We start from the raw sequence: 57,016 nt of genomic DNA, 5'->3' as shown, positions 1-57,016 counted from the left end.
CTTGCTGCTGCTCGATGAGCCCACCACCGGGCTGGACCCGCAAGCCCGCCACCTGATGTGGGAGCGCCTGCAACTGCTGCTGGCCGAGGGCAAATCGATCTTGCTCACCACCCACTTCATGGACGAGGCCGAGCGCCTGTGCCACCGCCTGCTGGTGGTTGACCATGGCCGAAAAATTGCCGAAGGCACGCCGCGCGACCTGATTGCCCAGCACCTGGAGCCCGATGTGGTGGAGGTGTTTGGCAGCGGCGCCCTGGCGCTGGCAGATTCGCCCCTGAAGGCGCTGGCCGCGCGCGTGGAGGTGAGTGGCGAGACCGTGTTTTTTTACACCCAAGAGGCCAAGCCGCTGATGCAAGCCCTCACCGCGCACCCCCACCTGCGCACTTTGCACCGCCCCGCCAACCTAGAGGATTTATTCCTCAAACTCACCGGTCGGCAGATTCGGGAAGAGGCTTGATACTATGAATAAAGAAGCTGCTAAAGCAATATCCATAAGCGCTAGAGGCCAAAAAGATACATCAGTTTGGAGCTATCCCAAACTCTCCATGCGCTGGTGGCCGGTGTTTTTGCGCAACTGGCTGGTGTGGAAAAAGCTCGCCATTCCCAGCCTGGTGGGCAACATTGCCGAGCCACTGATGTGGCTGGTGGCGTTTGGCTACGGCATGGGTGCGCTGGTGGGGCAAATCAGCGTGGACGGCGTGCCAGTGCCTTACATCTTGTTTTTGGCCAGTGGCAGCATTTGCATGAGCGCCATGAATGCCGCCAGTTTTGAGGCTTTGTACTCGGCCTTTAGCCGCATGCATGTGCAGAAAACCTGGGACGGCATCATGAACGCACCGGTCACGCTCGACGACATTGTGCTGGCTGAAATGCTGTGGGCGGCGTTCAAGTCGCTGTTTACCGTGACCGCCATTTTGGGGGTGATGCTGGGCTTGGGCATCAGCCACAGCCCCAAACTGCTGGTGGCCTGGCCGGTGCTGCTGGGGGTGGGCATCACCTTCAGCTGTGTCGCGCTGATCTTTAACGCGCTGGCCAAGGGCTACGACTTTTTCACCTATTACTTCACGCTGTTTTTAACTCCCATGATGTTTCTGAGCGGCATTTTTTTCCCGCTGGAACAGCTGCCCAGCGTGGTGCGCATGGTGTCTGACTGGCTGCCACTGACCAACGCCGTGGCGCTGGTGCGCCCGCTATTCATGGACCAATGGCCAGCGCAATGGCTGCGCCCGCTGGCGGTGTTGGCGACCTACGCCGTGGTGGGTTTTTGGGTGGCGCTGGCGCTCACGCGCAAACGCTTTCGGGGCTGACACGCAAGGCCACAGCGCAAATTAACCAGTAAACTGTCAATAAAGCTACTTAATAACCAGTTTAATGATGCATCCCATGTCAATCACCGCCCTGCCCGCCCCAGCACAACTGGCACTGGTTCGCCTGGGTCAGCGCCTGCGTGCGCACCGGGTGCAGCGTGCCTGGACGTTGGCTGAAATGGCGCAGCGGCTGATGTGCTCCCCCACCACGGTGCGCGCGCTGGAGGCCGGCAAACCGGGCACCAGCTTGGGACTCATGCTGCATGCGTTGTGGCTGTTCGGCGAAACCGATTCGCTCGACACCGTGGCCCCTGCCCCCGCCGCCTTGGCCGCCAACAGACGCGTGCGCCGCCCGGCCGGACGCGCTGCACCCGGTGTGATCACTGAGAGCGAACGTGACTTCTGACGCTGCGCCACCAGAACGTCTGATTTACGTTGGCTTGGCCTGGCACGCCAATCATGAGGTGCAGCCAGTCGGCCTACTGAAGCTGGCACGCCACGGCGTGATGGAGTCAGGTGAATTTGCCTATGGCCGCCGCTATCTGCACACGCCGCACGCTCAATCGTTAAATCCTGAACACTTACCCTTGAGAGAAGCAGGTTTTGTGCTGCCAGAGCGCCGTTTGCGTGATGGCGGTGCCATGCCGCTGACCTTGCGTGATGCCTTGCCCGACACGTGGGGTCGCAAGGTGCTGGAGGTGCAACAGGGTCAGTCCATCTGTGACATCGATGCCCTGCTGCTCACCAATGACGACCGAATTGGCGCCATGGTTTTTTCCGAGTCACTGCCCATTCAGACCCGTGAGCCGCCCGCTGAGCTGCTGCAACTGCCCGACCTGGCCGAAGCGGCGCGCCGGATTGAAACCGGTTTGGATGTGACTCCACGCATGCAGCAACTGCTGCGCGGCGGGGCAAGTCTGGGCGGCGCACGCCCCAAAGCCACCTTTGTGCATGAAGGTCGCCGTTACATTGCCAAATTTGCCTCACGCGGCGACGAATTCGACATGGAGGTGGTGGAGGCCGCCACGCTGGGCATGGCACTGGCTTGTGGCATCACCGTGCCAGCGTTTCACCTGCGCGATCTGGCGGGTGGGCATGCGCTGTTGCTGGAGCGCTTTGACCGTACCGGCCCAATCAGCCACGAACGCCGGTTTCACTACCTCTCAGCGTCAGCTTTGCTCAACGTGCCTTACGAATCCAGTGGCGGGAGCTATGTGGAACTGGCGCAAACGCTGCGCCGCATCTCTGCCAAGCCTGAACAAGATGTCACCGAGCTGTTTCGACGGATGGTGTTCAACCTGGTGGTGGGCAACAGCGACGACCACGTCAAAAACCATGGCGCACTCCACCAAGGCCAGGGGTCTTGGCGACTGGCCCCGGCCTTTGACCTGGTGGCGCAATTGAGCAGCCACACGGGTTATCAGGAACTGGCCATTTTGCCGGGCCGGCACGCCTCCAGCCTGGCGCTGGTGCGTGAAGCAGCACCACATTTCGGGCAATCGGACGCAAGTGCAGCGCACATCATTCAAAACATTGGGCAAACGGTGGCCGCTCAGGCGCACTTGGCCATCAAAAATGCAGGCGGCAGCCTAGCACTGTCCAAACGCGTCACAGCTTTTCTGGCACAGCAGGCCGAGCGCATTGCAGCTTGATGGGGTCTGCCAGTCTGGGTGACATACTTGGTTGAACGATCAAAGCGGCTGTTGCGCCGCCTTGATCATGTCGGCGGCTTTTTCGGCAATCATGATGACCGGCGCGTTGGTGTTGCCACCCACCAGGTGGGGCATGATCGACGCGTCCACCACGCGCAGCCCCTGCAAGCCGTGCACGCGCAACTGGGCATCTACCACCGCCATCTCGTCTTGCCCCATGCGGCAACTGCCCGCCGGGTGGTAAATGGTGTCAGCCAGGTTGCGAATGGCTTGCTCAATGTCTTCATCAGTCTGGGCAGCGGCAGTGGCGGTGAGTTCACGCCCGCCGAATTGCGCCAGCGCTGGCTGCGCCAAAATGCCACGCATCAGCTTGAAGCCTTTGACCAAGCGATCCACGTCGTCGCGGCTGGCCAAAAAATCGGGGTCTACCAACGGCAGGTCTTGCGGGTTGGCGCTGGCCAGGCGCACGCTGCCATAGCTTTTGGGGCGCAGCAGGCACACGTGGCACGAGTAGCCGTGCCCCAGCGTGGTGGTGCGGCCGTGGTTGATGAGCTTGCCAATGACAAAGTGCAGCTGCAAATCAGGCACCCGCTCGGCCGGGCTGCTTTTGATAAAGCCACCAGCTTCGGCAAAATTGGTGGTCAGCATACCGGTGCGCTTCTCACGCCAATCCCACACCCCCTTGAGCAGCTTGGCCGCGCCCGGCACCGAGAGGCCAAACGTGTCAAGGGCGGCGGGGGCGTCCACCACCTGCACCACATCAATGTGGTCATGCAGATGCTGCCCCACGCCAGGCAAGGGGTGCAGTGGCACGATGTGATGGTCGAGCAAATGCGCTTTGGGGCCAATGCCCGAAAGCATCAGAATTTGCGGCGACTGAATGGCGCCAGCGCACAGCAGCACCTCGCGCTGGCAATGCAGCTGCTTGGTTTGCCCCTGGTGCTCAAACTCCACACCCACTGCGCGATTTTTTTTGAGCAAGATGCGGGTGGTCAGCGCGCCGGTAAACACCTGCAAGTTGGGACGCTGCAGGTGGGGGGTGACGTAAGCCTTGGCAGCGCTGTAACGCTCGCCGTTTTTGTGCGTCACCTGGTAGTGCCCCACACCTTCTTGGCAGGCACCATTGAAGTCTGGGTTGCGCGGGTAGCCCGCTTGCACACCAGCTTGCACAAACAGCTCAGAGAGTGGGTTGGGTTGCGCTAGATCCATCACATTGAGTGGCCCCTGGCTGCCATGAAAGTCATCCGCGCCGCGTTCGTTGTGCTCGGCTTTTTTGAAGTAAGGCAGCACATCGGCATAAGACCAGCCAGGGTTGCCCTCCGCCGCCCAGCGGTCGTAGTCAACGGGGTGACCGCGGGTGTAGATCATGGCGTTGAGCGAGCTTGACCCACCCATGACCTTGCCACGCGGCTGGTAGCCACTGCGCCCATTCAGGCCGGGCTGCGCCACGGTGTTCAACCCCCAGCCATGCAGGCTGAACTTGGCCATCACCGCCAGACCCGCCGGGCAATGGATCAGCACACTGCGGTCGGCGGGGCCCGCTTCCAGCAACGCCACATGGATGTGGGGGTCTTCAGTGAGGCGCGCCGCCAATACGCAGCCGGCCGAGCCGCCGCCGATGATGAGGTAGTCAAACATGGTGTTCTCCGAGGGGCTTGCAGGTTAACGGAAAACCAAGCCGTGTTTTAGAGCCATGTCTCAAGGGTGACGAAGCCAGCGCTGCGGGCAGACCACGCATTCAGGCATGATAGAGGCTTGAACCATTTACAGGACTCACGCAAAACCGCTTCAGCGGCCTGAGTCCTCCATGAAGGAGTGCAGGTGTTTTCATCTATTTCCTTGCCCGCCGCAGCGCAAGAGACCGTTAGCATGAGTTTGACGCCCAAAGACGCCAAGGCGCCAGCCCGCAAAAGCTTCAGCTGGCCAGCGCCGCCTTATGCCATTTACAGCGCCGCCCAACCCTGGAGCGCGCCGCAAGCGTGTGAGCTTGAAGGCTTGAACGGTGCCATTCGCACCTGCACCCTGGTCTCGGTCGACCCGGATGAGCAAACGATTCTGATCCAACTGGAACACAGCAAAACACCCGTGCCCATGACCTTTGCGCAGTTTCGCCGGGTCACGCTCAAAAGCCGCATCCACCCACAAGAAATCATCAGCAGCGAAGACTTTGCCGACATTTTGAGCTACCGCTGCACCGTCGACTACAAGCTGCAACTCGACAACGGCAGCACCCTGACCGGCAAAACTGTGGGCTATGTGGAAACCCATTACGGTCTGTTTTTGTTCACTCCGCTCGATGAGCAGGGCACGCTGGAGCGGGTGTTTGTGCCGCGCGACGCGTTCACCTCGGTCATTCTGGGCGACCACATTGGCCAAATGCTGGTCGATCAAAAAGTGGTCACCAGCCAGCAGGTTGAAGATGCGGCCACCGAGCAGCACAGCCGCCGCATCAAAAAACTGGGTGACTACTTGGTGGACAACGCCGTGGTGTCGCCCGACCAACTGATGTTGGCGCTGGATCAGCAGTCCAAAATGCCAATGATTCGCGTGGGCGAAGCCCTGACCCGGCTGGGCTACATTGACGATGACCAGCTCAAGCAGGCGCTGGAGCGGCAAAAGACCGAGCGCTCGGTGCCCTTGGGGCAACTGCTGGTGAACATGGGCTACCTCACCCGCGCAGACCTCAACACCGCTCTGGCACGCAAAATGGGCTACCCCGTGGTGGACGTGACCCAGTTTCCAATCGACCCCGAAGCCCTGAAAAAAGTGCCTGCCAGCACCGCCCAGCGCCTGCACATCATGCCGCTGCTGTGGCGCGACAAGCTGCTGGTGATTGCCGCGGTGGACCCGACCCAGCGCAAACTGCTCGAAGAGCTTGAATTTATGGTGCAGGGTCGGGTGATTGCCACCCTGGGTGACGAGATGCAAATCGCCCAGACCCAGAAAAGTGCCTACGAAAAACTGGGCATTAACGCCTGGCCTGCCGACGATGACCTGTTGCCCCCCTCCAACGACGGCCAGGCCAGCGGCACCCAGTTGCTTGAGTCAATGCAAATGCAAGACATGGGGCTGGAAGATGAGTCTGAAGACGGCCAGCAAATTGCCCAGTCTGACAACACCCTGGTGCGCCTGATCAACACCATGATCATTGAAGCGCACGCCCGCGGCGTGTCAGACATTCACGTGGAGTCGCAACCCAAGCGCGCCAAAGTGCGCATCCGGTTTCGCAAAGATGGCATCTTGTCGCCCTACCTGGAGCTGCCCCACACCTACCGCGCAGCGCTGGTGGCGCGCTTGAAAATCATGGCCGACCTCGACATCTCCGAGCGGCGCAAACCGCAAGACGGCAAGATTGACTTCAGTAAATTCTCACCACGCCACAAGCTGGAGCTGCGCATTGCCACCATCCCCACCGCCAACAACCTGGAAGACGTGGTGATGCGGCTGCTGGCGTCGCGCAAACCCATTGCCATTGAAAAGCTCGGCCTCTCGCCTGACAACCTGGCGCAGCTGACCGAGGCGGTGAGCCGCCCCTACGGCATGGTGCTGTGCGTGGGGCCCACTGGCTCGGGTAAAACCACCACCCTGCACTCGGTGCTGGGCTTTTTGAACACGCCCGAGCGCAAAATTTGGACCGCCGAAGACCCGATCGAGATCACCCAACCCGATTTGCGCCAGGTGCAGGTCAACCCCAAAATTGACTGGACATTTGCCAAAGCGCTGCGCTCGTTTTTGCGCGCCGACCCCGACATCATCATGGTGGGCGAAATACGTGATGCGGAAACAGCGCAAATTGCCATTGAAGCCTCACTCACCGGGCACTTGGTGCTCTCGACCTTGCACACCAACAGCGCGGCTGAAACCGTGACCCGGCTGATTGACATGGGCATGGACCCGTTCAACTTTGCCGACTCGCTCTTGGCCGTGCTGGCGCAGCGCTTGGCACGGCGTTTTTGCACCGAATGCCGCACCGTGCAACCAGCCTCAGACGACACCATTGAGGAGTGGCTGGCCGACTATCTGCACGCCTTTCCTGAAGACATGCGCCCGACCAAAGACGAGGTGCTGGCACAGTGGATGGCGCAATATGGTCAAAAAGGCTGGCTCAGCCACCACCAAGCCACCGGCTGCAGCAAGTGCCTGGGCACCGGCATGTCGGGGCGGGTGGGGTTGCACGAGTTGTTGCGCGTCACGCCCGAGGTGCGGCGCTTGATTCAAAGCGGCGCACGCTCTGAAGAAGTGCAGCACGCGGCGTTCAGAAGCGGGGTGTTTCGCACCTTGCGCCAAGACGGCATCAGCAAAATGCTGGCCGGCCTGACCAGCATGGAAGAAGTGCGAGCCAGCAGCAATGCCTAGCACCTCGCCCACCGCAAGCCACCCGTTTCAGGCACTCACGCCCGATGTGGTGCAAGACGCGCTGGCCAGCGTGGGGCTGCTGGGCGACGGCCGGCAAATGGCCTTGAGCTCTTACGAAAACCGGGTTTACCAAGCCCACTTGGACGATGGCCGCAAGGTGGTGGCCAAGTTTTACCGCCCGCAGCGCTGGACCCGGGCGCAAATTGAAGAAGAGCATGCATTTTCAGCCGAGCTGGCTGCGGCAGAAATTCCGGTGGTGGCACCGCTGATGCTGAACGGCCAGACGCTGCACCACCATGGTGGCTTTGACTTCAGCGTGAGCCCATGGCGCGGTGGCCGCCAGCCCGAACTGGAAGACGGTGAGGTGTTGGAGTGGATTGGCCGTTTTTTGGCACGCATCCACAGCGTGGGCACGGCACACCCCTTTGTCCACCGCCCGGCGCTGGATGTGGCCAGCTTTGGCGTGGCCGCGCGCGACTGGCTGCTGGGTCATGACAAAGTGCCGCTGGATGTGCAAAGCGCCTGGGCCAAGGCTGCCCAAGACGCCATTGATTTGATAGCTACTCATGCCCTATTGACGGGCGCTAGAGGCCAAAAAGACTTAAATAATTTAACGAACGAGGCCAACCCAGGTGCCAGCGCCATGCAGACGCTGCGCCTGCACGGCGACTGCCACCCCGGCAACATTTTGTGGACACCGCTGGAGGTGCCTGCCAGCCAGCTGCCCGGCCCGCATTTTGTCGACCTGGACGACTGCCGCAGTGGCCCGGCGGTGCAAGATCTGTGGATGCTGCTGAGCGGCGACCGGGCGCAACAAACCCGGCAACTGGCCGCGCTGGTGGACGGCTACGAGCAGTTTCGCCCCTTTGATGCACGCGAACTGGCGTTGCTGGAGCCGCTGCGCACACTGCGCTTGCTGCACTACAGCGCGTGGCTGGCGCGGCGCTGGGAAGACCCCATTTTTGCCATCAACTTTCCCTGGTTCGGCAGCAGCGACTATTGGCAAGGCCAGGTGGTCATGCTGCAAGACCAGTTGGAAGCCATGCAACAGCCGCCGCTGGCGGTGTAAGCGCCAGCGGCGGCTGTGGGGTGGCGCTGCAACGGCCGGCCGGCCGCACGGTTACTCGATGGTCAGGCGTTGGGCGCCACTCATGGCTTGTTTTTTGGGCAAGGTCAGGGTCAGCACACCGTTGTCGTACTTGGCTTTGGCCTGCGCTTGGTCGATGTCTCCCGCGAGCTGAAAACTGCGGGAGACGGCACCGTAAAAGCGCTCACTGCGCAACACCTTTTCATCTTGCGAGGTGCTGTCTTGCTGCTTGACCTCGGCACGCAAGGTCACCACATTGCCGTCCACGGCCACCTGGATGTCTTCTTTGGGCACCCCTGGAATTTCGGCGTGGATGGTGTAGGCTTCGCCACTTTCTTTGACATCCACCTTGATCTGCGCCGGGTTGGGCAAGCCGTCGCCATGCAGGGGCTTGATGTAAAAACCAGGCGCAACATCGCGGAAAAATTCGTCAAACAATCCGCCACGTGTCATCAGTGCATTCATGAGATTCTCCTTTTTCAACAAGTCAGGGGTGTCGGCTCAGTGCCCCCATGGCGTTGAGCCTACAAGTTGAAAAATGAGGGTTATGGCAAGGTTTTCAAGATTTTGGCGGCTGAAAAAATGCGGAAATCTTGTGCCGACGGCGTGGGTTATTTGCCGTTGATGCCCAGCAGTTCCACCTCAAACAGCAAGGTGGCGTTGGCGGGAATCAGGCCACCACCGGCACCACGCTCGCCATAGGCGATGCTCGACGGGCAAGTCAACTTGGCTTTGCCGCCCACTTTCATGCGCTGCACGCCTTCCGTCCAGCACTTGATGACGCCGTTGAGCGGGAACTCTATGGCTTGGTTGCGCTTGTAAGAGCTGTCAAATTCTTTGCCGTCCGGGAACGTGCCGCGGTAGTTGACCTTGACTGTGTCGCTGGCTTTGGGGCTGGCCCCGGTGCCGTCTTTGAGCGACTTGTACACCAAGCCGCTGGCAGTGACCACGGCACCAGCTTCTTTGGCGGCGGCCGCCAACGCCGCATCGGCGGCGAATGAAGTCAGGGGTAGGCACAAGGCGCTGGCGAGCAGGGTGACGTTGAAGAGGTTTTTCATGGGGTTGGAAAAGTTGAAGGAAAAAGCAAAAAGAAAAGCGTGGAAAGCTATATTTTAAATAGCTGTCCACGCTTTATACATGGGCTCTAGAGGCCTATTTCTTATATAAAAATCAAACCAGCAAGGCGTTCACGCGGCGCACGTAGGCGGCGGGGTCATCGGGCAGGCCACCTTCGGCCAGCAGGGCTTGGTCAAACAAGATGTGCGCCAGGTCGTTGAAGCTAGGGGAGCTTTCAAGCTTCTTCACCAAGGCATGCTCAGCGTTGACTTCCAGGACGGGTTTCACGTCTGGCGCGGCTTGGCCGGCTTGCTTGAGCATGCGCGCCAGTTGCGTGCTCATGCCGTTGTCTTGCACCACCAGGCAGGCTGGGCTGTCGACCAAGCGGGTGGTCACACGCACGTCTTCGGCCTTGTCTTTGAGGGCTTCTTTGAGCTTGGCCAGCAGCGGCTTGAAGGACTCAGCGGCTTCTTCAGCAGCCTTTTTCTCAGACTCGTCTTGCAGTTTGCCCAGATCCACCGCACCTTTGGCCACGCTTTGCAGCGGTGTGCCGTCGAACTCGTGCACGTAGTTCAGCGCCCATTCGTCCACGCGGTCGGTCATCAAGAGCACTTCAATGCCTTTTTTCTTGAACACTTCAAGTTGCGGGCTGTTTTTGGCTGCTGCCAAGGTGTCGGCGGTGATGTAGTAAATGGCTTCCTGGCCGTCTTTCATGCGGGCTTTGTAGTCGGCAAAGCTGACCATCACGCCATCGGTGGTGCTGCTGGCAAAGCGCAGCAGCTTGGCAATGCGGTCTTTGTTGGCATAGTCTTCGCCCAGGCCTTCTTTGAGCACAGCACCAAATTCTTTGTAGAACTTGGTGAACTTGCCCACATTTTTTTCCGCCTCGGCTTTTTCTTCGGCAGTTTGCACGTCGGTCACGCCGTCGGCAGACACTTCTGGCAGCTTGTCGTTTTTGGCCAGGTCTTCGAGCATGCCCAGCACGCGCTTGGTACAGCCTTCACGGATGGCTTTCACGTCGCGGCTTTCTTGCAGCAGTTCGCGGCTCACGTTCAAAGGCAAGTCAGCCGAGTCGACCACGCCTTTGACAAAGCGCAGGTAGGTGGGCAACAGCGCTTCGGCATCGTCCATGATGAAAACGCGCTTGACGTAGAGCTTGACCCCAGCTGATTTTTCGCGGTTGTACAAATCCATCGGCGCTTTGCCAGGGATGTACAGCAGCTGGGTGTATTCGGTACTGCCTTCCACCCGGTTGTGGGTGTGCGCCAGCGGGGCTTCAAAGTCGTGGCTGATTTGCTTGTAAAACTCGTCGTATTGCTCTTGCGTGACGTCTTTTTTAGCGCGCGCCCAAATGGCGTTGGCTTTGTTGATGGTTTCCCATTCGCCGGTTTTCACCATGGCACCAGGTTGGCGGCCGCCGGCCTCATCTGATGGATTGATGAGTTCGCCGTCTTTCCACTCTTCTTTTTCCATCAAGATGGGCAAGCTGATGTGGTCGGAGTATTTGTTGATGATGCTCTTGAGCTTCCAGGCACTGGCATAGTCGAGCGCGTCGTCGTTGAGGTGCAAGATGATGCTGGTGCCGCGCTCTGGCCGTGTGATAGCTTCGACCTCAAAGTTGCCCGCGCCACCGCTGATCCAGCGCACGCCCTCTTCGGCCTTCATACCGGCGCGACGCGACTCAACGGTGATCTTGTCGGCCACGATGAAGCCTGAGTAAAAGCCCACGCCGAACTGGCCAATGAGTTGCGAGTCAGCCTTTTGGTCGCCGCTCAACTTACTCACAAAGTCTTTGGTGCCGCTTTTGGCGATGGTGCCCAGGTGGTCAATGGCCTCTTGCGTGCTCATGCCAATGCCGTTGTCGGTGATGGTGAGCGTTTTGGCGTCTTTGTCAAACATGACTTTGACCTTGAGCTCGGGGTCGTTCTCGTACAGACCGCCGTCGTTGATGGCTTCAAAACGCAGTTTGTCGCAGGCGTCAGACGCGTTTGAAATGAGTTCACGCAGGAAAATTTCTTTGTTGGAGTAGAGCGAGTGCGTGACAAGGTGCAGCAGTTGCGCCACTTCAGCTTGGAAGGAAAGGGTTTGTTTGGTCATGGTGTTACAGAGGTGTCAAAAAAATAGAGGCCAGCAACGAGCGCGCTGGTGCCAGAGCAATCCCATAAATAAGGACAACCCAGGCGAATTCAAGGGTTCAAGTGCGGCAAAACTGCAGGGACGCTCAAATCTGCCAGCGCTCACGCATCAGCGCCACCATGGCGGCCACGGCGCGGCCGCGGTGGCTGTGGGCATTTTTAACTTCGGTGGGCAACTGGGCAAAGGTTTGGCCGAATTCGGGCAACCACATCACCGGGTCAAAGCCAAAGCCGTTGCTACCCATCGGCGCCTGGGTGATGTCGCCCACCACCCGCCCCACCGCCACCAGTGGCTCGGGGTCGTCGGCTGAGCGCAGCGCCACCAGTGTGCTGACCATGGCGGCGCGCCGGTTGTCAATGCCTTGCATTTGCTCCAACAGGGCACGCACGTTGTTGGCGTCGCTTTTGGCGTAGCCAAACTGGGTGGCGTAATAAGCGGTGTCCACCCCCGGCAAGCCGCCAAAGGCATCCACGCACAAACCGGCGTCATCGGCCATGGCCGGCAGGCCGCTCAAATGCGCCGCGTGACGCGCTTTGGCCAAAGCGTTTTCAATGAAGGTGTGAAACGGCTCGGCCGCTTCAGGAATGCCCAGGCTGCCTTGGGTCACCAGCTCCAGCTGCAGCGGCGCCAACATGGCTTGCAACTCAACCAATTTCCCGGGGTTGTTGGATGCCAATACAATTTTCATAACAAATAGACCTCTAGCGCTTATGGTTAGTGCGTGAGTAGCTCTTATTTAGAGAGCGATTCTTGCTGCAACAGAATCAGCTCACGAATGCCTTGGTCGGCCAAGTTCAAGAGTTGATCCATTTCGGTGCGGCTAAAGGGCGCACCTTCGGCTGTGCCTTGCAGCTCGACAAAATGCCCGCTGGCGGTCATGACCACGTTCATGTCGGTGTCGCAAGCGGCATCTTCAACATATTCCAGGTCGAGCAACGGCGTGCCTTGCACCATGCCAACCGAGATGGCCGCCACCGCTTCACGAATCGGCGACTGCGTCAATTTACCCGCCGCCAGCAAGCCATTGACAGCATCTTGCGCAGCGACAAAGGCGCCGGTGATGGCCGCCGTGCGGGTGCCGCCATCGGCTTGCAGCACGTCGCAATCAAGGTGCAAGGTGCGCTCGCCGAGCAGGCTGAGGTCAAACACCGAGCGCAGGGCACGGCCGATCAAACGCTGAATTTCTTGTGTGCGTCCGGTTTGCTTGCCGCGCGCGGCTTCGCGGTCGCTGCGGCTGTGGGTGGCGCGTGGCAGCATGCCGTATTCGGCGGTGACCCAGCCAAGGCCGCGGCCTTTTTGGTGCGGCGGCACTTTGTCGAGCACCGAGGCATTGCACAGCACTTTGGTGTGGCCAAACTCGATCAACACCGAGCCTTCGGCGTGCAGGGTGTAAGCGCGGGTCAGGCGCACTGGGCGCAGCGCATTGGCCAAGCGGCCTTGGGTTCTAGAAAATTCAGTCATGGCAGGTCTTTCAATCAAGGAAATGGGGGCGCGGTGCGAAGGCACGACAAGCGAGATGCCTCACACCGCAGGACTGGCCTGAAACCCGTTCAACCCGCAAAGCGGGTTATGGTTTTTTGAGGGCTGAGCGGCGAATGGCTTCGTTGATTTCAGCAATCGAGCGCTCAATGGCGGCCTCGTCCAGGTCTTCCAGGGTGTCGTTCCACAAGCCCGCCTGCACGGTTGAGGCAAACACGCCATCGCTGATGGAGTCGGTGCTGACACTGCCGCGGGTAGAGTCAAAGTCGTCTGGGGTTTCCCACTCCAGCGCCAAACAGGTCACGTTGTCAGAGCCTTCACCGCCGGCCCGCAAGGCCTTTTCCACCAGGTCTGGCACAGCATCTTCAACCGACTTTTGTGACAAGTGAAACACAATGTCGTCATCAGACATGACCGACCACAAGCCGTCAGAGCACAGCATCAGGCGGTCGCCCTGCTGCAAAGAGACCGGTCCGGCCACATTGAACACGGGTTTGATGGGTGAGCCCAGGCAGGTGAAGAGCACATTGCGGTTGGAGGTACGCGCGGTGTTTGCGGGCGCCGGGCGCGTGAGGTTTTGCTCCATGAGGGAATGGTCTTTGGTGCGCACCAGCAATTTGGATTGGCGCACCAGGTAAAACCGCGAGTCACCACAATGTGTCCAGGTGACTGCGCCCGCTTGCAGCACCGCCACCACCACCGTGGTGCGAGGCGAGTCCAGCATGGCACGGTCATTGGCATAGCGCAAGATGTGCTGTTGTGCAGTGAGCAACGCCTCGGACAAAAAGGCTTTGACATCAGGTAACTCGGGGCGGGCTTGTTTTTGAAACAACGCTGCCACCGCCTGCAAGGCCATTTGCGCAGCCACCTCGCCTTCAGGGTGCCCACCCATGCCGTCAGCCAGCAAAAAAACCGCCGACGCGCGGGTGTAGCAGTAGCCCATGCGATCTTCGTTTTTGTCGCGACCGCCCTTGCGACTGACCTGAAAGACAGAAAATTTCATGTTGCTCTATGGCCAATATTGGTGGCTTTGAGAACCGTTTTTTTGGTTCCTGCCACCATGGTTTCAAACTGCAAACGCACTTTTTCACCCACACTGAGCCGGGTATAGCGCAATTCACCCACGGTGTTGAGTTCTTTTTGAAGCGCAAAAACGGATTGCGGTCTAGCCAAGGGGTCAAGCGCCATGCACCACTGCACCACTTCAATCAAATTGTCTGAATACACGCCTTGCAATTTTTTCAAGGCCAACGTCATGCGGTCGTTGCTCATGCGTTGCGGCGCTTCGACTGGCGGGTAACCCTGCATGCAGGCGTACATGCATGCACCAATGGCGTAAATGTCGGTCCACGGGCCCATGGCGCTGTCGCGCCGGTACATCTCTGGGGCTGCAAAACCGGGGGTGTACATGGGGCGAATGAAGTTGCCTTCTTTGCTGAGCACTTCACGCGCGGCACCAAAGTCAATCAACACCGACTTGTTGTCGTCAGTGATGAAGATGTTGGCGGGTTTGATGTCAAGGTGCAGCATTTTGTGCTGGTGAACGATGCGCAAGCCGCGCAAAATTTCATCAAACAAAGACCGGATGGTGGACTCACGAAAGACTTTTTCTTGCTTGAGGTCTCGCGCAATCAAGATGTACTCCTGCAAGCTGGCGCCTTCGAGGTAGTTCATCACCATGTAAACGGTTTCGTTTTCCCGGAAAAAATTCATCACGCTGACTACCGAGGCGTGAGAAATTTGAGCCAACGAGCGGCCTTCTTCAAAAAAACTTTTCAAGCCCAAACGGTAGAGCGAGAGTTTTTCAGGCGCCACTTGGGGCAACAAATCTCCTGGCGCACGGCTGACCAGCGACGCAGGCAAATACTCTTTGATCGCCACCTGCTGGCCATCAGGGTCGATGGCCTGGTAAACCACGCCAAACCCGCCAGCGGCCACCCGACGAATCACCCGGTACCCACCAATCAGGGTATCTGGCGGGAGCGGTGAAGGCTTGACCTTGGACATGTATTTTTAAGTTGGGCGGACGTGCACGGAGTCAGAACCGGGTTATTCTTGAACGAGTTTCATCAAAATCACATTCAAATGTCAGTTTACAGCATGACCGGTTATGCCAGTGCCCAGCACGGCAGCGCGCCCATTGGGCACGACGAAGAGCCAAAATCTGCAGCATCGACACGGCTGGGTATTGAGATTCGGTCTGTCAACAGCCGCTTTCTTGACCTGACGTTTCGGCTGCCTGACGAGCTTCGAGCCGCAGAGCCAGCGTTACGCGAGCGCCTCACGGCCAAGCTCAAGCGCGGCAAGGTGGAGTTTCGCGCAGCACTGGAGAGCAACGCCAGCCACGTGCTGCCAGACCCCTCGGTGCGGCTACTGCAGCGCTTGAATGCGATTCAAGACAATGTGAAAGCCTGGCTGCCCAATGCACCGGTGCTGAGTGTGGCGGATGTGATTCGGATGTCGGGCAACGAAACAAGCTCCACTCAAGACTGGACGGCTGAGCTGTTGACGCTGGCTGACTCGGCCTTGCAGTCGTTGCTGGCCGCACGCGAGCGCGAAGGTGCACGCCTGGCCTTGATGCTGCAAGATCGGATCGAACAGTTGCGCGGCTTGACGGCCAAAGCCGTGCCGTTGATTCCACAGTTGGTGGCGCAACAGCGTCAGCGGTTTATGGATCGCTGGCAAGAAGCCATGGGGTTGACCGACAGCGTGCAGTTGCCCGAAGCGGCGCAAGACCGGGCGCTGACAGAGGCCACGGCATTTGCCATTCGCATTGATGTGGCAGAAGAGTTGACCCGGCTCACTTCGCACTTGGATGAGTTGGCACGGTTGATCACACGCGGCGGTGAAATCGGCAAGCGTTTGGACTTTTTGATCCAAGAACTGCACCGCGAAGCCAACACACTGGGGTCTAAATCAGCTGCGCTGGAGCTGACCCACATTTCTGTTGACATGAAAGTGCTGATTGAACAAATGCGGGAACAGGTGCAAAACATAGAATGACGCGCTACTTTATCATGTTGAAAGCCTACGTCTATGCAGACTATGGAATACCCAGGTAATCTTTTTGTGGTGGCTGCACCCAGCGGGGCAGGCAAATCCAGCTTGGTCAAAGCGCTCATGGAGCTTGACTCTCATGTACAGCCCTCGGTCTCGCACACCACCCGCGCCCCGCGTGGCCAAGAGAAGCATGGGCGTGAATACTTTTTTGTCTCAAATGCTGAATTTGATGCCATGGTGCAGGCGCAGGCCTTTGTGGAATGGGCGCATGTGCACAACCACCGCTACGGCACCTCTAAAAAAGCGATTGAAGAGCGCATGGCGCAGGGCGCAGATGTGATTCTTGAAATTGATTACCAAGGGGCGCTGCAAATCAAGGGAATTTTCGCCAACGCCGTCACCATCTTTATCTTGCCGCCAAGTTGGGAAGAGTTGCGCGCACGGCTAGAACGGCGCGGTGAAGATGCGGCTGATGTGATAGAGGTGCGTTTGCACAATGCGGCTTTAGAGATGGCGCAAGCCCATCAATTTGACTTCGTTATAATCAATGAATCTTTTGACCGCGCGGTTTTTGATTTGAAATCAATCGTGCATGCACAAAGGCTCAAGTATTTGGCGCAGCGCCGCGCCAGAGCTGAAACATTTAATGCACTGCACCTCTGACAGTGCGCCCCTCACGGTTTTGGAGAATTCATGGCTCGTATCACTGTTGAAGACTGCTTGCAGCAGATTCCAAATCGCTTTCAACTGGTGTTGGCAGCGTCTTACCGCGCGCGCATGCTCAGTCATGGTCACACCGCCAAAGTGGAAAGCAAAAACAAGCCTGGTGTGACAGCCTTGCGCGAAATTGCCGCTGGTAAGGTCGGACTGGAGATGCTGAAAAAAGTCCCACTTTAATTTGTTTTTTGAAGCTGATCAAAAGCACCGCTCGCGGTGCTTTTTTGTTTTTGACGCCAAATCAAGCTGAGTGCGCGCTATATTCAACGCATGAACCAATCCGCCGTCAACAAGCAGCCTTCGCCATCAAGCAGCGCCGCAGTGAATGCTGCCGCTGCCAGTTTTGCCATCTTGATGGGCAAGTTGGACTACTTGACTTCAGAAGATTTGGCCAAAGTGCGCTTGGCCTACCGGTTTGCCGATGAGGCCCATCTGGGGCAGCTGCGCAACAGTGGTGAACCTTACATCACCCATCCCATTGCCGTAGCCTCGCAGTGTGCTGAATGGAAACTGGATGCCCAGGCGCTGATGGCCGCCTTGCTGCACGACGCGCTGGAAGACTGTGACATCAGTAAAACTGATTTGATCGAACGTTTTGGCTCGCCCGTAGCGGAGTTGGTGGATGGGCTGACCAAACTTGAAAAATTGCAATTCAACACCCGCGAGGAAAATCAAGCTGAATCGTTTCGCAAGATGCTATTGGCCATGGCGCGGGATGTGCGAGTGATTTTGATCAAATTGGCAGACCGCTCGCACAACATGCGCACACTGGCTGATACACCGCGTAGCAAATGGCATCGTATTGCGTCTGAAACCCTTGATGTGTATGCACCGATTGCACATCGGCTGGGCTTGAATCAGACATACCGCGAGTTGCAAGATTTGTCTTTTCGTTACCTGCGTCCGTGGCGCTATGCCATTTTGTCGAAAGCAGTTGCCAAGGCGCGCAGCCGGCGGCGCGATTTGATTCAAAAGGTGCAAAGCGATTTACAGACAACCTTTGACCACTACGGCATGTCGGTGCAAATCAGCGGCCGTGAAAAAACCTTGTTTTCCATTTATCAAAAAATGGATGAAAAGAACCTCAGCTTTGCCCAGGTCACTGACATTTATGGCTTTCGGGTGGTTGTGCCGCACTTGATTGACTGTTACACCGCGCTAGGGCTGCTGCACCAGCTCTACAAACCAGTGCCAGGTAAATTCAAAGACCATATTGCCATCAGCAAAATCAATGGCTACCAGTCTTTGCACACCACTTTGGTGGGGCCGTCCAGCATCAATGTTGAATTTCAGTTACGCACGCAAGCCATGCATCTGGTGGCAGAGACCGGCGTTGCGGCACACTGGCTTTACAAAGACACCAGTCCGGATGATGTGTCGCACAACGACCGCATGGGATCCAAGTGGTTGCAGTCATTGCTGGACATTCAAGACGAAACCCGCGATGCGGCCGAGTTTTGGGAGCATGTCAAAGTCGACCTTTTCCCAGACGCGGTGTATGTTTTCACGCCCAAAAGCCGCATCATGTCCATGCCACGTGGCGCCACCGTAGTGGACTTTGCCTATGCCATACACAGCAATGTTGGCGATCACGCAATCTCGGCCAAAGTCAACAACGAGCAAGTACCACTGCGAACAGAAATCAAGAATGGCGATGTGATTGAAATCATCATCGATGCGCAGTCAAATCCCAACCCAAGCTGGCTGAGTTTTGTGCGTACCGCGCGGGCTCGCTCCAAAATTCGCCAACACCTGCGCACCTTGGCGCAGGCCGACTCGCAACATTTGGGTGAAAAAATGCTGGCTCAAGCCTTGCGCGCCGAAGGCATTGAAGCGTTACCCGATGCCTCTGATGCCCATCAAGCCATTTGGGACAAATTGATCCGATTCAGCGGTAACAAGTCGCGTGCGGAACTTCTCACTGACATCGGTTTGGGCAAACGCATTGCCAGCATGCTAGCCAAACGTTTGGCCAAGCTGCTAGCCGACCATGGTGAAAAACCTGATGTGTTGCTGCTGACACGTGAGCGATTTTCTGGCACGGGTAGCGTGGCTGAGGCCGCCGTGCAAATTGATGGCAGTGAAAACACATCGGTGCGTTTTGCGACCTGCTGTCGCCCCATTCCTGGCGATGCAATCGTAGGCTATTTAGGGCGGGGCGAAGGATTGACGTTGCATACACAAACCTGCCAAGTCGCCCAAAAATTAAAGTACAAAGACAGTGAACGCTTCATCAGCGTGGAATGGGCGGACGAGCCGGTGCGAACTTTCGAAACAGGCTTGATCGTGACCGTCAACAACGGCAAGGGTGTGTTAGCCAAAGTAGCTGGCGCGCTATCGTCTGCTGAGGCTGATATCACGCACATTGACATGGCAGACGAATCCGACCACGGTGCCATGGACTTGACTTTTGTGATTGCGGTGCGTGACATTCATCAGCTTGAGCTTGTGTTGCGCAATCTGCGGCGAACGCCTGCTGTTTTAAAGGCAACACGCATCACAAACGCCAATCCAGTCACACGGTAGATGGAGCGGGGTAAGTCACTTCAAGCACCTCGATTTCAACGACACCATTGGGCGTGATCAGCTTGAGCACATCACCTTGACGTGCTTTTAACAAGGTTCGTGCAATGGGAGAAACCCAGCTGACTTGTCCACGCGAACTCTCTGCCTCATCAATACCAAGAATGGTGACACTGCGTTCAACACCTGTTTCTTCGACATAAGACACAGTGGCACCGAAAAAAATCTGGTCACAGCCGTGGTGAACAGAAGGGTCAATCGCTTCAGCGATTTCAAGGCGTTTGGTTAAAAATCGAATGCGTCGATCAATTTCGCGAAGCCTTTTCTTTCCATACAAATAGTCACCGTTTTCAGAACGATCGCCATTGCTTGCCGCCCAATGCACCACATCAACAATTTTGGGGCGCTCAACGTCAATCAAAGCCATCAACTCTTGGTGCATCACGGCATAACCAGCAGGTGTGATGTAGTTTTTACCCGTTGACGGCAAAGCTGGAAGTTGTAACTCTTCTTCATCCTCATCAGCCTCACGCGTAAATGCTTTGCTCATGAATGTCTCCAAGATGACTACATGCTTGAATCCCACAAAGAAAAAGCCTGCAACTCTTTTGAAGTTGCAGGCTTTATTTTTGGTGCGGCTGGCAGGAATTGAACCCACGACCCCTTGGTTCGTAGCCAAGTGCTCTATCCAACTGAGCTACAGCCGCTAAGCATTAAATTATACAAGATTTTAAGTGGTAGGCCGTCACAGACTTGAACTGTGGACCAAAGGATTATGAGTCCTCTGCTCTAACCAACTGAGCTAACGGCCCGACCGAACCTGTGATTGTAAATGCCTACTTATGGTGACTGAGCGCATTGCTGACTAATTTGGAAGTGATGTCCACAATCTGGATCATGCGGTCGTAAGCCATGCGCGTAGGCCCCACCACACCCAATTTCCCAACCACTTGTCCATCTACCTCATAAGGTGCCGTCACAATGGACAAATCTTCAAATGGGACCACTTGACTTTCGCCACCAATAAAAATGCGCACACCCTCTGCCTGCCCAGTCACGTCAAGCAAACGCATCAACTGAGCCTTTTGCTCAAAAAGATCAAACGCCCGCCGCAAGTGCGTCATGTCATGAGAAAAATCACTGACAGACAAGAGATTTTTCTCACCCGAGATCACCACCTCATCTTGGGCTTCAGACAAAACCTCTGAATTGGCAGTAACCGCCGCATTCATCAAACTTGCGATCTCAACACGCAATGAGTTCACCTCATTTTTGAGTCGCTCGTGCACCTGTTCAAGCGTCAGGCCGACGTAATTGGCATTGAGGTAATTGGCAGCTTCTGTGAGGTGTGCAGACGAAAAATCTTGCTCGGTAAAAATCACCCGGTTTTGCACATCACCCTCTGGCGACACAATGATGACCAGCAAGCGGCGCTCAGACAAGCGCAAAAATTCGATGTGACGAAATACCGATGAGCGCTTGGGTGCAATCACCACCCCGACAAATTGAGAGAGATTTGACAGTAGGTTTGCGGCGTTAGAAATGACCCTTTGCGGCTGATCAGAGGCCAAGCTGTGCGTTCCCAAGGGGCCGCGTTGCACGGTCAACATGGTGTCAACAAACAATCGGTAACCTCTTGCGGTCGGAATGCGCCCGGCCGAGGTGTGCGGGCTGGCAATCAAACCCAACTCTTCCAAGTCTGACATCACATTTCGAATGGTCGCGGGCGACAACTCCAAGCCTGATGCCCGTGATAACGTGCGTGAACCGACGGGTTGTCCATCGGCAATGTAGCGCTCTACCAGCGCTTTCAACAATAACTTGGCACGTTCATCAAGCATTGATTCATTTTAGTGATGTAATTTAAAAATGAAGTCAACCTTTCATCATGTGGCATTGATCGGCAAGTACCAAACCCTGGCGTCTGGTGCATCTGGCACCAGCTCACGCAGCGCGTTAGAAGCCATCTTGCAGTTTCTTGAAACTCAGGGCTGTGAAGTGGTGATTGAATATGACACTGCGAGAAACATGGGGCTGACCGATTACCCCATTTTGAATGTGTCTCAAATTGGCACGCAGTGCGATTTAGGTTTGGTGGTGGGGGGTGATGGCACCATGCTGGGCATTGGCCGCCGGTTGGCCGCCTATGGTGTGCCATTGATTGGCATCAACCAAGGTCGCCTAGGATTCATCACCGACATTCCCTATGACAACTTTGCGACCAGTTTGACGCACATGCTCCAAGGTGAGTTTGAGGAAGATCACCGCAGCCTGATCAACGCCAAAGTCATGCGCGATGGTCATTGTGTTTTTAAAGCCGTCGCCATGAACGACGTAGTGGTCAACCGCGGAGCCACATCGGGCATGGTGGAACTTCGCGTAGAGGTGGATGGCCATTTTGTTGCCAACCAGCGCGCTGATGGCTTGATCATTGCCACGCCAACAGGCTCAACGGCCTACGCACTGTCTTCAGGCGGGCCGCTGTTGCACCCCACCATCCCCGGCTGGGTGATGGTACCCATTGCGCCACATACCTTGTCTAATCGGCCTATAGTGCTGTCTAACTCTTCACACATAGCTATTGAAATAGTATCAGGCAGAGACGCCAGTGCCAGCTTTGACATGCAGTCGTTGGCATCTTTGATGCACGGCGACCGCATTGAAGTCACCCGATCTGACCACCATGTGCGTTTTCTGCACCCCAAAGGCTGGTCTTACTTTGACACCCTACGTGAAAAATTGCACTGGAACGAAGGAGTACCCACCACGTGAGTCTGAAACGCATTGTGTTGCGCGACTTTGTCATCGTGCACGCGCTTGACCTTGAGTTTGACAATGGCTTTACCGTTTTGACAGGTGAAACCGGCGCTGGCAAATCGATCTTGATTGATGCCTTACAACTGGTCACCGGTGGCCGTGCCGATGTGAATTTGGTGCGTGAAGGCTGCACCAAGACTGAAGTTTGTGCTGAATTTGATGCCTCTCCCAAACAGCAGGCGTGGCTTGAAGAGGCAGGTTTTGATGCAAATGACATGCTGCTGTTGCGTCGCACGGTAGACAACCAAGGCAAAAGCCGCGCCTGGATCAACACCAGCCCAGCCACAGCCACACAACTGCGCGCGTTGGGTGAACAACTGCTTGACATTCATGGGCAGCACGCCTGGCAAAGTTTGACACGCCCAGAGACTGTGCGTGCCCTGCTCGATGCCTATGCAAAATGTTCAACAGCAGCCACCGCACAGGCTTGGCACAACTGGCGCACCGCTCAAGAGCAACTCACAGCAGCCAACGCGGCGCAAACCAGTCTGGCCAGTGAGCGTGAACGGCTGATGTGGCAAATCAGCGAGCTTGAAAAACTCTCTCCCAGCGCAGACGAATGGGCTGCACTCAATGCAGAACACACCAGACTCTCGCATGCACAAAGCCTGATTGAATCAGCACAACACGTCATGCAAACTCTTGACGATTCAGAAAACAGCACCCTGAGCAGTTTGACCAGTTGCTTAGATTTACTTCAAAAACAAGAGCATCTAGAACCCTTATTTAAATCGCTGGCAGATGTTTTGTCATCAAGCCTGGCACAAACACAAGATGCAGTGCACACACTGCGTAGCTATTTGCGCAAAACTGAGCTTGACCCGCAGCGCCTGGGCGAGTTGGATGAGCGCATGCGCCTGTGGTTGTCACTGGCCAGGCGTTACAAGCGCCATCCTGAAGAACTGCCAGACCTGCTCACCCAATGGCACCAAGACTTGTCAGCGCTGGAATCAGCCGCCGATGTTTCGCGCATCGAGCAAACATTGGCAGCTGCTTGGCGGATCTACCAAACAGAATCGCACCAACTGACTCAGTTGCGCAAGGCAACCGCACCCAAGTTAAGCCACACAATTACCCAAGCCATGCAAAGCCTGGGCATGCAAGGAGGGGTGTTTGAGGTAAGTCTGCAGCCAACAGAGCAACCCATGCAACACGGCATGGAAGAGGTGAGTTTTTTGGTGGCGGGTCACACCGGTAGCACACCACGCCCGATTCAAAAAGTAGCCTCGGGCGGTGAGCTGTCTCGCCTGGCCTTGGCGATTGCGGTCACCACCAGCCAACTCGGCGATGCTCAAACCTTGATTTTTGACGAAGTGGACTCCGGCGTAGGCGGCGCAGTGGCGGAGACGGTGGGGCGACTCATGCAGCAGCTTGGGGCAGATCGACAAGTCTTTGCTGTCACTCACTTGCCGCAAGTGGCGGCTTGTGCTGACCACCATTTGGTGGTGCAAAAACAGACACAAAACACACAAACCATGAGCCAAGTCAAAAATGTGTCGGACGAAGTCCGTGTGGCAGAGTTGGCTCGAATGCTAGGCGGTGAGCGCTTGATGAGCAGCACCTTGGCACATGCGCGTGACCTGCTTCAAACCCAAAGTGAAAAGCCATGAGCGCCAACACCCACCCCCTGCATTTGGTCTTGCTCACGGGCATGTCTGGCTCGGGAAAATCTGTCGCCCTGCACTCGCTAGAAGACATGGGGTTTTATTGTGTAGACAACCTGCCACCAGAGCTGATGATCTCTTTGGTCAACCTAGAGCGCACCGGCCTGTCTAGCCAACTGGCCATTGCCATGGATGTGCGCAGCGCCAGTTCACTGCCACAAGTGCCTGAACAACTGGCACTTTTGCAAAGCCAAGGCGTACAGATTGACTCTGTTTTTTTGGATGCCAGCACCGACACATTGATTCGACGTTACTCAGAAACACGGCGGCGGCACCCGTTGTCTGACTATCAAACCAAAAATATCGAAACTGACCAACGCCATGCCTTGACTGAAGCCATTGAACTTGAGCGTGCGTTGCTACAAGATTTGCGTGCGCATGCCCATGTGATTGACACCAGTTTGATCAGACCCACCCAGCTTCAAAGTTACCTGAAAAACCTGATTGCCAGCCCCAACGAACAGCTGACACTGGTGTTTGAGTCATTTGCTTTCAAACGCGGCATCCCCAATGACGCAGACTTTGTCTTTGATGTGCGCATGCTACCCAACCCACACTATGAGCCCGCTTTGAAACATCTCACAGGCAAAGATGCGTCAGTGATAGCATTTTTGCAACAAGAGTCAGAAGTGACGCGCATGCAAAACCATCTTCAGGGTTTTCTGGAGAACTGGCTGGATGCGCTGGCACACAATCACCGCAGTTATGTCACCGTGGCCATTGGCTGCACAGGCGGTCAACATCGCTCGGTCTATTTGGTCGAGCAACTCGCGGCATTTTTTTCAAAAACCTGGCACACCCTCATTCGCCACCGTGAAATGGATGCACGCCCCTAGCTCTTTTGAAGCCATTTATGCACCGGTGCAGGCAAGCCCAAGCCTGGCCACTGTGAAGGGCTGAACCAAGCGCCAGGCGCAGCTGGCTGGCACCCGTTGGGCAACACCACTTTGCACAGGTGCAAATACATGTCTTTGTGTGTCAGCACGTGTTTGAGTGCGGGCAAACAGCTGATGTGCGCCTGATAGGGCTGCGGCACGGCCTGGCGTAAATCATGCTCAGTTTCAAACAAGGCAAAACAGTACAAACCAGCCCACACACCAGGCGTGGGGCGTTGCTGCAGCCACACGGCGCCAGCGGCATCGCTCGCCCAAAGCAACCAGATGGACTCATCGCTGCGCTTGATCCGTCGCGTTTTGACGGGGAAGTCTTGTGGGCTGGATGTTTCAGCGGCCACACACCGGGCTTGAAGCGGGCAACGCTGGCAAGCTGGATTTTTGGCTGTGCACAGCGTGGCTCCCAAATCCATCATGCCTTGGGTGTACCGTGGCATGGCCTGTGTCACATCATTCACAGGCAACAATGCTTGCGCCTGTTGCCACAACAGACGCTCATTGACTGCCACCGACAAATCATGTGCAAAACCCAGATAGCGTGTCAGTACACGCTTGGCGTTGCCATCCAAAATGGCCACTCTTTCACCAAAGCACAGGGAAGCAATGGCAGCCGCGGTAGACGGTCCGATGCCTGACAAACCTTGCAGTTGCTGCGCCGATGTCGGGAAACTGCCCGCGTGTTCCTGCACCACCTGCTGTGCGCAGCGGTGCAAGTTCCGCGCTCGGCTGTAGTACCCCAAACCCGTCCACAACCCCAGCACTTCGTCCAACGTCGCTTGCGCCAACGCAGTCACAGTAGGAAATCGACGCAGGAAACGATCAAAGTATGTCAATACGGTGGCCACCTGCGTTTGCTGCAACATCACCTCAGAGAGCCAAACCCGATAGGGATCGCGGGTGTTTTGCCACGGCAAATCATGCCGACCGTGCAACAGTTGCCAACTCACCACCGACCGCGCCAAAAAATCATCGATGCGCGGCAACACCGCTTGTTGGCGGTTCAAGCCAATGCTTCCACCGCAATACCAAAGCGTGCGGGGGCAGTCATATTCAACAAATAGTCAGTGAGTTCTGCCAATTTGGCTTCTACACCATCTAATTCGGCGTTACGCAAATGGACATCTGCAATGCGCTCATCCAACCCACTGGATGCCTGCGCGATCCGATCGATCGCCTCCAAGCGTCTGGCAAAGTTTTTGCGCCGCTCGCGCAATTGGGCGTCCAACTGCGATGCGGCTGATTTACTCCAAGCCTCAATGTCGGCCAGCGCTGTTTCATGAACTGAGCGCACCCGGTTTGACAAAGCGCGTACCAGACGGTCAGCAAACGCCGGCTGTGCGAGCCTGAAAGCATTGCCCAAACTCAAATACTGCACGTGGCTGCGCTCGATCAACTCAAGCTCTTGCAAGTAACTGTCCACACCCAACTCCTCAGGCACTTGCAAAGAAAAGCCAAAGTCTGTGTTCAACTGAACAAAAGTGGCTAGCAACATTTTGTGAATCTCAACCCCTTTGGCGTGCACCAGTTGTACATTCGCACGGAGCTTGCCAAAGGCATCGTCATAGGCCTTTTTGACACCCAGCTTGAAGCCCTTTTGTTGCAAGACCTCGGTCAAGTCAGCCATCTCACGACGCAAATTGGTAGGCCCCAACAAGCTAAAAATATCTCGCAGCAGCTTCATGTGCACCGAGCGCACCGCATGAATCTTGACGCCACCCGCATCAAAATCCGCCTGCTCTTGAGCGATGCGTGAACGCATGTTTTTGATCACCGGGATATTTTTTCCCTGCAAACCTTTAAGCTCCAGCAGCTGCTCAGTCACATCACGGCGGCGAATGTGCACCACCCGAGCGGTTTCGCTGCGCAAATCAGCAATGCCACGTGCCACAGCCGAGGCCAAAATCTTTTGCCGGCGCCCCATGATGCCTTGGCTCAAGGCGTCTTCAAGCTGCGCCAAACAGCTGCGAGCGAGCAATGCAGGGTCGTTTTGTACTTTGGCCAGCAACCCTTTCTGCGCCGACACGGCCACCACTTGATTCAATGGCACAGCCAAAATTTCCGCGGCTGTCAACTTTTGACTCTGGATTTGCACCTGCACTTGCTGGGGGCTGTCCAGCGCATCCCACAATGTGTCAATTTTGTTAAGCACCACCACTCGGGTCGAGGTGTCTCGCGCATCTTTGACCAAGTGCTCGCGCCAAATGGATAAATCTGACTGAGTCACCCCAGTATCTGCTGCCAAAATAAACACAATGGCCTGGGCTTGCGGGATCAAGCTCACCGTCAGCTCTGGCTCTGCGCCAATGGCATTCAGTCCAGGCGTGTCCAAAATCACCAAGCCCTGCTTGAGCAAAGGATGGGCAATATTGATGAGTGCGTGCCGCCATTTAGGCACTTCAACCAAGCCTTTGGCATCCAACAAGGCTTGGGGCAGCATGCTGTTTTCCTGCCAAAAGCCCAGTGCCTTGGCCTCTTCTTGAGTGACCCGGCGGGTTTCAGCCACTTTGGCAAACGACTGCGCCAACTGTTTAGGGTCTGCCACATCCAGGTCAATGCGCTCCCATTTTTCAGGCGCCATGCGCCATTCCATCAAGCTTTGCGGCTGCAAACGGGTTTCAATAGGCAGCAAACGCAAACACGGTGGCACGTCAACGTCATACCCCATCTCGGTCGGGCACATGGTGGTGCGCCCAGCACTGGCGGGCATGATGCGCCGACCATAGTCAGCAAAAAAGATGGCATTGATCAACTCAGACTTGCCACGTGAAAACTCGGCTACAAAAGCCACCATCACTTTGTCTGCCCGCACCTGTGACTCCAGCCGCGTCATGCGGTCTTCCACAGAAGCATCCAGCAGGTCTTGCTCTCTGAGCCACTGCGCGAGCAGCTTCAAGCGCAAGGCAAACTCGCGTCGCCAGACACTGTGCTGATCAAATTTTTCGTTAAAAGAAGTGCCCAAAGTACCTCCAAACCTGCGGTTTTCATTCAATAAAGGCAATATAGCACTGCCACCCCATGCCCGGACTTGGGTGGCGTTCAGTGCTTCTGGCACGTGGGGCAATAAAAGGTTGAACGCTGCCCCTGGCGAAGCATTTTGACCACTGCACCACATTGCTTGCAGGGCAACCCTGCACGGCCATACACCATGGCTTCAAGCTGGAAATAACCGGTTTGGCCTTGGGCGCTGGAAAAATCCCGCAGCGTGCTGCCGCCTTTTGCCACGGCTCTGGCCAACACATCCCGAATGGCAGCATGCAAACGTGCCATTTTGGGTTTGCTCAAAGTTGCAGCAGATTGGGTGGGGCGAATGCCCGCCATAAAAAGCGCCTCAGAGGCGTAAATATTACCCACCCCCACCACCAAGTCACCCGCCAGCAGCACCTGTTTGATAGCAGCTTTGCGTTGGTGCAACCCGGTGGCAAACCGGCTCAACTCAAACGCGTCTGACAACGGCTCCATGCCCAACCGTCCCAACAACTTGGTGGCTTGTGGATCAGTCAAACTTGACACATACACCACAGCTCCAAAGCGGCGCGGATCCGTCAAGCGCAAGCAGCCGTGGGTGGTGTGCATTTCAAAATGGTCATGCACACCCAAGGCGGGCAATTGCGGGGCAAAACGCAAACTGCCCGACATGCCCAAATGCACCAGCAAATACCCTTGACTGAGTTCAATCAATAAATACTTACCCCGCCGCTGCACCCCCAAAATGCGCTGTCCGTTCAGCAGTGCCACATCACAACCCAGTGGCCAGCGCAACGGCTTGCCCAAAAACACAGCTGTGACAGTGGCGCCAGCAATGGCGCTGGCAAAACTCAGGCGTGTGACTTCAACTTCAGGTAATTCAGGCATACATCAAATACTTTGGGAGCTTGGATTATTATGACTGGATGCGCTTCAAACACCTTTCTCTCCTGCCTTTGCTGCTGGCTTTGCTGCCGCAGGCTCCCGCTCAAACAGCCGCACAGCCGGCTCCTCAAAAAACCGAGCCAGTTGCTCAAAGTTCAGCTCTCAGCAGTGCCTTGTTTTACCAACTGTTGCTGGGCGAGCTCAATGCACGTAACGAAGAGCCAGCCAGCGCATTTTCACTGATGCTGGATGCAGCGCATCAAACCAAAGACCCGGCACTTTTCAACCGAGCGGTTCAAATTGCGTTGCAAGCCCGCTCTGGGCCTTCGGCACTCATGGCGGCGCAAGCCTGGGCCAAAGCTGAACCCCAGTCCAGAGAAGCCAACCGTTTTGTTTTGCAAGTGTTGCTCGGTCTCAATCGCACGGCTGAGGCACTTGAGCCGCTCAAGCGTGACATCGCCTTGACTCCCAAAACGACACAACAAGAAGCCATCTGGCATGTGGCCAGCCTGTTTGAACGTGTCAGCGATCGGCCGCTGGCAGCCCAAACAGTGCAAAAAGCCTTGGCCAGCTACCTCGGCAATATGGAGCTCGGGCCAACGGCTTGGGCCACCATTGGCCGGATGTGGCACAGCGCTGATCAGGCCAGCACAGCCCTCAAAGCAGCTGCCAGCGGCTTGCGTATGAATGCCAAGGCTGAACACCCTGCCTTATTGGCGCTGACCCTGATGAGCGCCAACACACCATCAGCCGAAGAACTGGTGCAAAAACATTTGCCACACGCCAGGCCAGAATTTCGAATTTCCTACGTCAAAGTACTGATCTCGGCCCAGCGTGATGCCGATGCCAGCGCGCAACTTGCACTGCTGCAAAAAAATCATCCCGACTATGCGGACAGTTGGCTCATCAGCGGTGCGCTCAAGCTTCAGATGAACCAACCGCAGCAAGCCCAAGGGCAGTTTCAGCACTACCTGGACTTGACGGAACCCAGTGCATCGCCATCGGCCGTTGAGGTGAATGCCAGAGGCCGCACTCAAGCCTTTTTTGCATTAGCCCAAATCGCCCAGCAAAGCAAAGACTACAAACAAGCCGATGATTGGTTGCTGCGCATCGCCACGCCAGAGGACACCACCCGCGCGGAAATTCGGCGCGCCCAGCTGGTGGCCGAACAAGGCCAGCTGGATGCTGCCCTGGGCATGTTGCAAAACTTGCCCACACGCTCTGCAGAAGAGCAGCAACTCAAGCAGGCTGCACAAGTTCAGTTGCTCAAAGATGGCAAGCAATTTGAGCGGGCGCGTGCCCTGCTTCAAACCCAGCTGAACCACAATCCAACCGACCCTGACTTGATCTACGAATTGGCCATGGTGCAAGAGAAACTGGGGCAACTCGATGACATGGAACGCCTGCTGCGCCAATTGATTGAGGCCAGGCCCAACGACCCGCATGCCTACAACGCGCTGGGCTACTCGCTGGCAGACCGTGGCCTGCGCCTGCCCGAAGCCATCGCCCTGATCACCCGAGCGCTTGAGTTGACACCCAATGACCCGTTCATCCTAGACAGCTTGGCCTGGGCCGAGTTTCGCAGCGGCAACGCCGATAAAGCGCTGCAACAGTTGCAGACCGCCTTCAAAGCCAAGCCAGACGCTGAAATTGCCGCCCATTTGGGTGAAGTGCTTTGGCACCTGAACCGCCAGGCCGAGGCACGCGACATCTGGCGCGAGGGCATCAAACTCAACCCTGCCAATGAGACCCTGCTGCAAACCGTACAAAGACTGAAAGCGGTGCTGTGAAGCGTCAGATCAGCTCTTGGTGCTGGATTTTCATTGCTTTAATTTTCATAGCTGGTTGTGCAAGCACCACTAGGCCTACAAGCCGAAATGATCAAAATATTTCAAGTTGGCAAGGGCGCTTGTCCATGCACGTTCAGCCTGACCCGGCAGACCCACAGTCACAGCCACAGTCTTTTTCAGCCGCATTTGATCTGCAAGGCGACGCCCAACAAGGCAGCTTGAATTTTTACACCCCGCTGGGCAGCACAGCCGCGGTCATTCGCTGGACGCCTGAATCTGCCCAACTCACCGCTCGTGGTGAGACGCACCAGTTCAACGGCCTGGCTCCCTTGACCATACACATGCTAGGCACCGAGGTACCGGTCACAGCCTTTTTTTCCTGGCTCAAAGGGCAGTCACTCACTGCAGCTGGCTGGGATGTCGACTTGACGCAATTCAACCAAGGCAAAATCACAGCTCAAAGATTGACCCCTGCGCCCGAAGCGCAATTGCGTGTGATTTTGGACAACTAACTTCACCCCGACCCAGCGCTTGCTCCTCATCGACATGAAATCGCTCTACGACGTGGCTGCCCCCGCCAAACTCAACCTGTTTTTGCACATTGTGGGGCGTAGACCCGATGGCTACCACTTGCTTGAATCGGCTTTCATGTTGATTGACTGGTGTGACACCTTGCACTTTGAAATCAGAGGAGACGGAAAAATCAGCCGAGAAGACTTAGGCACCGCGCTCCCGCAAGATGACTTGGTGGTGCGTGCAGCGCGCGCCTTGCAGGCGCTCAGTGCCACGCCGCTCGGCGTGCACATTGCCATAGAAAAACGCATCCCATCCCAGGCTGGCCTCGGCGGCGGCTCGTCTGATGCGGCCAGCACCCTGCTGGCACTGAACCGTTTGTGGCATCTCAATCTCGGTCTGGTTGATTTACTCCCGTTGGGGTTGCAGCTCGGAGCCGATGTGCCTTTCTTCTTGAAAGGTCAAAACGCCTGGGTCAGCGGTATTGGTGAGCACATCACCCCCATTGAGCTCCCCAGCGCCCAGTTTCTGGTGCTCAAGCCACACGTTGGCTTGAGCACCGCACAAATTTTTTCGCACCCCAATTTAAAAAGGGACACACAGCCCGCTATAATCTCAGGCTTCGCTGCAGACGCATATGACTTCGGTAACAACGACTTGCAAGCAGTTGCTGAAGGTCTTTGTCCTGAAATCAGTCAAGGTTTGTCTTGGCTACAAAATCACGGACTCCAAGGCCGGATGACTGGTTCAGGAAGTGCCGTGTTTGCGAAGACCTTACTTGACCATAGCCAGCTACAACTGCCTGGGTTTAAGGTCAGGCAGTGTCAGAATTTGGTTAGCCATCCGTTGATTGGGTGGGCTAATTGAGCAAGTTTTCGGTGAACCATGTCTCATGGTTCACCCGCGTAGGGGAGTCGCCAAGTTGGTTAAGGCACTGGATTTTGATTCCAGCATGCGAAGGTTCGAATCCTTCTTCCCCTGCCAAATTTTCAATCAGGCTCATTCACTGAGCCAAAACGCACACTGCAACTAACAAGTTGGGATATTCATGCAAGCCGATCAACCCCCTGAGTTCATGGTTTTTACGGGCAATGCCAATCCCGCGCTGGCCTCTGACATTGCCCGGTGCCTCAAAACAGAGCTGGGTGCTGCCGAAGTAGGCCGTTTCTCAGACGGCGAAGTCACCGTTGAAATCAAACAAAACGTCCGCGCCCGCGACGTGTTTGTGGTGCAAAGCACCTGCGCGCCCACCAACGAAAACCTGATGGAACTGCTGATCATGGTCGATGCGCTCAAACGTGCATCAGCCGAGCGCATCAGTGCCGTGATTCCTTACTTCGGTTACGCCCGCCAAGACCGTCGTCCACGCTCAAGCCGCGTGCCGATTTCAGCCAAAGTGGTTGCCAACATGTTGCAAGCGGTGGGCGTGGCACGCGTGCTGACCATGGATTTACATGCCGACCAAATCCAAGGCTTCTTTGATATCCCGGTTGACAACATCTACGCATCGCCGGTGTTGTTGGGTGATCTGAGGCAAAGAAACTACGACGATCTGATTGTGGTATCGCCCGACGTGGGTGGCGTGGTTCGCGCCCGCGCCTTGGCCAAACAGCTCGGTTGCGACCTGGCCATCATCGACAAACGTCGCCCCAAAGCCAATGTCAGCGAAGTCATGCACGTGATTGGTGAAATTGAAGGCCGCAACTGCGTGGTCATGGACGACATGATCGACACCGCTGGCACGTTGGTCAAAGCCGCAGAGGTTTTGAAAAAACGTGGGGCCAAAAAAGTCTACGCCTATTGCACCCACCCCATTTTTTCGGGCCCTGCCATTGATCGCATCAGCCAAGGTGACGCGCTCGATGAAGTGGTGGTCACCAACACCATCCCCTTGAGCGCTGCCGCTGCCGCGTGTCCCAAAATCAGGCAACTCAATGTAGCTCCCTTGATTGCTGAGACCATTGGCCGCATAGCCAAAGGCAAGTCGGTGATGAGTTTGTTTTCTGACCAGGAAAATCTTTTCTGATCAGAATCCATCGCTGTCGACCGTCCCGCTCGGGGGTGGTTGGCTTTTTTAATCGGAGTCACACTGGTCGCGGTGGACTCTTTCTGGAGTATCAAACATGAAATTAACCGCCTTTGAGCGAGCCAAGCAGGGTACGGGTGCGAGCCGCCGTCTGCGCATCACCGGTCGCACACCGGGTATTGTTTATGGTGGCGCTACTGCCCCACAACTGATCGAAGTTGATCACAACGCCTTGTGGCACGCTCTGAAAAAAGAAGCGTTTCACTCCAGCGTGTTGACCATGGACATTGGTGGCACTGAGAGCCCCGTGTTGTTGCGCGACGTGCAAATGCACCCGTTCAAGCAACTCGTGTTGCACATCGACTTCCAACGCGTCGATGCCACCACACGCCTGCACATGAAAGTGCCATTGCACTTCTTCGGCGACGAAAATTCACAAGCTGTCAAAACCGAAGGTTGCATTGCCAACCACGTGATCAGCGAGCTTGATGTGCTCTGCCTGCCCAGCGATCTGCCTGAATTCATCAAGGTTGACCTCAGTGGCCTGCGCAAGGGTGCCTCATTGCACTTGGCACAAATTGAAATGCCCAAGGGTGTCAGCGTGGTCATTCACGGTGGCGACAAAAACCCAGTGGTGGTGTCGGTGGTGGCTGTAGCCGGTGCCGAACCCGCACCCGCTGAAGCGCCTGCAGCAGACGCCGCAGCCAAACCAGCCGCCAAGCCCGCAGCTAAAGCCAAAAAATAAGCTTTTCATCAGTTCAAAAACGGCTCAATCTTGAGCCGTTTTTTTTCGTCTACCATTTTTGTATCATCCATCCATGATTCGACTTTTTGTTGGCTTGGGCAACCCTGGCTCTGACTATGAACACACCCGCCACAACGCGGGTTTTTGGTGGATGGACGCACTGGCCAAAGAGCTCAAACTCAGTTGGGTCATGGACAAAAACTTCCACGGCCTGGTGGCACGCACCAGCATGCATGGCCAAAGTGTCTGGTTGCTTAAACCTCAAACCTTCATGAACCTTAGTGGCAAATCGGTTGCATCGCTGGCTCATTTTTTCAAAATTCCAGCACAGGAAATTTTGGTGGCACATGATGAGCTGGACATTGCGCCCGGCGAGGCCAAAGTCAAATTGGGTGGCAGCCACGCTGGCCACAACGGCCTGCGCGACATTCATGCCCAACTCGGCACTGACCAATATTGGCGACTGCGCTTGGGCATTGGCCACCCAGGCATCAAGGCTGAAGTGATTCACTGGGTACTCAAAAAACCCTCAGCAGATCACCGCATCGCCATAGAGCAGACCATTGACCGTGCGCTCAAAGCCGTGCCCGCTTTGATGGCTGACGACATGGCTGAAGCCACACGCCTGATCCACACCAGCAAACCACCCCGTCCCAAGCCTGCACGCCCTGCAGCGCCACCCCCGACGGTCATGCCAACCCAGGCCACGCCGCAGCCAGACGCTCAACCATGAAGCTCACCCGTGCTTTTTTAACTTCATTATTCATAGCTATCAGTGCTTATTCCGTAAGCGCCACAGCCGAAAATGTTTATAAATGCGGCAACAGCTACAGCAGCACGCCGTGCGCCAACGGACAAACCTTGGATGTGAGTGACGAGCGCACCACGGCGCAACAAGCGCAAACCCGCCGTGCCGCATCACAAGATGCCGTGCAAGCCAGGCAACTTGAAAAAATGCGCCTTGCCAACGAAAAAATCGCGGCCAAACAGGTCAATAGCCCGGCGAAAACACCTGTGGCAGCGCAACTGCCCACACCGCAACCACAGATGACCGTGATCACACCGAAGCGGCTGAAAAAACCTGGCAAAAAACCGGAGGCCTTCATTGCTGAAATACCCGGTAGCGAGAAGAAAAAGGTCAGCAAAAAGACAAGAAAAACGGCCGTGACCACAACATTTTGAGCTTGATCGCGGGGTGGCTGCACAAGCTCACAAGAACCGGCAGTCACGCCACAGAGGCCTGGAGCTGTCGGTATTTTTCCCACAAGGTGTCTTGACTTTCCACCCACTGCGGGTTCACGGGAATGCAGTTCACCGGGCACACCTGCACACACTGTGGTTCATCAAAATGGCCAACGCATTCAGTGCATTTTTGGGGGTTGATTTCATAAATTTCAGGCCCCATGAAAATGGCCTCGTTGGGGCATTCTGGTTCACACACATCGCAGTTGATGCAGGCGTCGGTAATCAGCAAAGCCATGTGAATCGTTCCCAACAAGTAAACAGGCGACTATTTTAAAAAGGAGCCTTAACCCGCGACCTCAGCATTGTCTTCGTCACCGCCCTTGACGATCATCACCGGCACGCCCGCGGCGTGCAGCACTTCATTGGAGACCGAGCCCAGCAAGGCGCTGCGCAGTGCACTGGTGCCACTGGCACCCATCACCACCACATCGCAGCCATGATTTTCAAGGCAGTCGACCAGCATGTGCGCCGGGTCACCAGAGACCACCTCAGTCTCATACGGCAAGCCAGCGGCATCCAGCAATTGCTGGGCAGCTTGCAAAATGTGAGCGCCCGCAGCAGCACTGGCTTGCTCGATCATCTGCGGGTCATGCGCCACCACCAGCTCGTACAACGAGGCAGGTTCTTGCACATTCACCAACACCAGCTGGGTCGTGAGCCCATCGCCCGCCAAGCGAATGGCAAAACGAACAGCGTCCAGCGCCACGGCTGAACCATCAAAAGGCAAAAGAATCTTCATGTTTTCTCCAAAAATTGTTTCAGGACGGCGAACGCACCTTGTGCAGCAAGCGCGCATTCACAGCAGGTGACACAAATTTGTCTACCTCGCCACCCAGCGTGGCAATCTCACGCACAAAGGTGCTGGAAATAAATTGGTACTTGTCGCCCGGGGTAAGAAAGACAGTTTCGACATCAGGCATCAAGCTGCGGTTCATGCCTGCGAGCTGAAATTCATAGTCAAAGTCAGTCACCGCGCGCAAGCCGCGCACCATGGCACGCGCGCCGCGTGCCACCACAAAGTCACGCATCAGCCCGGTAAAGCTTTCCACCTGAACCCCTGGATAGGGTTTGACGGCCTCCTGCGTCATCTCTATGCGCTCAGGCAACGTGAACAGGGTTTTTTTGTGGTGTCCGGCAGCCACCGCCACAATCACATGCCCAAACAGCTGTGCAGCGCGACGAATCACGTCTTCATGCCCGAGCGTGATGGGGTCAAACGTGCCCGGGTAAACGGCAATCAGGTCATGCGTCATGGTGAAAAAACAGCTGAAGTCATCAAGCGGTCATTATCAGCCCGCCACTGCAGGGGCTGGTTCGGCGCGCTGGAGCAAATGGGCATGCACCATACCCGCTTTCAAGTGACGGTGCAGTTGCAGCCCCAGGGCTTGCGCTTGGGGCGCCGTCCAGGCCACCGGAGCCTCCAGGTAAATCCAGCCGCGTGGCGACACCGCTTGGGCAGCCGCTTGCACCGCCGGGGCAAACAAATCGGATTCAAATGGCGGGTCTAAAAAAATCAAATCCAGGCTGGCCGCCAGCGCCTGGCGCAGCACCGCCACGCCGTTCCCCCGAGTGATCTGCACCTCATGGGCATGCAGCTGGGTTTGCACCTGTTTGAGCTGTGCCACCAAAGCGGCATCGTGCTCCACCAGTTGCACTTGCTTGGCGCCGCGTGAGGCCGCTTCAAACCCCAGCACCCCTGTGCCAGCAAACACATCCAGGCAGCGCCAGCCGGTCAAATCTTGACCCAGCCAGTTGAACAAGGTTTCACGTACCCGGTCGGGCGTGGGGCGCAAGCCGGGCTTGTCAGCCACTTGCAATTTGGTGCGCTTCCATTGCCCGCCAATGATGCGGATTTCGTGGCTTTGCACCCGCTTGATGCGAGGCACGCGGGGCTTGACGGGTGTGCGTTCTTTGTTCATGCGCCTGATCTTAAAACATGCGCTGTTGCAGCTTGCTCAAGTTGTCGTTCAGGGAGAGTTAAGGGTAGAACCCGGCAGGGCGACTGGGGCTCTAAAATTTATAAGAAAACAGCCTGTAGCCCATATCCAATAAGCATAAGCAGCTATGAATTTTGGTAATTTGACAACGCACCATCCACACAGATAAGGCGTGGTGGTTGGGTCAGGTGACCGGGCTTTGGGGGCAAAGGCGCGCGCAAGCAGTGCTGGCACACTGAGCCGTCAGCCCCGCGCGTGTTTTGCCCCCAAAACCGCACGAACCTGACCCAGCCGCCGCGCCGTGCCAGAGCCACCAAAGCAACGTTGAGTCAGACTCACCCAAGCTGAGCCAGTCAAAGAGACGAATGAATCTCGCTGATTCACTGCGTTACTGCAGTTGATACAGATATTGCAGGTGCAGGTGTAGCCGCAGCAGCACCCAGCACCACGGTGGCCATGCGTTGCGGCTGCAATTTGCGCGCAAAAGCGGCACGAATTTGCTCTGTGGTCAGTTGCTCAACATGCTGTGTCCAAGTGTCCAAATAATTCAACGGCAACTTGTTCCAGGCGATGTTGGCCACGTTGTCAAGCAGCTTGCGGTTGCTGTCCAGTCGCAAGGCAAAACCACCGATCAAATTGGCTTTGGCGGCCTGGAGTTCGGCCTCAGTGGGGCCTTCGCTGACAAAACGCGCCAGCACCTCACGCGCCACTTGCAAGGCCTGCTCGGCCTGGTCGGGCCGGGTTTGCAAACCAATGGTGAAGGCGCCCGCGTGCATGGCCGGGGCAAAGTAGCTGTACACGCTGTAGCTCAAGCCCCGTTTTTCACGCACTTCTTCGGTCAGGCGCGAGACAAAACCACCGCCACCCAGAATGTAGTTGCCCACCGTCAAGGCCAAAAAATCGGGGTCGTTGCGTTTGAAGCCAGGTTGCCCCATCAGCACATGCGCCTGGGCCGAATCAAACGCCAAGCGCGACTCAATGGCTTGCGTCAGCGCCGCAATGTCTGCCACAGCGGGCAGCGCCGGACAACTGTGGGCTCCGGTTGAAGCGGGCTTGGGCGCAGGTGCCAGGCGCGACAGCAGCGTGCTGACCAGTGCGTCAGCCTGGTCACGGGTCACCGCCCCCACCACCGTCACGGTGGCGCGGCACGCCAGCACGCTGCGTTGATGCAAATCCGCCATGGCGCGCACGTCAATGGCGGCCAGGGTCTCAGGCGTGACTTCAAACCCATAAGGGTGTGTCCCATAAACGGCTTGGTTGAAGGCTCGGCCGGCCACCGTGGCGGGGCGGGTGTTGGCCTCGCGGATGGAGGCTTGCATGGCCTCGCGTTCACGCTGCCAGACCGCTGCCGGAAAGGCCGGTTGCGCCAGCTGCCGTGAAGCCAGTGCCGCGGCCTGCGCCAGCAACTCAGGGTAAGCCAAGGAGCGCAGGGCAAAGCTCATGCGGTCGGTGCTGGCATGGCCGCCAAAATGGGCACCCAGGTCTGCCCACGCTTCGCCCAAGGCGTTTTCATCCATGGCAGGCTCGGCGCTGGCCGTGCCAGCTTGCAGCCCTTTGGACATCATGGCCGACGTGACCGTGGCTAAGCCGGCCTGAGACGCGGGGTCGCGGCGGCTGCCGGCGTCAAAGTCCAGCTGCACATCCACCATCGGAATGGCGTGGTTTTGCACCAGAAAAACCTGGGCACCCTGGGGCTGCGTCCAGTGCTCAATGGGAATGGCAGCCCATGCAGAATTTATAAGAAATAAGGCTGTGGCGCTTGATATGAAAGCGTGAGCAGCTATTTTTTTAAGAGTCATCAGAAAGCCTCAAAGAACGGGATGCAGTCGGATCAAACAAGGGTCAGTGGCGCGCACCTGCCAGTGGCAGACGCGGTTTACGGGTTTTGTCTACGGGCTGGGGCAGCAAATGCGCCACGGTCAAGGCGTCGTCGCCAAAATAGCGTTGCGCCACCGCCTGCACTTGCTCGGCGGTCACGCCACGCAGTTGCGCAATCAGCTGCTCACCGGCATTCACATCCAAGCCCTGCGCCCACTGGGTGCCCAGCTCACGCGCTTGGTTAAAGACCGAATCGAGCTTGTAGACCTCTGACGACACCCATTGGGTTTTGACCCGCGCCAACTCCGCCGCGGTCACGCCCTCGCGGGCAATGCGTGCCACTTGCGCTTTCAAAGCCTCCTCCACCTGGGTGGCGGTCTTGCCCGGTGCGGGCACCCCCATCAGCATGAACAACTGCGGACCACGTCCCCACAGACCGTTGTAAGCGCCTGCACTGTCGGCCACCCGGTCGGTGCCCTGCGTCAGGGCGCGCTCCAGGCGCGAGCCGCTGTAGCCATCCAGCACCGCGGCCAGCACCGTCAAGGCCAGGGCGTCGGCATCGGTGGGCACCCCTGGGCGCAGTTGCAAGCCTGGCACTTTGTAGGCCAGGGTGGCATTGGCTTGCTCGGCGGGGGCTTTGAATGCCAGGCGTTTCAGGCCAACTTGCGCCGGCTCCTCGCGCGGCTTGCGCTCAGGCACAGCGCGGGCGGGCAAGCCGCCGTAGTATTTCTCCGCCCAGGCCTTGACCTGGCTCACCTCCACGTCACCGGCCACCACCACAGCGGCATTGGCGGGCACGTACCAGCGCTGGTAGAAGTCGCGCACATCTTGCGGCTTCAAGGCTTGCAGATCGCTCATCCAGCCCACAATGGGGCGGCGGTAGGGCGAGGCCACAAAAGCGGTGGCGTTGAGTGCTTCACCCATCAGCGCCAGCGGGTTGTCTTCGGTGCGCATGCGGCGCTCTTCCTTGACCACTTCCAGCTCTTTTTTGAATTCATCGTCTGGCCACTGGTTATGGGCAAAGCGGTCGGCCTCCAACTGCATCACTTGCTCCAGCTTGGCAGCGGGTATTTGCTGGTAATAGCCGGTGTAGTCGCGGCTGGTGAAGGCGTTTTCGCGACCACCTAGAGCGGCCACCCGGCGCGAAAACTCGCCCGCAGGCACGCTGGGTGTGCCTTTGAACATCATGTGCTCCAGCACATGCGCCACGCCCGAGGTGCCGTCAACTTCGTCCATGGCGCCCACCCGCAGCCACAGCATGTGCACCGCGGTGGGGGCGCGCCGGTCAGGCTTGACGATCAACGTCATGCCATTGGCCAAGGTAAATTGTTCCGCCGTTGTCCGCACCTGGGTTGGAGCCACCGGCAATGGCGCAACCGGCGCCGTGGTTGCGGGTGTTGCCCCTGCGGCGCAACCCAAGCCCAGACCCAGCACCAGGCAGGCAGCGTGGCGAAAAGATAATGTGGTGTTGTGTTTCATAGAATGCACTGATACCACTTGACCACAAAATGTTCAGTTTTTTCAAAAAAAAACCGCCGCCACCGGCACCTCTTCTCGCACCTGAGTCCGCGCCCGCGCCCAGCATTGCCCCCGTGCCCGTGCCCGCGCCAGTGGTCAACACGCCCGTTGCCCCTGCTGCCAGCACTGCACCAGACACAGCGCTGGCGCCACACGCCAGCCCGTCGCCCCTGCCCGCAGCCCAACCCGCCCCTGTGGCACCCGCAGCCACGCGCAAGTCATGGATGGACAAGCTCAAAGCCGGTTTGCGCAAAACCGGTGCCGGCATTGCCGCAGTGTTCACTGGCACCCAAATTGACGAGGCCTTGTACGAAGACCTGGAAACCGCACTGCTGCTGGCCGACACCGGGGTCAAGGCCACCGAGCACTTGCTGCAAGACCTCAAGCGCCGCGTCAAGGAAACCAAAACCACCGACCCCGCAGCAGTCAAGGGCTTGCTGGTGGAGTCTTTGGCCAGCCTGCTGTTGCCACTGCAAAAACCGCTGCAAATCGGCCGCTTCAAACCGACCGTGATCATGGTCACCGGGGTCAATGGGGCGGGCAAAACCACCTCCATTGGCAAGCTCACGCGCCATTTGGCGGGCTCGGGCGCCAGCGTGCTGCTGGCTGCAGCCGACACCTTCAGAGCCGCGGCACGCGAACAACTGGGTGTGTGGGCCGACCGCACCGCGGTCGACATCATCAGCCAAGACGGTGGCGACCCTGCTGCCGTGGCCTTTGATGCCGTGACCGCCGGCAAGGCTCGCGGGCGCGATGTGGTGCTGGTCGACACCGCTGGCCGCTTGCCAACCCAGTTGCACCTGATGGAAGAGCTGAAAAAAATCAAGCGCGTGGTGCAAAAAACCGGCGCATGCAGCGACACCGACCCCGCCCACATCGACACCGCAGCCAGCAGCCTGCCCCCGCACGAGGTGCTGCTGGTGATAGACGGCAACACCGGCCAAAACGCCCTCACCCAAGTCAAAGCCTTTGACGATGCGCTCGGCCTCACCGGGCTGATCGTCACCAAACTTGACGGCACAGCCAAGGGCGGCGTGCTGGCGGCCATTGCGCGCGAGCGCCCGGTGCCGGTGTACTTCATTGGCGTGGGCGAAAAGCTTGAAGACCTGGAAACCTTCAACGCCCGCGAATTTGCCCAAGCCCTGCTGTCTTGACCTTGGCACGCACGGCAAGCCCAGTGCTGGGCATTGACTTTGGCACCTCCAACTCGGCCGCAGCTTGCGTTGACGCACAGGGGCAACTGCACCCAATTGCGTTAGAAGCCCCGCGCAACGCCATGCCCACGGCGGTCTATTTCTCCAGCGAAAACGCGCACGTGTCTTTTGGCAGCGCGGCCATGCAGCAGTATTTGGCCGATGTGCAAGACGGCCTGGGCACCGGGCGGCTGATGCGCGCCATCAAAAGCCTGCTGGGCAGTGCACTGATCGACGAGCAAACCGTGGTCAACGGTCGCTCAATCAGCTTTTTCGAGGTGGTGGTGATGTTTTTGCGCGAGCTCAAACGCCGCGCCCAAGCCCAACTGGGCACCGAGCTGCATGCCGCCATGCTGGGACGACCCGTGCACTTTGTCGACGACAACCCCGAGCGCGATGCCCTGGCGCAAGCCACCTTGCAGCGCGCCGCCCACGCCGCCGGCTTTGAGCAGGTGCAGTTTCAACTGGAGCCGATTGCCGCCGCCTTTGACTTTGAGCGCCGCTTGACGCAAGACACACGCGTGCTGGTGGTAGACATTGGCGGGGGCACCTCAGACTTCACCCTGATGCAGTTACATGCCCACCCCAGCCCACAGCGGCCGCGTGGCCAAGACATTTTGGCCACCAGCGGCATCCATTGGGGTGGCACCGACTTTGACCGCCTGCTCGACCTGGGCTGCATCATGCCGCTGCTGGGCTACGGTCAGCGCACCCCCAGCGGGCGCGAGCTGCCCAACCGCATTTTTTACGAACTCTCGACCTGGCATTTGGTGCACCATGCCAGCAGCCGCCAAAAACTGGCCGAGGCGCGCGACCTGTGGCGTGACTACGCCAACCCCGCCATGCACCAGCGCTTGCTGCAGGTGCTGCAGCAGCGCTTGGGGCACCAGTTACTGGCCTTGGTGGAGCAAGCCAAAATTGCCTGCTCTGAGAGCCAGCAGCGGCAAGCCATCCACTTTGCGAATCTGTACGCCGCTGACGCATTGGCCACAGCTCAGGCCGAGCTTGACCCAGCCGTGTTGCCCACCCTGCTGCACAAGCCGTTGAGCGCCATCACGGCCTGCGCGCTGGCGTGTGTAGCACAAGCGGGTGCGCAGGCTCCTGAAGTGCTCTATCTCACCGGCGGGTCATCGGCGCTGCAGCCATTGGTGGCGCAATTGCAACACGCCTTTCCCGCTGCCCAGCTGGTGCACGGCGACCGCTTCGGCGGCGTCGCCAATGGCTTGGCCTGGGCGGCTGCAAACGCTTAAAAGCTATTTATTTAATAGCTATTTGGGCATGAATCATAAGCGCTAGAGGCATAATTTGCTCATAACCAACTGACCCGTCTGCAGATGCCCGCCCGAACCGCTCGCCCCACCCCCCACAACACGCTGGACGCGCCAGCCTTGCCCGGCTTGCCCACGGTACTGCAAGGGCGGCGCTGGTGGCTGCTGCTGTGTGCGTGGGGGGTGGTGGTGGGCTCTGCGTTTTATGTCCACAGCCTTAGCCTGCGTGCGCAAAGCATGACGGTGGCCTTGGAAGGTGCGCGCCACATGTTTCAAATGGTGGTGCTCACGCGCACGTGGAACGCCAGCCACGGCGGCGTGTATGTGCCCATCACCCCCCAGACCCCGCCCAACCCTTACCTTGAAGACCCACAGCGCGACGTGGTCACCACCAGTGGCTTGGCACTGACCAAAATCAACCCCGCCTACATGACCCGGCTGATTGCCGCCATTGCCAATGGTCAAACCGGTGCGGTGTTTCGCCTCACCAGCCTGCGCCCGCTGCGTCCTGAAAACAGCGCAGACCCGTGGGAGCGGCTGGCACTGGCGACGTTTGAGCATGGCGCGCGCGAGGCCACCACCCTTGAGCCCAGCGAGCGCGGCCTGCAACTGCGCTACATGGCGCCCTTGAAAGTGCAGCAAAGCTGCATGGCCTGCCACGCCAAGCAGGGCTACCAGGTGGGCGATGTGCGCGGTGGCATCAGCGTCTCGCAACCCTACGCGCCCATGTTGCAGGCCACACAAACGCACCTCAAAGAAGACGCCTGGATGTACCTGCTGATCTTTGCCCTGGTGGCGCTTGGCGGCTGGGCGCTGCTGGAGCTGTTGCGCCAGCGCTGGCTCGACCTGATTCAAAAGGCCGAAGCGTTGAGTGCGTCGCAGCGGCAGCTGCTGCTGGCCGAAAAAATGGCTTCTGTGGGGCAACTGGCGGCTGGCATGGCCCATGAAATCAACAACCCGGTGGGCTTTGTCACCTCCAATCTGGCCACCCTCAAGGACTACACCGCCCAACTGCTGGCACTGGCCACGCGCAGCCGTGCCGGACTGGCCACTGAAGCCGATTTTGCACAGGCTGATTTTGATTTCATCCAAGCGGATGTCGCCGATTTGTTCCAAGAGTCTGAAGGTGGTCTGGCACGCATCAAAACGCTGGTCGGCCAGCTGCGCGCGGTGGCTTCGGTCGATACCCAAACCAGCCCATGGCTTGACCTGAATGAGATGCTGACGCATACCCTGGCGTTGCTGCGGCCACAACTCGGCCCACACGCTGAAGTGGTGTGCGAATGGGCGGCGCTGCCGCAGGTGCCCGGTGTGGCAGCACACCTCAGCCAAGTGGCGGGTGTACTGCTGGACAACGCGGCGCGAGCCCTCAGCGCGCCCGGGCGCATCACGCTGCGCAGCGGTTGTGAGGCGCAAGAAGTCTGGTTTGAAGTGTCTGACACCGGCTGTGGCATGCCGCCTGAGGTGGTGCCCCACATTTTTGAGCCTTTCTTTACCACCCGCGCTGTCGGACAAGGCAGTGGCCTGGGCTTGAGCCAAGCCTACGAGCTGGTGCGTGCACACGGCGGCCGCATTGAAGTCAGGCACAGCCAACCCGGCCAAGGCAGCACTTTGCGGGTGACCTTGCCAACCCATCGTCCTGAACCCCTTGAGACCCAAGCGTAGTACATTCCCAGCCATGGCAGCCGTTGAAACCTCCCCTCACTCCAATACCGTCACCAGCGCACCGTCCACCGATGCCAGCAGCGCCCTGCCGGGCTTGGGTCGCACCCTGGTCATGGCTGGCAAGCTGGATCAAAAAATAGCCGAAACCCTGTTTGCCAAATCGCAAGCCAACCGCACCAGCTTCATTGCCGAGCTCACAGGCTCTGGTGCGGTGTCAGCAGCCGACCTGGCGCACACCATGTCGGTGGCTTTTGCGGCCCCGCTGATTGACTTGAGTGCAGTCGACCCGCTGCGCCTGCCCAAAGGCTTGCTGGACAGCAAAATCAGCCAGACCTTTCGGGTGGTGGCGTTGGCCAAACGTCAAAACCGGCTGGTGGTGGCCACAGCCGACCCAGCGGATTCGCAAGCGGTTGAAAAAATCAAATTTGCCACCCAGCTCAACATCGACTGGGTGATTGCCGAATACGACAAACTGCTCAAGCTGGTCTCAGTCAGCACCGCCTCAGCCACCGAGTCCATTGACAGCATTGTGGGCGATGACTTTGAGTTTGATGACCTCCCCACCGCCGAAGCCGCCGATGCCGCGTCGGCCACCTCTGAGGTAGACGACGCGCCGGTGGTGAAGTTTTTGCACAAAATGCTGGTCGATGCCTTCAGCATGCGCGCCTCAGACTTGCATTTTGAGCCCTATGAGCACAACTACCGGGTGCGTTTTCGCATTGACGGCGAGCTGCGCGAAGTGGCCTCGCCGCCCGTGGCCATCAAAGACAAACTGGCGTCGCGCATCAAGGTGATCTCCAAAATGGACATCTCCGAAAAGCGCGTGCCGCAAGACGGCAAGATGAAGCTCAAGATTGACCCTGACCGCGTGATTGACTTCCGCGTCAGCACCCTGCCCACCATGTTTGGTGAAAAAATCGTGATCCGTATCTTGGACCCCAGCAGCGCCAAGCTGGGCATTGATGCACTGGGCTACGAGCCGGTTGAAAAAGAGCGACTGCTCTCAGCCATCAACCGCCCTTACGGCATGATTTTGGTCACGGGCCCCACCGGCTCTGGCAAAACCGTGTCGCTCTACACCTGCCTGAACCTGCTCAACAACCCCGGCGTGAACATTGCCACCGCCGAAGACCCGTGCGAAATCACCCTGCCGGGGGTCAACCAGGTCAGCGTCAATGACAAAGCCGGGTTGACCTTTGCCGCCGCCCTCAAGTCGTTTTTGCGGCAAGACCCCGACATCATCATGGTCGGTGAAATTCGCGACATTGACACCGCCGACATTGCCATCAAAGCCGCGCAAACCGGTCACCTGGTGCTCTCGACCTTGCACACCAATGACGCCCCCACCACGCTCACCCGCATGCGCAACATGGGCATTGCCCCGTTCAACATTGCCTCCAGCGTGATCTTGATCACCGCCCAGCGGCTGGCGCGGCGCTTGTGCCCCAACTGCAAAAAACCGGTTGAGATTCCTGCCAAAGCCCTGCTTGAGGCTGGTTTTCAGCCCGAAGAGCTCGACGGCAGCTGGAAACCCTACCAGCCGGTGGGCTGCAGTGCCTGCAACAACGGCTACAAAGGGCGCGTTGGCATTTACCAGGTGATGCCCATCACTGAAGAAATTCAACGCATCATCTTGCGCGATGGCAGTGCCCTTGAAATTGCCGAGCAAGCCAAGCGCGAAGGCGTGCGCAGCCTGCGTGAAGCCGGTTTGTACAAGGTCAAACTGGGGCTAACATCCGTGGCCGAAGTGCTGGCTGTCAGCAACCAATAGTCCCACCCTTCCTTCTTATTTCTTATGGCCACCAAAAAACCCAGCACCAACAAGGAATTTGTCTTTGAATGGGAAGGCAAAGACCGCAACGGCAAACAAGTGCGCGGTGAAATCCGCGCTGGCGGCGAAAACCAGGTCACCGCCTCGCTGCGCCGTCAAGGCGTGCTGCCCACCAAGGTCAAGAAACGCCGCATGAGCGCCGGGCGCGCCATCAAGCCCAAAGACATGGCCATCTTCACGCGCCAGCTCGCCACCATGATGAAGGCCGGGGTGCCGCTGCTGCAAGCGTTTGACATTGTGGGGCGCGGCAACCCCAACCCCAGCGTGACGCGCCTGCTCAACGACATTCGCACCGATGTCGAAACCGGCACGTCACTGAGTGTGGCGTTTCGCAAATACCCGCTGTATTTTGACAACCTGTATTGCAACCTGGTCGAAGCCGGTGAGTCGGCCGGTATTTTGGACCAGCTGCTTGATCGGCTGGCGGTCTACATGGAAAAGACCGAGGCCATGAAGTCCAAGATCAAAAGCGCGCTGATGTACCCCATCTCGGTGCTGGTGGTGGCGTTTGTGGTCACGGCGGTGATCATGATTTTTGTCGTGCCCGCGTTCAAAGAAGTGTTTGCCAACTTTGGTGCCGACCTGCCCGCGCCGACCTTGATGGTGATTGCCATCAGCGAGATTTTTGTGCAGTATTGGTGGCTGATTTTTGGTGGCATTGGCGGCGGCTTTTACTTTTTCATGCAGGCCTGGCGGCGCAACGTCAAGATGCAGCAGGTGATGGATCGGCTGCTGCTGAAAATGCCCATTTTTGGCATTTTGGTCGACAAATCTTGCACCGCCCGCTGGACGCGCACCCTCTCGACCATGTTTGCGGCCGGTGTGCCGCTGGTGGAAGCACTCGACTCGGTGGGTGGCGCGGCAGGCAACTGGGTCTATGAGTCGGCCACCCTCAAAATTCAGCAAGAGGTCTCGACCGGCACAGCGCTCACCACCGCCATGACCAATTCCAACCTGTTTCCCAGCATGGTGCTGCAAATGTGCGCCATTGGGGAAGAGTCAGGTTCCATCGACCACATGCTGGGCAAAGCCGCTGACTTTTACGAGTCTGAAGTGGACGACATGGTGGCCGGCATTTCCAGCCTGATGGAGCCCATCATCATCGTGATTCTGGGCACGGTGATTGGTGGCATTGTGGTGGCCATGTACCTGCCCATCTTCAAACTCGGGCAGGTGGTGTGATGCTGGTTCCGCCAGGTTTTGAGGCCGCCCTGCTGGGGCTGCTGGGCTTGCTGATTGGCAGTTTTTTGAACGTGGTCATTTACCGCTTGCCCGTCATGCTGCAAGCCCAGTGGGAAGCCGAATGTGCAGATTTGCACGGCAAACCAGTGCCTGAGCAGCCAGCCTTTAACCTGATGACGCCACGCTCGCGCTGCCAAGCCTGCAGCCACCAACTGCGCTGGTTTGAAAACGTGCCGGTGCTGAGCTACCTGGTGCTGCGCGGCCAATGCAGCCAGTGCCACAGCCGCATCAGCCCACGCTACCCGTTGATCGAACTGACCACCGCAGCCCTGTTTTTCTACTGCGGTTGGCGCTGGGGTGCCAACGCCTATGGCTTGGCCTGGTGCGGCTTTAGCGCGGCGCTGCTGGCCATGACCATGATTGACTGGGACACCACCTTGCTGCCCGACACCCTGACGCTGCCGCTGCTGTGGGCGGGCTTGATCGCCACCACGCTGAACCTTACCCACATCACCCTGACCGAGTCGGTGTGGGGTGCGGTGGGCGGCTACCTGTCGTTGTGGCTGGTGTATTGGGCGTTCAAATTGGCCACGGGCAAAGAAGGCATGGGCTTTGGCGACTTCAAATTGTTTGCGGCGCTGGGTGCCTGGTTTGGCTGGCAGGCGCTGATTCCGATCATTTTGATGGCATCAGTCATTGGCGCGGCCACTGGCATTGCCATGAAATTTTCCAGCGGTTTGCGCGAGGGTGGCTACATCCCCTTTGGCCCCTTTTTGGCTGGCGCCGGCTTGACCGCCATGGTGGCCGGCCCCAACGCCATCCTCAAAACCCTGGGGCTGTAACGCCATGGCGCAAGCCTTTCAACTGGGTCTGACCGGCGGCATTGGCAGTGGCAAAAGCACCGTAGCCAACTTGCTCGCCGGGCTGGGAGCTGCGGTGCTGGATGCCGATGCCATCTCGCGCACCTTGACCGCACCGCACGGGCTGGCCATCGAGCCCATTCGCCATCAGTTTGGGGCAGCATTCATCACCGCAGAGGGCGCCTTGAACCGCCCCCACATGCGCGACCTGGTGTTTGCCAACCCACAAGCCAAACAGCAACTAGAGGCCATCATTCACCCACTGGTCAGCGCCGAAACCGCGCGCCTGGCGCAAGCCGCACAAACTGCGGGTCACCGTTGCCTGGTGTTTGACGTGCCGCTGCTGGTGGAATCTGCCCATTGGCGGGGCAAGGTAGATCAGGTGCTGGTGGTGGACTGCCTGCCTGAGACGCAAATCAGCCGCGTCATGGCGCGCAGTGGGCTGGAGCGCGCCGCGGTGCAGGCCATCATGGCCACCCAGGCCAGCCGGGCGGCGCGCCTGCAAGCGGCTGATGCAGTCATCTTCAATGACAGCATCACGCTTGATGAATTGGCCTGCCAGGTGAGTGCGTTTTTTGCACGCTTGCAGCTATCATTGGCTTCACATTTTTGACCTAAGCCATTTCAGTGATCCTTTACGAATACCCTCTGCACGAACGCATTCGCACCTATTTGCGACTGGAGCATTTGGCACTGCGGCTGCACCAGCTGGCCGCCCGCATGGACGCGCTAGATCATCACTTTGCACTGGTCAGCCTGTTTGAACTGATGGACGTGGCGGCCCGCCCCGACCTGAAGTCTGACCTGTTCAAAGACCTAGAACGCCAAAAACACCAGCTCGAGGGCTACCGTGGCAACCCCGCCATTGCCGAGGCCGCGCTTGAACAAGTGATAGCCGAGCTGGCCAGCGCCCTTGAAGCCATGAACAACCTCACCGGCAAAGCTGGCCAAAGCTTGCTTGAGAACGATTGGCTGATGAGCATTCGCAGCCGCATCAGCATTCCGGGTGGCACCTGTGAATTTGACCTGCCGGCCTACTACGCCTGGCAACACAAAACCGGCGTGCACCGCCAAAGCGAGCTTGCGCAATGGGTCAGCACCCTGACCCCATTGACCCAAGCGGTGCACCTGCTGCTGCGCTTGCTGCGCGACTCTGGCGCGCCACAAAAAGTGATGGCGACAGCCGGGCAATTTCAGCAAAACCTGCCACAAGGGCGCACCTTTTTGCTGCTGCGCCTGGCGCTCGACCAGCAACTGGATGTGACGCCCGAGATCAGCGGCAACCGCCTGCTGGTGTCGATTCGGATGTTGCGCTTGGGCGATGACCACCGCCCACATGCGGCAGCTGAAGACATTCCGTTTGAACTGGCGTTGTGCGCATGAGCCCGCTGCCTGATGATGTGCCGGTGCTCAAACTGGTGCGCTGCCCCAGTTGCGGCGGCGACAGCATTTACGCCCCCAGCAACCGTTTTCGCCCGTTTTGCAGCGAGCGCTGCAAGCTGATGGACTTGGGTGCCTGGGCCAGCGAGCAGTTCAGCCTGCCCGATGTCCCGCCAGACGATGATTTGGCTGCGGGTGCAGCAGGCTAACATCAACGCCTAAACCGCAAGGCAAATAAGCCTCTAGAACCCGTCAAATAAGTTTAGATAGCTCTTTATTCAATAGCAATCAAACAGACTTTGAGCGCAGTGCATCATGCAGTGCGACAAAGGCTTGGGTGATTTTGTGGCTGGGGTCGAGGTAAATCATGGGCTGCGCCAGCTCATGCGACTCACGAATCTTCACCGAGCTGGGCAGATAGGGCTGCAGCACCGGCAAACCTTCTTCAATCAACTCGGCCACCATGCGCTGGGGCAAATTGGCGCGCGCCTGAAACTGGTTCACCACAATCCCCTCCACCTCTAACGCCGGGTTGTGGTCAGCACGAATTTCTTGCACATTGTCCAGCAGCGCATAGAGCGCCTGGCGCGAAAAACTGTCGCAATCAAACGGAATCAAACACCCCGTGGCACCAATCAGCGCAGCGCGGGTGTAGAAGTTCAGCGCCGGGGCGGTGTCGATGTAAATGCGGTCGTAGGTTTGCGCCAACTCCGCCAATGCCTCGCGCAATTTGTAGATTTTTTGGCGCGACTCCAGCTTCACCACCAACTCACTCAAGGCCGCGCTCGACGGCATCACATCCAGGTTCTCAAACGGTGTGGAGCGCACAAAATCTGTCGGTGGAATGCTCTTGAAACTGTAGCTCAAGGTGTGCTCAAAAAAGCCCGCTACGGTGGGCTGGTCGTCGGTGGCCGTACCGCCCAGCAAATAGCTGGTGGAGTTGCCTTGCGGGTCCAGGTCAATCACCAACGTGCGCAGCCCCTGGCTGGCGCTGATGGCGGCCAGGTTGCAGGTGATGGTGGACTTGCCAACGCCACCTTTTTGGTTAAACACAACAATGGGCATAAAAAAACTCCTTTTGGGCAAGCCACAGAACAATACAAACGGGGTCGGTGTAAAGCCACCATTGTGGCTGACAACTTCAGCGCCACCGTGCTGTGGCGTAGCGAGGCTAGGCGCCCCGACGCAGACAGTACAAGCGTACGGCAAGTCAGGGTAACAACGCTGGGGCGGTTTTGCGTAAGTCCTGGTTTTTATGGTTTTGACGTTTGCATGAAACCCTGCAACACATTCACCGCGTTGACCCCTACCTCAGCCACCGCATAGCCACCTTCAAACACCAAGACCGTGGGCAGACCGGCACGCGCCAGGTCTTCCCCCACGCGCAGGTAGTCGTTACTGGCGAGCTTGAACCCTGAGATCGGGTCGCCGGCAAACGTGTCCAGGCCCAGCGACACCACCAGCGCCTGCGCGCCAAAGGCTTGGATGTCTTGCAACGCAGCGGCCAGCGCCTGCCGCCACACAGCAAAGTCCGTGCCGCGCGGCAGCGGCAGGTTGCGGTTAAAGCCCAAGCCCGACCCCGCACCCCGCTCGTCGGCATAGCCCAGGTAAAACGGGTATTCGGTGTGCGGGTCGCCGTGGATGCTGGCAAAAAACACGTCAGCGCGTTCATAAAAAATGGCTTGCGTGCCGTTGCCGTGGTGGTAGTCCAGGTCCAGCACCGCCACCCGCGCCGCGCCCTGGTCACGCAGCTGCTGCGCGGCCAGCGCGGCGTTGTTTAAGAAACAATAGCCGCCAAAAAAATCGGCTCCGGCGTGGTGACCCGGCGGACGCGTCAGGACAAAGGCAGAGCGTGCACCGGCCGCCACATGGCTGGCGGCACTCAAAGCGCAATCGGCCCCGGCGCGCGCTGCGGCCCAGGTGCCAGAGGTCAAGGGCGAACCGGCATCCATCGAAAATAGCCCCAAGCGCGCCGCAAAATTGGCTGGCAACACGTCACTGCGCAGGGTGCGCACCGGCCACACCGAAGGCAGTGCGTCACGCGCGGCGTTGGCTGCGTCCAGCGCCACCCATTCGTCCCAGGCATGCTGCAAAAAATCCAGGTAGCGCGGGCTGTGGATGCGAGCCAGCACCGCGTCGTCAAAAGTTTGCGGCGCTTGCAGCGTGCCAAAGCGGCGGCGTTGCAGCTCGGCCAGCACATGGTCAACACGCGCGGGCACTTCAAAACACGGCACCAGTTCGCCGCGAAACATCTCGACTTTGCCTTGGTGCAAGGCGTGCTGATGGTTGTAAAAAATATGCATGATTTTGGCCTCTAGCCCTTTATTTATATGCTTAAACAGCTACAACTTAACTAGCATTTTGAAACTCAAGGCGCAACCAACGCCAAGCGTGGAAAGTAACTGCTGTACCGCGCACGATCCCGCGTGAGCAGCTGCATTTGCCCCACCAGGGCGTGCGCGCCAATGTAAAAGTCTGGCATGGGTGATGTTTTGGTGCCCTGCAAGTGGCGGTAGGCCTTGAACGCCTGCCCGGCCAAAAACGCTGCATCCCACGGCAAGGCCTCACGCACCAGGGGCAAACCCACCAGCGCCGCCTCCAGATCATTCACACACTCAAACCGCGGGCTGATTTCGGCCAGGATGATCGGGTTGATGACCAGCGCGCCTGCACCGGCGCAGTGCTCAAGCTGCGCCAGTGACCAGTCCGCCCAGGCCGGGTCATCGGCCAGTACATCAATCAGCACACAGCTGTCCACCAAAGTTGCCCGTGGCGGTGGCCGCTGCAAATAACGTGCGCTCGGTTCGCGCACTTGGGCTTGGCCAGCGCTGCCGCTGTCTGATTCGGCTCCGGCCAAGCCCTTGGGAGAAACGCGGGTGAACGTGCTCATCCGCGCAAAAACGCCATGAATTCGTCTGTGCCCATGCCTTTGAACGCACTGGCATTGGCACTGCCCCGCACCCGCTCAAAGGCTTGGCGCACCGTGACCACCGGTGCAGGTTCAACCAGGCGAATGAGCACCTCGCCGTTGTCGCGCACCACAAACTCCACGTTGCTGTCCGGGTGCATGCCCGCCTGCTCACGCACCGCTTGGGGAATGGTGACCTGGCCTTTGCTGGTGATTTTCATGATTCTTACTCCTATTTGTAAGAATCTTACTGCATGAACCAAAGAGGGTCAACGCGCCAGCACCGCCCGCAGCGCTACCCCGGTGTGCGTGCCCTGCGCCACCACCTGTTCAGGCGGGCAAGCCGCCACCACGCGGCCACCGGCGTTGCCACCGTCGGGCCCCAAGTCCAGCACCCAATCGGCCTCGGCGATCACGTCCAGGTCGTGCTCGATCACCACCACGCTGTGGCCGCCGTCCACCAGGCGGTGCAGCACCTTGATGAGTTTTTCCACGTCCGCCATGTGCAGACCCACCGTGGGCTCGTCCAGCACATACAGCGTGTGCGGGGCTTTCTGGCCACGGCGGGTGATGTCATCACGCACTTTGGAAAGCTCTGTGACCAGCTTGATGCGCTGTGCCTCGCCACCGCTCAGGGTAGGCGAGGGTTGCCCCAGCGTCAGGTAACCCAGACCCACGTCTTTCAACAATTGCAGCGGGTGGCTGATGTTGGGCATGGCGGCAAAAAAGTCCACCGCTTCATCGACTTCCATTTGCAAAATGTCACCAATGTTTTTGCCGCGCCAGGTCACCGCCTGCGTCTCGGGGTTGAAGCGTGCGCCCTTGCAGGTTTCGCACAGCACTTTCACGTCGGGCAAGAAGCTCATACCAATGGTGCGGATGCCCTGCCCTTCGCAACTGGGGCAGCGGCCCGCGCCGGTGTTGAAGCTGAAGCGGTTGGCGGCGTAGCCACGCGCTTTGGCTTCCAGCGTGTCGGCAAACAGCTTGCGGATGGTGTCCCAGAAGCCGATGTAAGTGGCAGGGCAACTGCGCGGCGTTTTGCCGATGGGGGTTTGGTCCACTTCCAGCACGCGGTCTACAGCTTCAAACCCGGTGACGCTGTCACAGCCAACCCAGGCGATGGCCTCACCGGCATCGAGCGCGTCCCGACCCGCTTTGGTACTGCGCTTTTGCACGGCGGTGTGCACGTTGGCCAGCAACACGTCACGCGCCAGGGTGGATTTGCCCGAGCCGCTGACACCAGTGATGGCGACCAAGCGCTTGAGGGGGATGTGGGCGGTGACGTGCTGCAGGTTATGCAGGGAGGCGTTGTGTACGGTCAGCCACTGCTGTACTTCGTGGTCCGTGAACTTGGGGTCAGAGCCCAATTTCGATGACGCTTTGGTTTTTTTCAAAGGCTTTTGGGCGAAATTGGGATCCGACCCCAAATTCACTACCGCCTCACGTTTTAAAGCGTCATTTTGGCATCTAGCCCTTGATAATAAAGTGCAAGCAGCTATTGAATTCATATCATTCAACACCCTGCGCCGGGGCTGCAGCGGATGCCGCATGGCGTGCAGCAGGTAGCGGCCGGTCTGCGAATCGGGCGCTGCCGCAATGTCGGCCACCGAACCCTGCGCCACCAGCTGCCCGCCGCGTTTGCCAGCGCTGGGGCCAATGTCGATGATGTGAGAGGCATGGCGAATGGTGTCCTCGTCGTGCTCCACCACCACCAGGGTGTTGCCCTGGTCGCTCAAAGTTTGCAACGCGCCCAGCAGCATCTGGTTGTCACGCGCGTGCAGGCCAATGGTGGGCTCGTCGAGCACGTAGCACACGCCTTGCAGGTTGCTGCCCAGTTGCGCGGCCAGGCGGATGCGCTGAGCCTCGCCACCGCTCAAGGTGGGCGCGCCACGGTCCAGCGTCAGGTAACCCAGGCCGACTTGTTCCAGAAACTGCAGCCGCCCCAGAATTTCGGGAATCAGGTCGCGCGCAATGCCAGCCTCGCGCGCGCTTAATCGCGCCCCGGACTGCAAGCGCTGCACCCAGGCGCGCAAGTCGCTCACGCTCAGGCGCGCCAGGTCGGTGATCGTTGGGGCATTTTTGGCCTCGGTGGGGAAATTGGGGTCAGAGCCCTGGACTTGGGGTTTTGCCAATTCGGTGAGAAACCTAGACTCTTGAATACGAATTGAGCCCGAATTGGGATCCGACCCCAATTTGAGCCGCACCGCGCGCGCTGTCGCGTTCAAGCGCGTGCCATGGCAGGTGGGGCACACGGCATCAACCAAATCTTCCACATCGGCTTCGGCAAAGGTCTGCTCGCGGCCTTTTTGCTCGTCGTCTCGCGCCGAATCGTCAAACACCTTGCGCTGTTCACGCGTCAGGGCCACGCCCGTGCCGACGCAGTCCGGACACCAGCCGTGTTTGCTGTTGTAACTGAACAGGCGCGGGTCGAGCTCGGCATAGCTGGTGCTGCACACCGGGCAGGCGCGCAGGGTCGAAAACACACTCAAGCGGCCAATGCCCGCCGTGGACGCACCGGCTTGCATGGCCTCAGACAAGCCAACCAGATGGCTCAACACATGCACCACGCCTTTGCCATGTTGCAGCGCCCGTGCCAACGCATCGCGCAGTTGCGCTTCTTGGTCTGGCAACACGTCCAGGCTGATTACCGGCAACTCAATGGTGTGCTCTTTGAACCGATCAATGCGCGGGAACGCGGTGGTGGGCAAAAACTCGCCATCCACGCGCAGGTGGGTGAAACCGCGCGGGCGCGCCCACTCGGCCAGCTCGGTGTAAACACCCTTTCGGTTCATCACCAACGGGCTGAGCAGGCCAATGTGCTGACCTTTGAAATCGCGCAGCAGCGTGGCGGCTATGCGCTCAGGCGTTTGCGGCGCCACTGGCGTGCCGTCGTGGATGCAGTGCTGCGTGCCGAGTTTGACAAACAGCAGGCGCAAAAAATGCCAGACTTCGGTGGTGGTGCCGACCGTGCTTTTGCGCCCGCCACGGCTCAAGCGCTGCTCAATCGCCACCGTGGGCGGAATGCCGTAGACCGCGTCCACCTCGGGCCGCCCGGCCGGTTGCACGATGCTGCGGGCATAGGCGTTCAGGCTTTCCAGATAACGCCGCTGCCCTTCGTTGAACAAAATGTCAAACGCCAGCGTGGACTTGCCCGAGCCGCTGACCCCCGTGACCACAGTGAACTGGCCGCGCGGAATGTTGACGCTCAGGCCTTTCAGGTTGTGTTCGCGGGCGTTGATGATTTGTATGGTGTTTTTGGCCTCTAGCGCATATGGAATATGCGCAGACAGCTCTCTATTTGAGAGTAGCTTTGTGGCTGGCTGCGCTGTTGCATGATTGAATGGCTTTTGATCCGCTAGGGTGGCCGAAGCCCCCATCCCAACCTTCCCCCAAAGGCGGGAAGGAGCAACCGCCAAAGCCGGCGTTGCCTCCCCCGCTGGGGGAGGGTTAGGGTGAGGGCTGGCTGCTGGCGACATGGCGAATTCGCGCACCTCATGCACCACGCCCATTTGGGCGGCGTAGTCGCGCAGCGCCAGCGCGGTGTGGCTGGTGGCGTGCAGCATCACGTCTTCGGGCGTGCCGTAGGCCACCACCTCACCACCGGCATCGCCGCCCTCGGGGCCGAGGTCGATGAGCCAGTCGGCAGCGCGTATCACGTCCAGGTTGTGCTCGATCACCAGCAGGCTGTGGCCGGCATCTTGCAGTTTGCGCAAAGCGCGCATGAGTTTGGCAATGTCGTCAAAGTGCAGGCCGGTGGTGGGCTCGTCAAACATGAACAACGTGCCCTTGCGCGCCAAAGCTTGGCGGCTGGCGCTGCTGGTTTTGGCCGCTTCAGCAAGAAAACCGGCGAGTTTCAGGCGCTGCGCCTCACCACCGCTGAGCGTGGGCACGGGCTGGCCGAGTTTGACGTAATCCAGACCCACGTCGATGATCGGTTGCAGCGCGCGGATGACATCGCGGTCGTGGCGGAACAGGTCGGCGGCCTGGCTGACGGTCAGGTCTAAAACGTCGGCGACGTTGAGGTGCCTGACGACAGTGGTTTTAACTGGCACCGCAGAAACGGGGTCAGAGCCCTGGACTTGGGGTTTTGCCAAATCGGTGATGCGGTTGTGGTTTTGCTTGCCGATGTAGCCCGAATTGGGATCTGACCCCATTTCAGCTCTTTGGCTATCGCCGCGCTTATCTGCAGCCCAGTTATGCGTTGACTGACCAGCACCGTCTAGCGGCGTGCGTGGGGTGTCTGACGTAGCGGAATCAAGGGGGAGGCTCGGGCGCAGCCCGGACCGGGGGACATCCGCGTCATTGAGACTTGCGGGACAGACCTTTAGCTCTGTCCTCAACTGTTCAGAAATCCCGCGTGCGCTGCGGGTTAAAGCCACCTCCACATCAGCATTAGCTTTAACTGGCTCCGCAAAACTGGGGTCAGAGCCCAATTCGGGACGGCGTTCAGGTTTTTGCGAGAGGCTGTAACCCGAATTGGGATCTGACCCCATTTCTGCTCCACTGCGCTCAATCGTGATTTCCAGGATTTCCGGGCGGTAGCGTTTGCCATCGCAGTCCGGGCAACGCAGGTACACGTCGCTTAAAAACTGCATCTCGAC

General features: G+C 58.0%; 52 protein-coding genes, 3 tRNA genes and 1 pseudogene (1 of these 56 cut by a window edge). 30 read left to right on the top strand and 26 right to left on the bottom strand.

Features of this window, described 5'->3' with window-relative positions; all coding sequences use genetic code 11:
• From PHT20_RS06065 to PHT20_RS06050, 4 genes are all read left to right on the top strand, one after another.
• Positions 1–457: the final stretch of an ATP-binding cassette domain-containing protein gene (locus tag PHT20_RS06065; protein WP_301019831.1), read on the top strand. Its footprint begins 467 nt before the window's first position; 457 of the gene's 924 nt are visible here — the last part of the coding sequence; its start codon lies off the left edge, out of view; it ends in the stop codon at positions 455–457.
• Between the two features lie 88 nt (positions 458–545).
• Entirely contained in the window at positions 546–1,307 is a 762-nt protein-coding gene (locus PHT20_RS06060; RefSeq protein ID WP_301019850.1) for an ABC transporter permease, read from the top strand.
• 76 nt (positions 1,308–1,383) lie between these two features.
• Positions 1,384–1,713, top strand: coding sequence for a helix-turn-helix transcriptional regulator (locus tag PHT20_RS06055; protein ID WP_301019830.1), 330 nt, complete (start codon positions 1,384–1,386; stop codon positions 1,711–1,713).
• Entirely contained in the window at positions 1,703–2,959 is a 1,257-nt protein-coding gene (locus tag PHT20_RS06050) for a type II toxin-antitoxin system HipA family toxin (protein ID WP_301019829.1), read from the top strand. Before PHT20_RS06055 ends, PHT20_RS06050 begins: the two co-directional genes overlap by 11 nt.
• Before the next feature lie 39 nt (positions 2,960–2,998).
• Here PHT20_RS06050 and PHT20_RS06045 read toward each other — a convergent pair whose 3' ends face one another.
• A complete protein-coding gene (locus PHT20_RS06045; protein ID WP_301019828.1) occupies positions 2,999–4,597 on the bottom strand; it encodes a choline dehydrogenase in 1,599 nt (532 codons plus the stop codon).
• A gap of 231 nt (positions 4,598–4,828) precedes the next feature.
• Between PHT20_RS06045 and PHT20_RS06040 the strand changes: the two genes are divergently transcribed.
• Together PHT20_RS06040 and PHT20_RS06035 are read left to right on the top strand one after the other, a co-directional pair.
• Positions 4,829–7,315 (top strand): ATPase, T2SS/T4P/T4SS family, encoded by a 2,487-nt coding sequence (locus PHT20_RS06040; RefSeq protein WP_301019827.1) that lies wholly within the window; start codon positions 4,829–4,831, stop codon positions 7,313–7,315.
• Positions 7,308–8,384 carry a serine/threonine protein kinase gene (locus tag PHT20_RS06035; RefSeq protein ID WP_301019826.1) on the top strand — a complete coding sequence of 359 codons (1,077 nt, stop codon included), beginning with the start codon at positions 7,308–7,310 and terminating at the stop codon, positions 8,382–8,384. Before PHT20_RS06040 ends, PHT20_RS06035 begins: the two co-directional genes overlap by 8 nt.
• Before the next feature lie 51 nt (positions 8,385–8,435).
• Here the strand turns inward: PHT20_RS06035 and PHT20_RS06030 are convergent, their stop codons facing one another.
• The 7 genes from PHT20_RS06030 to PHT20_RS06000 all read right to left on the bottom strand — a co-directional run bounded on the left by PHT20_RS06030 (position 8,436) and on the right by PHT20_RS06000 (position 15,080).
• A complete protein-coding gene (locus tag PHT20_RS06030) occupies positions 8,436–8,867 on the bottom strand; it encodes an Hsp20/alpha crystallin family protein (RefSeq protein ID WP_301019825.1) in 432 nt (143 codons plus the stop codon).
• A gap of 146 nt (positions 8,868–9,013) precedes the next feature.
• Positions 9,014–9,460 carry an FKBP-type peptidyl-prolyl cis-trans isomerase gene (locus tag PHT20_RS06025; RefSeq protein WP_301019824.1) on the bottom strand — a complete coding sequence of 149 codons (447 nt, stop codon included), beginning with the start codon at positions 9,458–9,460 and terminating at the stop codon, positions 9,014–9,016.
• Between the two features lie 112 nt (positions 9,461–9,572).
• Positions 9,573–11,555, bottom strand: coding sequence for a molecular chaperone HtpG (gene htpG / locus PHT20_RS06020; protein WP_301019823.1), 1,983 nt, complete (start codon positions 11,553–11,555; stop codon positions 9,573–9,575).
• A 124-nt stretch (positions 11,556–11,679) separates the two neighbouring features.
• Complete coding sequence (gene rdgB / locus PHT20_RS06015; protein ID WP_301019822.1) at positions 11,680–12,282, bottom strand: RdgB/HAM1 family non-canonical purine NTP pyrophosphatase; 603 nt, start codon at positions 12,280–12,282, stop codon at positions 11,680–11,682.
• A 44-nt stretch (positions 12,283–12,326) separates the two neighbouring features.
• A complete protein-coding gene (rph, locus tag PHT20_RS06010; protein ID WP_301019821.1) occupies positions 12,327–13,055 on the bottom strand; it encodes a ribonuclease PH in 729 nt (242 codons plus the stop codon).
• A gap of 106 nt (positions 13,056–13,161) precedes the next feature.
• Complete coding sequence (locus tag PHT20_RS06005; RefSeq protein ID WP_301019820.1) at positions 13,162–14,076, bottom strand: PP2C family serine/threonine-protein phosphatase; 915 nt, start codon at positions 14,074–14,076, stop codon at positions 13,162–13,164.
• Positions 14,073–15,080: a serine/threonine-protein kinase gene (locus tag PHT20_RS06000; RefSeq protein WP_301019819.1), complete on the bottom strand. Its 1,008-nt coding sequence runs from the start codon at positions 15,078–15,080 to the stop codon at positions 14,073–14,075. The genes PHT20_RS06005 and PHT20_RS06000 overlap by 4 nt, the downstream gene beginning before the upstream one ends.
• 78 nt (positions 15,081–15,158) lie before the next feature.
• Between PHT20_RS06000 and PHT20_RS05995 the strand changes: the two genes are divergently transcribed.
• From PHT20_RS05995 to PHT20_RS05980, 4 genes are all read left to right on the top strand, one after another.
• Positions 15,159–16,076 (top strand): YicC/YloC family endoribonuclease, encoded by a 918-nt coding sequence (locus tag PHT20_RS05995; RefSeq protein ID WP_301019818.1) that lies wholly within the window; start codon positions 15,159–15,161, stop codon positions 16,074–16,076.
• Between the two features lie 42 nt (positions 16,077–16,118).
• Positions 16,119–16,736, top strand: a complete 618-nt coding sequence (gene gmk, locus PHT20_RS05990; protein WP_301019849.1) for a guanylate kinase — start codon at positions 16,119–16,121, stop codon at positions 16,734–16,736.
• A gap of 30 nt (positions 16,737–16,766) precedes the next feature.
• Positions 16,767–16,970 (top strand): DNA-directed RNA polymerase subunit omega, encoded by a 204-nt coding sequence (gene rpoZ / locus PHT20_RS05985; protein ID WP_300087741.1) that lies wholly within the window; start codon positions 16,767–16,769, stop codon positions 16,968–16,970.
• Between the two features lie 90 nt (positions 16,971–17,060).
• Entirely contained in the window at positions 17,061–19,316 is a 2,256-nt protein-coding gene (locus tag PHT20_RS05980; protein ID WP_301019817.1) for a bifunctional (p)ppGpp synthetase/guanosine-3',5'-bis(diphosphate) 3'-pyrophosphohydrolase, read from the top strand.
• Here the strand turns inward: PHT20_RS05980 and greB are convergent.
• From greB to hrcA, 4 genes are all read right to left on the bottom strand, one after another.
• The gene (gene greB / locus PHT20_RS05975) at positions 19,306–19,863 is read right to left on the bottom strand and encodes a transcription elongation factor GreB (RefSeq protein ID WP_300087737.1); all 558 of its coding nucleotides are present in this window, start codon (positions 19,861–19,863) and stop codon (positions 19,306–19,308) included. The genes PHT20_RS05980 and greB overlap by 11 nt on opposite strands.
• Positions 19,864–19,943: 80 nt before the next feature.
• A tRNA-Arg gene (locus tag PHT20_RS05970) sits at positions 19,944–20,020 on the bottom strand.
• 28 nt (positions 20,021–20,048) lie between these two features.
• Positions 20,049–20,125, bottom strand: a tRNA-Ile gene (locus PHT20_RS05965).
• Between the two features lie 24 nt (positions 20,126–20,149).
• On the bottom strand, positions 20,150–21,154 hold the full coding sequence (gene hrcA / locus PHT20_RS05960; RefSeq protein ID WP_300087735.1) for a heat-inducible transcriptional repressor HrcA: 1,005 nt from the start codon (positions 21,152–21,154) through the stop codon (positions 20,150–20,152).
• 28 nt (positions 21,155–21,182) lie between these two features.
• Here hrcA and PHT20_RS05955 point away from each other — a divergent pair, with 28 nt between their 5' ends.
• From PHT20_RS05955 to rapZ, 3 genes are read left to right on the top strand one after another with little or no spacing between them, the layout of a single operon-like run.
• Complete coding sequence (locus PHT20_RS05955; protein WP_300087733.1) at positions 21,183–22,085, top strand: NAD kinase; 903 nt, start codon at positions 21,183–21,185, stop codon at positions 22,083–22,085.
• On the top strand, positions 22,082–23,740 hold the full coding sequence (gene recN, locus PHT20_RS05950; RefSeq protein WP_301019816.1) for a DNA repair protein RecN: 1,659 nt from the start codon (positions 22,082–22,084) through the stop codon (positions 23,738–23,740). The genes PHT20_RS05955 and recN overlap by 4 nt, the downstream gene beginning before the upstream one ends.
• Complete coding sequence (gene rapZ / locus PHT20_RS05945) at positions 23,737–24,630, top strand: RNase adapter RapZ (RefSeq protein WP_301019815.1); 894 nt, start codon at positions 23,737–23,739, stop codon at positions 24,628–24,630. Before recN ends, rapZ begins: the two co-directional genes overlap by 4 nt.
• On the opposite strand, the gene mutY is transcribed toward rapZ, so the two are convergent.
• The 3 genes from mutY to mutM form a co-directional block, all read right to left on the bottom strand.
• Positions 24,627–25,691, bottom strand: coding sequence for an A/G-specific adenine glycosylase (gene mutY, locus PHT20_RS05940; protein ID WP_300086799.1), 1,065 nt, complete (start codon positions 25,689–25,691; stop codon positions 24,627–24,629). The genes rapZ and mutY overlap by 4 nt on opposite strands.
• Positions 25,688–27,646: a dynamin family protein gene (locus tag PHT20_RS05935; RefSeq protein WP_300086833.1), complete on the bottom strand. Its 1,959-nt coding sequence runs from the start codon at positions 27,644–27,646 to the stop codon at positions 25,688–25,690. The genes mutY and PHT20_RS05935 overlap by 4 nt, the downstream gene beginning before the upstream one ends.
• Positions 27,647–27,723: 77 nt before the next feature.
• Positions 27,724–28,539 (bottom strand): bifunctional DNA-formamidopyrimidine glycosylase/DNA-(apurinic or apyrimidinic site) lyase, encoded by an 816-nt coding sequence (gene mutM / locus PHT20_RS05930; protein ID WP_300086802.1) that lies wholly within the window; start codon positions 28,537–28,539, stop codon positions 27,724–27,726.
• 38 nt (positions 28,540–28,577) lie between these two features.
• On the opposite strand from mutM, the gene PHT20_RS05925 reads away from it, so the two are divergent.
• The 8 genes from PHT20_RS05925 to PHT20_RS05890 all read left to right on the top strand — a co-directional run bounded on the left by PHT20_RS05925 (position 28,578) and on the right by PHT20_RS05890 (position 34,792).
• On the top strand, positions 28,578–30,326 hold the full coding sequence (locus PHT20_RS05925) for a tetratricopeptide repeat protein (RefSeq protein ID WP_300086805.1): 1,749 nt from the start codon (positions 28,578–28,580) through the stop codon (positions 30,324–30,326).
• 125 nt (positions 30,327–30,451) lie between these two features.
• The gene (locus PHT20_RS05920) at positions 30,452–30,838 is read left to right on the top strand and encodes a lipoprotein insertase outer membrane protein LolB (protein WP_366520899.1); all 387 of its coding nucleotides are present in this window, start codon (positions 30,452–30,454) and stop codon (positions 30,836–30,838) included.
• Between the two features lie 34 nt (positions 30,839–30,872).
• The gene (gene ispE, locus PHT20_RS05915) at positions 30,873–31,706 is read left to right on the top strand and encodes a 4-(cytidine 5'-diphospho)-2-C-methyl-D-erythritol kinase (RefSeq protein ID WP_300086836.1); all 834 of its coding nucleotides are present in this window, start codon (positions 30,873–30,875) and stop codon (positions 31,704–31,706) included.
• A gap of 40 nt (positions 31,707–31,746) precedes the next feature.
• Positions 31,747–31,823, top strand: a tRNA-Gln gene (locus PHT20_RS05910).
• Between the two features lie 64 nt (positions 31,824–31,887).
• A complete protein-coding gene (locus PHT20_RS05905; protein ID WP_300086811.1) occupies positions 31,888–32,865 on the top strand; it encodes a ribose-phosphate pyrophosphokinase in 978 nt (325 codons plus the stop codon).
• Positions 32,866–32,962: 97 nt separating this feature from the next.
• A complete protein-coding gene (locus PHT20_RS05900) occupies positions 32,963–33,610 on the top strand; it encodes a 50S ribosomal protein L25/general stress protein Ctc (protein WP_300086813.1) in 648 nt (215 codons plus the stop codon).
• 73 nt (positions 33,611–33,683) lie between these two features.
• Positions 33,684–34,343 carry an aminoacyl-tRNA hydrolase gene (pth, locus tag PHT20_RS05895; RefSeq protein ID WP_300086815.1) on the top strand — a complete coding sequence of 220 codons (660 nt, stop codon included), beginning with the start codon at positions 33,684–33,686 and terminating at the stop codon, positions 34,341–34,343.
• Positions 34,340–34,792 (top strand): hypothetical protein, encoded by a 453-nt coding sequence (locus tag PHT20_RS05890; protein ID WP_301019814.1) that lies wholly within the window; start codon positions 34,340–34,342, stop codon positions 34,790–34,792. Before pth ends, PHT20_RS05890 begins: the two co-directional genes overlap by 4 nt.
• Before the next feature lie 43 nt (positions 34,793–34,835).
• Here PHT20_RS05890 and PHT20_RS05885 read toward each other — a convergent pair whose 3' ends face one another.
• The 6 genes from PHT20_RS05885 to PHT20_RS05860 form a co-directional block, all read right to left on the bottom strand.
• Positions 34,836–35,090 (bottom strand): YfhL family 4Fe-4S dicluster ferredoxin, encoded by a 255-nt coding sequence (locus PHT20_RS05885; protein ID WP_300086819.1) that lies wholly within the window; start codon positions 35,088–35,090, stop codon positions 34,836–34,838.
• Between the two features lie 48 nt (positions 35,091–35,138).
• Entirely contained in the window at positions 35,139–35,594 is a 456-nt protein-coding gene (locus PHT20_RS05880; RefSeq protein ID WP_300086821.1) for a universal stress protein, read from the bottom strand.
• Positions 35,595–35,613: 19 nt separating this feature from the next.
• Entirely contained in the window at positions 35,614–36,108 is a 495-nt protein-coding gene (coaD, locus tag PHT20_RS05875; RefSeq protein WP_300086824.1) for a pantetheine-phosphate adenylyltransferase, read from the bottom strand.
• Positions 36,109–36,144: 36 nt separating this feature from the next.
• A complete protein-coding gene (gene rsmD / locus PHT20_RS05870; protein ID WP_300086827.1) occupies positions 36,145–36,774 on the bottom strand; it encodes a 16S rRNA (guanine(966)-N(2))-methyltransferase RsmD in 630 nt (209 codons plus the stop codon).
• Positions 36,775–37,172: 398 nt separating this feature from the next.
• Positions 37,173–38,591 (bottom strand): pitrilysin family protein, encoded by a 1,419-nt coding sequence (locus PHT20_RS05865; RefSeq protein ID WP_301019813.1) that lies wholly within the window; start codon positions 38,589–38,591, stop codon positions 37,173–37,175.
• A gap of 43 nt (positions 38,592–38,634) precedes the next feature.
• Positions 38,635–39,918, bottom strand: a complete 1,284-nt coding sequence (locus tag PHT20_RS05860; protein WP_301019848.1) for a pitrilysin family protein — start codon at positions 39,916–39,918, stop codon at positions 38,635–38,637.
• Positions 39,919–40,118: 200 nt separating this feature from the next.
• On the opposite strand from PHT20_RS05860, the gene ftsY reads away from it, so the two are divergent.
• The 9 genes from ftsY (at position 40,119) to PHT20_RS05815 (ending at position 49,716) form a co-directional block, all read left to right on the top strand.
• Positions 40,119–41,282, top strand: a complete 1,164-nt coding sequence (gene ftsY, locus PHT20_RS05855) for a signal recognition particle-docking protein FtsY (protein WP_301019812.1) — start codon at positions 40,119–40,121, stop codon at positions 41,280–41,282.
• A complete protein-coding gene (locus PHT20_RS05850; protein ID WP_301019811.1) occupies positions 41,279–42,571 on the top strand; it encodes an Hsp70 family protein in 1,293 nt (430 codons plus the stop codon). Before ftsY ends, PHT20_RS05850 begins: the two co-directional genes overlap by 4 nt.
• 84 nt (positions 42,572–42,655) lie before the next feature.
• Positions 42,656–44,254 carry an ATP-binding protein gene (locus tag PHT20_RS05845; protein WP_301019810.1) on the top strand — a complete coding sequence of 533 codons (1,599 nt, stop codon included), beginning with the start codon at positions 42,656–42,658 and terminating at the stop codon, positions 44,252–44,254.
• 13 nt (positions 44,255–44,267) lie between these two features.
• Positions 44,268–46,025 (top strand): type IV-A pilus assembly ATPase PilB, encoded by a 1,758-nt coding sequence (gene pilB, locus PHT20_RS05840; RefSeq protein WP_301019809.1) that lies wholly within the window; start codon positions 44,268–44,270, stop codon positions 46,023–46,025.
• Between the two features lie 24 nt (positions 46,026–46,049).
• A complete protein-coding gene (locus PHT20_RS05835) occupies positions 46,050–47,267 on the top strand; it encodes a type II secretion system F family protein (RefSeq protein WP_301019808.1) in 1,218 nt (405 codons plus the stop codon).
• Entirely contained in the window at positions 47,267–48,109 is an 843-nt protein-coding gene (locus tag PHT20_RS05830) for an A24 family peptidase (RefSeq protein WP_301019807.1), read from the top strand. The genes PHT20_RS05835 and PHT20_RS05830 overlap by 1 nt, the downstream gene beginning before the upstream one ends.
• Positions 48,110–48,113: 4 nt before the next feature.
• Positions 48,114–48,740 (top strand): dephospho-CoA kinase, encoded by a 627-nt coding sequence (coaE, locus tag PHT20_RS05825; protein WP_301019806.1) that lies wholly within the window; start codon positions 48,114–48,116, stop codon positions 48,738–48,740.
• Positions 48,741–48,754: 14 nt separating this feature from the next.
• Entirely contained in the window at positions 48,755–49,510 is a 756-nt protein-coding gene (zapD, locus tag PHT20_RS05820) for a cell division protein ZapD (RefSeq protein ID WP_300083131.1), read from the top strand.
• Positions 49,507–49,716, top strand: coding sequence for a DNA gyrase inhibitor YacG (locus tag PHT20_RS05815; RefSeq protein ID WP_300083133.1), 210 nt, complete (start codon positions 49,507–49,509; stop codon positions 49,714–49,716). The genes zapD and PHT20_RS05815 overlap by 4 nt, the downstream gene beginning before the upstream one ends.
• Positions 49,717–49,795: 79 nt before the next feature.
• On the opposite strand, the gene PHT20_RS05810 is transcribed toward PHT20_RS05815, so the two are convergent.
• The 5 genes and pseudogenes from PHT20_RS05810 to PHT20_RS05790 all read right to left on the bottom strand — a co-directional run.
• Positions 49,796–50,572, bottom strand: coding sequence for a ParA family protein (locus PHT20_RS05810; protein ID WP_300083135.1), 777 nt, complete (start codon positions 50,570–50,572; stop codon positions 49,796–49,798).
• Positions 50,573–50,760: 188 nt separating this feature from the next.
• Complete coding sequence (locus PHT20_RS05805) at positions 50,761–51,810, bottom strand: histone deacetylase family protein (RefSeq protein WP_301019805.1); 1,050 nt, start codon at positions 51,808–51,810, stop codon at positions 50,761–50,763.
• 65 nt (positions 51,811–51,875) lie between these two features.
• Positions 51,876–52,397, bottom strand: a complete 522-nt coding sequence (locus PHT20_RS05800; protein WP_300083139.1) for a type II toxin-antitoxin system VapC family toxin — start codon at positions 52,395–52,397, stop codon at positions 51,876–51,878.
• A complete protein-coding gene (locus tag PHT20_RS05795) occupies positions 52,394–52,636 on the bottom strand; it encodes an AbrB/MazE/SpoVT family DNA-binding domain-containing protein (protein ID WP_300083141.1) in 243 nt (80 codons plus the stop codon). Before PHT20_RS05795 ends, PHT20_RS05800 begins: the two co-directional genes overlap by 4 nt.
• 48 nt (positions 52,637–52,684) lie before the next feature.
• Positions 52,685–56,437 (bottom strand): annotated as a pseudogene (locus PHT20_RS05790) (excinuclease ABC subunit A); the annotation flags it as partial.
• Positions 56,438–57,016: the final 579 nt, after the last annotated feature.

The sequence above is a fragment of the Rhodoferax sp. genome (assembly GCF_028715765.1).
Taxonomy (GTDB): Bacteria; Pseudomonadota; Gammaproteobacteria; order Burkholderiales; family Burkholderiaceae_C; genus Rhodoferax.
This window is presented reverse-complemented; position numbering and strand designations above follow the sequence as displayed.

Coding starts and splice junctions, on each gene's coding strand:
- coaD (WP_300086824.1), bottom strand. CDS start 36,108: ATGACGCATGACCTGATTGCCGTTTACCCGGGCACGTTTGACCCCATC.
- rph (WP_301019821.1), bottom strand. CDS start 13,055: ATGACTGAATTTTCTAGAACCCAAGGCCGCTTGGCCAATGCGCTGCGC.
- pth (WP_300086815.1), top strand. CDS start 33,684: ATGATTCGACTTTTTGTTGGCTTGGGCAACCCTGGCTCTGACTATGAA.
- pilB (WP_301019809.1), top strand. CDS start 44,268: ATGGCAGCCGTTGAAACCTCCCCTCACTCCAATACCGTCACCAGCGCA.
- PHT20_RS06030 (WP_301019825.1), bottom strand. CDS start 8,867: ATGAATGCACTGATGACACGTGGCGGATTGTTTGACGAATTTTTCCGC.
- PHT20_RS05995 (WP_301019818.1), top strand. CDS start 15,159: ATGTCAGTTTACAGCATGACCGGTTATGCCAGTGCCCAGCACGGCAGC.
- PHT20_RS05880 (WP_300086821.1), bottom strand. CDS start 35,594: ATGAAGATTCTTTTGCCTTTTGATGGTTCAGCCGTGGCGCTGGACGCT.
- PHT20_RS05920 (WP_366520899.1), top strand. CDS start 30,452: ATGCACGTTCAGCCTGACCCGGCAGACCCACAGTCACAGCCACAGTCT.
- PHT20_RS06045 (WP_301019828.1), bottom strand. CDS start 4,597: ATGTTTGACTACCTCATCATCGGCGGCGGCTCGGCCGGCTGCGTATTG.
- PHT20_RS06040 (WP_301019827.1), top strand. CDS start 4,829: ATGAGTTTGACGCCCAAAGACGCCAAGGCGCCAGCCCGCAAAAGCTTC.
- PHT20_RS06055 (WP_301019830.1), top strand. CDS start 1,384: ATGTCAATCACCGCCCTGCCCGCCCCAGCACAACTGGCACTGGTTCGC.
- PHT20_RS05810 (WP_300083135.1), bottom strand. CDS start 50,572: ATGCCCATTGTTGTGTTTAACCAAAAAGGTGGCGTTGGCAAGTCCACC.
- hrcA (WP_300087735.1), bottom strand. CDS start 21,154: ATGCTTGATGAACGTGCCAAGTTATTGTTGAAAGCGCTGGTAGAGCGC.
- PHT20_RS05925 (WP_300086805.1), top strand. CDS start 28,578: ATGCGCTTCAAACACCTTTCTCTCCTGCCTTTGCTGCTGGCTTTGCTG.
- PHT20_RS05865 (WP_301019813.1), bottom strand. CDS start 38,591: ATGACTCTTAAAAAAATAGCTGCTCACGCTTTCATATCAAGCGCCACA.
- gmk (WP_301019849.1), top strand. CDS start 16,119: ATGGAATACCCAGGTAATCTTTTTGTGGTGGCTGCACCCAGCGGGGCA.
- mutM (WP_300086802.1), bottom strand. CDS start 28,539: ATGCCTGAATTACCTGAAGTTGAAGTCACACGCCTGAGTTTTGCCAGC.
- PHT20_RS05835 (WP_301019808.1), top strand. CDS start 46,050: ATGGCCACCAAAAAACCCAGCACCAACAAGGAATTTGTCTTTGAATGG.
- ftsY (WP_301019812.1), top strand. CDS start 40,119: ATGTTCAGTTTTTTCAAAAAAAAACCGCCGCCACCGGCACCTCTTCTC.
- PHT20_RS06025 (WP_301019824.1), bottom strand. CDS start 9,460: ATGAAAAACCTCTTCAACGTCACCCTGCTCGCCAGCGCCTTGTGCCTA.
- PHT20_RS05955 (WP_300087733.1), top strand. CDS start 21,183: ATGAAGTCAACCTTTCATCATGTGGCATTGATCGGCAAGTACCAAACC.
- PHT20_RS05980 (WP_301019817.1), top strand. CDS start 17,061: ATGAACCAATCCGCCGTCAACAAGCAGCCTTCGCCATCAAGCAGCGCC.
- rpoZ (WP_300087741.1), top strand. CDS start 16,767: ATGGCTCGTATCACTGTTGAAGACTGCTTGCAGCAGATTCCAAATCGC.
- PHT20_RS05900 (WP_300086813.1), top strand. CDS start 32,963: ATGAAATTAACCGCCTTTGAGCGAGCCAAGCAGGGTACGGGTGCGAGC.
- PHT20_RS05845 (WP_301019810.1), top strand. CDS start 42,656: ATGCCCGCCCGAACCGCTCGCCCCACCCCCCACAACACGCTGGACGCG.
- greB (WP_300087737.1), bottom strand. CDS start 19,863: ATGAGCAAAGCATTTACGCGTGAGGCTGATGAGGATGAAGAAGAGTTA.
- ispE (WP_300086836.1), top strand. CDS start 30,873: ATGAAATCGCTCTACGACGTGGCTGCCCCCGCCAAACTCAACCTGTTT.
- PHT20_RS05800 (WP_300083139.1), bottom strand. CDS start 52,397: ATGAGCACGTTCACCCGCGTTTCTCCCAAGGGCTTGGCCGGAGCCGAA.
- PHT20_RS05860 (WP_301019848.1), bottom strand. CDS start 39,918: ATGACGTTGATCGTCAAGCCTGACCGGCGCGCCCCCACCGCGGTGCAC.
- PHT20_RS06005 (WP_301019820.1), bottom strand. CDS start 14,076: ATGAAATTTTCTGTCTTTCAGGTCAGTCGCAAGGGCGGTCGCGACAAA.
- PHT20_RS05795 (WP_300083141.1), bottom strand. CDS start 52,636: ATGAAAATCACCAGCAAAGGCCAGGTCACCATTCCCCAAGCGGTGCGT.
- PHT20_RS05830 (WP_301019807.1), top strand. CDS start 47,267: ATGCTGGTTCCGCCAGGTTTTGAGGCCGCCCTGCTGGGGCTGCTGGGC.
- rdgB (WP_301019822.1), bottom strand. CDS start 12,282: ATGAAAATTGTATTGGCATCCAACAACCCCGGGAAATTGGTTGAGTTG.
- rapZ (WP_301019815.1), top strand. CDS start 23,737: ATGAGCGCCAACACCCACCCCCTGCATTTGGTCTTGCTCACGGGCATG.
- PHT20_RS06060 (WP_301019850.1), top strand. CDS start 546: ATGCGCTGGTGGCCGGTGTTTTTGCGCAACTGGCTGGTGTGGAAAAAG.
- htpG (WP_301019823.1), bottom strand. CDS start 11,555: ATGACCAAACAAACCCTTTCCTTCCAAGCTGAAGTGGCGCAACTGCTG.
- rsmD (WP_300086827.1), bottom strand. CDS start 36,774: ATGAACAAAGAACGCACACCCGTCAAGCCCCGCGTGCCTCGCATCAAG.
- PHT20_RS05885 (WP_300086819.1), bottom strand. CDS start 35,090: ATGGCTTTGCTGATTACCGACGCCTGCATCAACTGCGATGTGTGTGAA.
- PHT20_RS05890 (WP_301019814.1), top strand. CDS start 34,340: ATGAAGCTCACCCGTGCTTTTTTAACTTCATTATTCATAGCTATCAGT.
- PHT20_RS05805 (WP_301019805.1), bottom strand. CDS start 51,810: ATGCATATTTTTTACAACCATCAGCACGCCTTGCACCAAGGCAAAGTC.
- PHT20_RS05815 (WP_300083133.1), top strand. CDS start 49,507: ATGAGCCCGCTGCCTGATGATGTGCCGGTGCTCAAACTGGTGCGCTGC.
- PHT20_RS05905 (WP_300086811.1), top strand. CDS start 31,888: ATGCAAGCCGATCAACCCCCTGAGTTCATGGTTTTTACGGGCAATGCC.
- coaE (WP_301019806.1), top strand. CDS start 48,114: ATGGCGCAAGCCTTTCAACTGGGTCTGACCGGCGGCATTGGCAGTGGC.
- PHT20_RS06035 (WP_301019826.1), top strand. CDS start 7,308: ATGCCTAGCACCTCGCCCACCGCAAGCCACCCGTTTCAGGCACTCACG.
- PHT20_RS06000 (WP_301019819.1), bottom strand. CDS start 15,080: ATGTCCAAGGTCAAGCCTTCACCGCTCCCGCCAGATACCCTGATTGGT.